Below are 54,972 nucleotides of genomic sequence, written 5' to 3' on the forward strand. Positions count from 1 at the left end.
ATGAGCGCGGCTGGGTTGCCGCCGCTCTCCCGCAAGGCCTTCTTCCAGCGGTAGAGGGTTCTGCGGGAGACGCCGAACGCATCCATCGTGGCGGCCAAGCCGTGTTTGTCGAAGAATTGGAGAATCTCGAGTCGTTCCTGGGCATCTTTCGGTGTCATCCCCCAAAGATGCCCCAATCCGGCTACCCGGTAAAACCCCCTAATCCTGTACCCAATGTGCTGCACTTGCATGGCATTCCTCCGTCATCGAAGGCGTGCCAAAGGTTTCTGAACTTATGCATAACACCGCGTCGCTTCGACCCATTGGGGCTCACGAGAATACGTGACACGCGACGCCATCGGACCGCCACTCCTGCGCGGGCGCTCGTGGCGTATTCGTGGCCGTCTTCCTGGGTTGCCGCTTGCGCGAGGACGTTGCGAACCGGTCACAAACTTACGTAATTCTCGATGGAACGGCACCATGAAAGCCATCAAAACGCTGGCTATCACAATCATCCTGTTGCTGGCGCTCGCCTTGTCGTTGCCAGTCCTGATTCCCCTCGAACGCTATATTCCGCGGCTAGCGAGTGTGGCCGCAGAGAAACTGGGTGAGCCGGTTGCCATCGGTCGTCTGGGCTTGCGGTTGTTACCGCTGCCAGTGGTGACTTTGGAAGACATTCGTATCGGGCCGCAGGAGGACGTGCGCGTCGGCACGGTGCGCGTGTATCCGGACCTATGGAGCCTGGCGGCGCCCGTGAAAGTGTTGCGGCGGGTGGAGGCGGATGGCGTGACGCTGGATGCACCCCTTGCCGAGCGGCTGATGCGCTGGTCGCGGGAAACGGCAGGGCCAAAGACCGTTTTCGTGCGCGAGGTTGAGCTACACAACGTGAGACTGGTCTTCGGCGATTTCCAGTGGGGCCCGTTGCGGGCAGACTTGGGTCTCGATTTGCAAGGGCTGCGGCGGGTGGACGCGGGCACGGAAGATGGGAGCCTGCGTGTGAACCTGGTGCCGGAAGGCGAGCAGTATGCGTTGACGCTCACGGCGTACAACTGGACGCTGCCGGTGAGGCCAGCACTCCGTTTCGACCAGCTGCGAGGGCAGGGTAAACTGGATGCCACGCAACTCGTGCTGCCAGAACTGGAGGGCCGGCTCTATGGGGGTACACTGCGTGCCGCCTCGAGGATCGGCTGGGAGGACGGCATCCGCAGCGAGGGTGAGGCGCGCACGGCAGGCGTGGAGATCGAGCCCATCGCGCGCCTGCTGGGTCAGGTTGCCGCGGTGAGTGGTCAATTGTACGCCGCGGGACGTTACCGTCTGGGGGCAAAGGAGGCGGCGCAGCTTGCCGAGAGTCTACGCGCCACGTTCCACTTCGAGGTAAAAAAGGGCGTGCTTTATAACTTCGATTTGGCCGGGGCGGTGCGTTCCCTGGCGCGTGAAGGCACGCGCGGAGGCCAGACGAGTTTCACCGAACTGTCGGGCACGGTGCATCTGGTGGGTAAGGCCATTGAGCTGCGCGACATCAAGGTGGCCTCGGGGCTGCTCGCGGCCGATGGCAACGTGGACATCGCTGCCAATCGCAATCTGTCCGGGCGGCTCTACGTTAAGATGAAGGGGACGGCCGGTCTGGTGAGCGTGCCGCTGGAGCTGGCTGGCACGCTGCGCGAACCTGTCTTGTTCCCCAACCGGGCTGCCCTGGCCGGCGCGGTGGTGGGCACAGGCCTGATGGGACCGGGTCTTGGCACCACGGTGGGTGCCAAAGCCGGCGCGGCGCTGGACAGATTGTTCCGGTGAGCGCGGCACCACCTGCGTGCCAAGCAAGCGATCGACCGAATGCCTGCCTGGATTTGTCTGAGCCTTCAGGCCAGCGCATGCTGCATGCGCGCCAAGGCCTGTTGCAGATTCTGCATCGAGGTGGCGAAGGAGAGGCGGATATAGCCCTCTAGTCCGAAGGCCGAGCCCGGTACCACCGCCACGCCGGCCTTTTCCAGGAGATAGTTGCTGAGGGCGATGTCGGTCGCTTCGGGGATCGCCCCCTTGCCGTACAGGCCACAAATTGCCTCGCGCACGTCCGGGAAGGCATAGAAGGCACCACCCGCGGGCAGACATTTCACCCCCGGGATACGGTTGAGCTGCTCCACCACGAAGGCATGCCGTTCGCGGAAGGCCGCAACCATGGGCGTGATGCAGGTCTGGTCCCCGTTCAACGCCGCTTCCGCTGCCACCTGGGAGATGGAAGTGGGATTGGACGTGCTCTGTGACTGCACGTTGGTCATCGCGGTGATGATAGCCTCCGGCCCCGCCGCGTAGCCGATGCGCCAGCCGGTCATGGCATAGGCTTTGGACACACCGTTGAGCACCACGGTGCGGTCATAGAGTTCGGGGCAGGCATTGAGGATGTTCACGAAGGGGGCATCGGTGAGGCGGATGTGCTCGTACATATCGTCAGTGGCGATGAGCACCCGCGGATGGGCCTTGAGCACGGCACCCAGGTCCGCCAGTTCTTCAAGGCTGTACACGGCGCCGCTGGGGTTACTGGGGCTATTGATGACCACCAGCTTGGTACGCGGGGTGAGGGCGGCTTCCAGTTGCGCGGGTGTGATCTTGTAGCCCTGTTCGATGCCCGCCGGCACAAACACGGGCTTGCCGTCAGCGAGCAGCACGATGTCCGGATAGGACACCCAGTAGGGTGCGGGAATCACCACTTCATCGCCGGGATCCACCACCGCCTGCACCAGGTTGTAAAAGCTCTGTTTGCCCCCACATGAGACGAGGATCTGGCGTGGCGTGTAGTCCAAGCCATTGTCACGCCGGAACTTGCCGATGATGGCCTGCTTGAGCGAGGGGGTACCGTCCACCGCCGTGTATTTGGTGAACCCCTTGCGGATGGCTTCGATGGCTGCGGCCTTGATGTGGTCTGGCGTGTCGAAGTCGGGTTCGCCCGCGCCGAGGCCGATGATGTCCTTGCCTTGCGCCTTGAGGCTGGCGGCCAGAGCCGTCACGGCAAGGGTGGGTGAGGGCTTGATGGCCTGTACGCGTCTGGAGAGTTCCACTTGGGTTCCACCGGGGTCGAGAGGGAATTCTTGAAGTCGGAGATGGTTGGGCGCTCCCACCCCAAAGCAGGGGCGGAAACGGCCGCATGCTAGAATCCAACGCTTTGCAAAAACCGCGATTTTACCCTTGATCGTCACCTTCCCCAATAGTCCCTACCAGCTCTACCAGCCGTTCCCGCCGGCAGGCGACCAGCCCACCGCCATCGAGCAGCTGGTGGAGGGAATCCGGGACGGACTGGCGTTCCAGACCCTGCTGGGGGTGACTGGCTCCGGTAAGACCTACACCATGGCCAACGTCATCGCCCGGCTGGGGCGGCCGGCCATCGTCATGGCACCCAACAAGACGCTCGCCGCCCAGCTTTACGCCGAGTTTCGGGAGTTCTTTCCCCACAACGCAGTGGAGTATTTCGTTTCCTACTACGACTACTACCAGCCCGAGGCCTACGTGCCCGCGCGCGACCTGTTCATCGAGAAGGATTCCTCCATCAACGAGCACATCGAGCAGATGCGCCTGTCTGCCACCAAGGCGCTGATGGAGCGGCGCGATGCGGTGATCGTGGCGACCGTCTCGGCGATCTACGGCATCGGCGATCCGGTGGACTATCACGCCATGATCCTGCATCTGCGTCAGGGCGAGAAACTCTCGCAACGCGACGCCATCCGGCGCCTTGCCGAAATGCAGTACGAGCGCAACGAAATGGAGTTCCGACGCGGCGTGTACCGGGTGCGTGGCGATGTGATCGACATCTTCCCGGCGGAAAACGCCGAGCTAGCGGTGCGCCTGTCTCTGTTCGACGACGAGATCGAAAGCATCGCCCTGTTCGACCCCTTGACCGGACACATGGTGCAAAAAGTGCCGCGCTTCACCGTCTATCCTTCGAGCCACTACGTCACGCCGCGTGCCACCACGCTGCGCGCGATCGAGGCGATCAAAGCGGAGCTGGCCGCGCGCATCGAATGGTTCCAAAGCCAGGGCAAGCTGGTGGAAGCCCAGCGCATTGCCGAACGCACCCGCTTCGACCTGGAAATGCTCAACGAGCTGGGTTTCTGCAAAGGCATCGAGAATTATTCCCGCCACCTCTCTGGCCGCCAGCCGGGGGAACCGCCACCCACTCTGATCGATTACCTGCCGCGCGATGCCATCATGTTCATCGACGAATCCCACGTGACCATTCCCCAGATCGGTGGTATGTACCGGGGCGACCGCGCGCGCAAGGAAAACCTCGTGGATTACGGCTTCCGCCTGCCTTCCGCCTTGGACAACCGACCCCTGCGCTTCGACGAATTCGAGAAGCTCATGCCCCAGACCATCTTCGTCTCCGCCACGCCGGCGGAATACGAGGCGCGGCACGCAGCCCAGGTGGTGGAGCAGGTGGTCCGTCCCACCGGCCTCGTGGATCCGGAGGTGGAAGTGCGGCCGGCCACCACTCAGGTGGACGATCTGCTCTCGGAAGTGAAGGCGCGCGTGGCCGCTGACGAGCGCGTCCTGGTGACCACGCTCACCAAGCGCATGGCTGAGGATCTCACCGACTATCTCCTGGATCACGGCGTGCGCGTACGCTACTTGCACTCGGACATCGACACGGTGGAACGGGTGGAGATCATCCGCGACCTGCGCCTGGGCGAGTTTGACGTATTGGTGGGCATCAATTTGCTACGCGAGGGGCTGGACATTCCTGAAGTGTCACTGGTGGCCATCCTGGACGCGGACAAGGAGGGCTTCTTACGTTCCGAACGTTCCCTCATCCAGACCATCGGCCGCGCAGCGCGGCACATCCACGGCAAGGCCATCCTCTATGCGGATACGGTGACGGAGTCCATGCGTCGCGCCATCGATGAAACTGAGCGTCGGCGCGCCAAGCAAATCGCCTACAACCAGGCCCACGGCATCACGCCCAAGGGTGTGGTCAAACGCATCAAGGACATCATCGAAGGGGTGTACGACTACGAGCAGGCCCAGGAAAAACTGCTCGCCCAGCAGGAAGCCGCAGGCTATGCCCACATGAGCGAGAAAGAACTCACACGCGAGGTGAAGCGGCTGGAAAAGGCCATGCTGGAAGCGGCCCGCAACCTGGAATTCGAGAAGGCCGCCCAGCTACGGGATCGCATGAATCTGCTCAAGCAGCAGTTGTTCGGAGTCGTGGAGCATGACCAAGGTTAAGGTGCTGTTCGTGTGCATGGGCAACATTTGTCGCTCCCCCACGGCGGAAGCAGTGTTCCGCGCCCACCTGGAACAAGCGGGCCTGCACCGCCACGTGGAAGTCGATTCGGCAGGCACCCACGCCTACCACGTGGGCGAACCGCCGGATGCGCGTGCCCAGCAGGCGGGCCTGAAGCGAGGCTACCGCATGGCCCATTTGCGCGGGCGGCAGGTGAACCGCCGGGATTTCGAGGAATTCGACTACGTGCTAGCCATGGACATGGACAACCTCACCCGCTTGCAACAGCAGTGTCCACAGGAGCACGCCCACAAGCTCTCCCTGTTCATGGAGCACGCACGCAACTTCGTGGAACGCGAAGTGCCGGACCCTTACTACGGCGGGCCCGCAGGCTTCGAACGGGTGCTGGACATGGTGGAAGACGCAAGCCAAGGCCTGATTGCACACATCCGCCGGCGGCACTTCTCCGGCTGAGCGCCGGGGCTGTGGCGAGGCACGGCTTGGACTGTGGCTTGCTGCGCCGCTGCCAGAAAGCGCCTCGCCATGGGCAACGCCCCCAAGAAAAACGCCGTGCCTCGGAAAGGCACGGCGTTTGGTCGGGCCGACAGCCCCTCAGGCGTCGCGTCGGGTTTCCACCTGTTGCAGCGGCTCATCGCTCACCGGAAGCACCTGCTGGGCCCAGGCCGGCTTGGGTCGCGGGCCGCGCGGCTTGGGGGCTTCCTCGCTCCGTTCCGCCTGGATGGCGGCGAGGGCCTCGGGACGGGTCTCGATGAGGACGAGCCCCGCCGCTGCCAGGTCCACCGCCACGGGGGCCGGCTGCTCCACCTTCACCGGTGCGGGCGCGGGCTTTGCCGGCGCAAAGGGCAGTTCGGTCTGAGTGGCCACGGGCACCGGCGCAGGCGCAGGGACTGCCGCGGTCTGCGCCTCGGGGGTTACGGCAGCCTTGGTGTGGGCCTCGCGCGCCGCACGCGTCATCGCCGCATCTTCGATGATGGCCTCGATCACGGGCGCCACGGCCTCCCGCGGTGCCCGTTCAGGCGCCCGCTCTTGCCGACCGTTGCGTTCCACGCGTTGGCCTTCGGCCGTGCGGCGGGGTCGCGCCTCGACCTCGGGACGGGTTTCACGGGCCGACGCGCCTTCGCCCGCCTTCGCCTCACGGGCCTCGGTCGCGCCTGCTTCTTCCCGCCGCTCGCCACGCCCACGGCCACGCCGTCCCCGGCGATTGCCGCGCTCCTGGCCCTCGGCCAAGGCGGCAGCCGGTGGTTGGGCCGCGACCTCAGGCTTCTCGCCGCGTTGGACTTCCGGTCGGGGCGGCTGCGCCTCGCCGCGCGGCGCCTGGGTCTCGGCACGCGTCTCGCGCCGCTCGCCGCGATGGCGACCGCGGCCGCGCCCCCGACCACGCTCGGTGCGCTCGCTGCGTCCCACAGGACGGGTTGGCGCAGAAGGGGCAGTCGGCGCTTTCTTCTCGCTCCCGAACAGACCGGCGAACCATCCCGCCACCTTTGACAGCCAAGCTTCCTTCTTTTCCTCTTTCTCTGGCGTCTTGTCCGGGACCACCGGCGCCGGCTGGGCAGGGGTGATGTCCCGTACCACCGCAACCTGACGCGGTTTGGGCGGCTCGGCCGCGGTTTCTGGCTCGGCGGCCTCCGCCGGCGCTTCCACCAGCTCGTAGCTGGGGCGGTCGATGGCGGCAACGTCGTCGGCCTTCAGGCGGGTCACGGTGAAGTGGGGCGTTTGCAGGTGCACATTGGGGATGAGCACCACGCTCACCTTGAAGCGGGCCTCGATTTTCCAGATGTCGGCGCGCTTCTCGTTGAGCAGGAAGGTGGCCACGTCCACCGGGATCTGGGCATGGACGGCGGCGGTGTGTTCCTTCATCGCCTCTTCCTGGATCAGGCGCAGGATGTGCAGCGCCGTGGATTCCGCGCCACGGATGTGACCGGTGCCGTTGCAGCGTGGGCAGACCACGTGGCTGGTCTCGCCGAGGGACGGCTGTAGCCGCTGACGGGATAGCTCCAACAGGCCGAAGCGGGAGATCTTACCCATTTGCACCCGCGCCCGATCCAGGTGCAAGGCGTCAGCCAGACGTTTTTCCACCTCGCGCTGGTTGCGCTGGCTTTCCATGTCGATGAAGTCGATGACGATCAGGCCGCCCAAGTCGCGCAGGCGCAGTTGGCGGGCGATTTCGTCCGCAGCCTCGAGATTGGTGCGGAAGGCGGTTTCCTCGATGTCCGCGCCCTTGGTGGCGCGGGCCGAATTGACATCGATGGCGGTGAGCGCCTCGGTGTGGTCGATGACGATGGCGCCGCCGGAGGGCAGATTCACCGAGCGCGCATAGGCCGACTCGATCTGGTGCTCGATCTGGAAACGGGAAAACAGGGGCACGTCATCCCGGTAGAGCTTGATTTTGTTGACGTTCTGCGGCATCACGTGGCTCATGAACTGCCGCGCCTGCTCGTAGATGTCTTCGGTGTCGATCAGGATCTCGCCGATGTCCGGCTGGAACAGGTCGCGGATGGCGCGGATCACCAGGCTACCCTCCTGGTAGATCAGGAAGGCGCCCGACTGGCTCGCCGCGGCCGCCTCGATGGCGCGCCACAGCTGCAGCAGGTAGTTGAGATCCCACTGCAGTTCTTCCACCGTGCGGCCGATGCCGGCGGTGCGGGCGATGATGCTCATGCCGGGGGGGACGTCCAGCTTGGCCATGGTTTCCCGCAGCTCGTCGCGATCCTCGCCCTCGATACGACGGGAGACCCCGCCGCCGCGCGGGTTGTTGGGCATGAGGACGAGATAGCGACCGGCCAGGCTGATGAAGGTGGTGAGCGCCGCGCCCTTGTTGCCGCGCTCATCCTTCTCCACCTGGACGATGAGTTCTTGGCCTTCCTTCACCGCATCCTGGATGCTGGCGCGCCCCACCGTGGCTCCTTCGCGGAAATAGCTGCGGGCGATTTCCTTGAAGGGCAGGAAGCCATGCCGCTCTGCCCCGTAGTCCACGAAGCAAGCTTCGAGACTGGGTTCGATGCGGGTGATAACGCCCTTGTAGATGTTGGACTTACGCTGTTCCTTGGCTGAGGATTCGATGTCGAGGTCGATGAGCTTCTGGCCGTCGACAATGGCCACACGCAGTTCCTCGGCCTGCGTGGCATTGAACAACATACGTTTCATTTTCGTGGTCTCCCGCGCTCAGGACACGGGCAGGCCAGACCGCGCACATCACGGGGATGGGCGATTCCTGGTCAAACGACGGAGAAGAGGGAAGGTCCGGGTTCGTTTAGGGCCATGGAAAAGACTGGTCTGGTGAAAATATCGGCGATGGGATGCATCTAGAGGCATCGCCAGCCCGGGGCATGGCCCGAGCTGCTTCACATCGCGAGCGGGGCCCCATGAATGGGGCCCCCAGGCTTCGGGCCGGCGCGCGGCGCGCGTCGGCGCAATCCCAAGTGCTCTGAGCGCGCAATTCAAGTACTATCGCTGCTTTTGCCGCGGCGGTGAGCGAGATAACCGCCTGCTGTGCGACGCCGGTCTGGGAGTGCCGGGCGCTTTCACTCAAAGCACGCCGCCAACGCCGTTACGGGGACCGGATCACCCGCCGGACCCGAGGCCCGGAGCCGCTTTGGCGTCTCCGCAGCCATGGCCGGAAGCGACAGTATATTGAAAATGAAAGAGTTAAGCAAAGAAACCGTCACCTGGCTGACAATCGGCGATCAGGCCGCTGGGCAGCGCATCGATAATTTCCTGTTGCGGGAACTGAAGGGCGTACCGAAAAGCCACATTTACCGGATCCTGCGCAGCGGCGAGGTACGGGTGAACAGCCGGCGGGTGGAGGCCACCCATCGGCTGGCCGCGGGGGATCGGGTGCGTTTGCCACCCCTGCGTCGGCCGCGCCCCGCCGCCGCCCAACGGACCGGCCGCTTCGCCGGTCGCGTGCTCTACGAGGACGAGGCGCTGCTGGTAGTGGACAAACCGGCGGGCATCGCGGTGCACGGTGGCAGTGGGGTCTCCTATGGCCTCATCGAGCAGCTGCGCCAAGCCCGGCCGGAACTTCGCTTCCTGGAACTCGTGCACCGCCTGGACAAAGAAACCTCGGGCGTGTTGCTGCTCGCCAAGAAGCGTTCGGCTCTCACCCGATTGCATGCCATGCTGCGCGAGGGGCGGGTGGAAAAGCACTATCTGGCGCTGGTTAAAGGACACTGGCCGCACGCGCGCCAGCACGTAAAGCTCGCCTTGCACAAATTTCTCACCGAGACCGGGGAACGGCGGGTGCGCGTGAGCGAGGAGGGCCAGCCAGCCCATACCTTCTTCACCTTGCTGCGTCGCTGGCAGGATTTCAGCCTGGTCGATGCGGAACTCAAGACCGGGCGCACCCATCAGATCCGTGTCCACTTGGCGCATCTGGGCCATCCCATCGCCGGCGACGACAAGTACGGGAATTTCGCGCTCAACAAAGAGCTCGCGCGGCGAGGTCTCAGGCGCATGTTCCTCCATGCCAAAAGCCTGGCCTTCGCGCACCCGCTGACCCAGGACGGGATGGTCTTTGAGGCACCCTTGCCGGTGGAACTCCAGCGCTTCCTCGCCATGTTAGAAGGCACGCACCCGCAAAATCGAGGCGCTGATGCGTGATAGGCTGCCTTGGTCCCCGGGCAAGCGGCGCGCCGTGCAAACGGTCGTGAAATATTCTGCTCCCGCCCCCGCGGGCGTGTTGGTCCACGCTTAGCCTGTGACCCACTCTTGCAACCTTGAGTAGCACGTAAAAGATGGCAAGACGCTTCCACCTCATCGTCTTCGACTGGGACGGCACGCTCATGGATTCGGCGGGTGTGATCGTCACCTCCATCCAGCGCGCCGCCCAGGATCTGGGGCTTGAGCCCCCGCCGGAAGCAGCCTGCCGCCACATCATCGGCCTGGGCCTCACCGAGGCGCTGGCCCAGCTGTTCCCCGCGCTGCCAGAGGCCGAACATCCTCGCCTGGTGACGCGCTACCGCTACCATTACCTGGGTCGGGATGCGCAGATTCCCCTGTTCGCGGGGGTGGATGCGCTGGTGCGCGAGTTGCATGCGCAGGACTATCTGCTGGGCGTGGCCACGGGAAAAAGCCGCAAGGGGCTGGATCGGGTTTTGGGCTATACCGGGCTTGGCGCCTATTTCCACGCCACGCGCTGCGCCGACGAGTGTTTTTCCAAACCCCATCCGCAGATGCTGGAGGAATTGATGGGGCAATTGGGCGTCCGTCCGGAACGGACGCTCATGATTGGAGACACCAGCCATGACCTGCAGATGGCGGCTAATGCGGGCGTGCCGGCGCTTGCCGTCAGTTACGGCGCCCACCGGCGCGAGGATCTGCTGGCCCACGGGCCGCTGGCTTGCGTGAACAGTGTAGAGGAGCTTAGGACATGGCTGATGACCTGCGCCTGATCTGTGCCAGCGACGAGCTGGAGGAAGGTGGGCGCGGCGTGCGCTTCGCCATCCTGCACGAGGGCGCGCTCAAGCCAGCCTTCGCGGTGCGCTTCGAGGGTCTTGCTCGCGCCTACCTCAACCAGTGCGCCCACGTGCCGGTGGAGCTCGATTTCCGGGAAGGGGAATTTTTCGACGACTCGGGCCTCTACCTGATTTGCTCCACCCATGGCGCCCTCTACGCGCCCGAGTCCGGTGCCTGCTTGGGCGGGCCTTGCAATGGCAAGGCACTCACGCCCCTGCAAGTGGTGGAAATGGATGGACATGTTTATGTGAGGGAGGAGACTGGCCATGGCGGAAGGTGAGAACTGGGAGCGCAAGACACTGGAGAAAATCGCCCTAGCGGCGGTGACCGAGCAGCGCCGCGCGCGGCGCTGGGGGATTTTTTTCAAGAGCCTGGGCTTTCTCTATCTATTTCTGCTGCTGGCTGCCTTCATGGGCTGGCTTACGCCGGAGGAGTTGCCCGCAGGGCGCAAGCACACCGCGCTGGTTGAGCTGGAAGGCGTCATCGCGCCCGGTGCGCCGGCCAATGCGGACCGCATCATCGAAGGTCTCAACAAGGCCTTCAAGGACAAAAACACCCAGGGCGTCATCCTGCGCATCAACAGTCCAGGGGGTAGCCCGGTGCAGGCTGGCCGCATCAACGACGAGATCCGCCGCCTGCGCGCCCAGTATCCGCACATTCCGCTGTACGCGGTGGTGGACGACCTGTGTGCTTCTGGGGGTTACTACGTGGCTGTGGCGGCAGAGCGCATCTACGTGGACAAGGCATCCATCATCGGCTCCATCGGCGTGATCATCAACGGCTTTGGCTTCACCGGCGCCATGGACAAGCTGGGTGTGGAGCGGCGCCTGCTCATTGCGGGCGAAAACAAGGCCTTCCTCGATCCCTTCTCCCCGGAAAACCCCCAGCAGAAGGCTTATGCTCAGAACATGATCGAGGAAATCCATCAGCAGTTCATCGAGGTGGTGCGCAAGGGCCGCGGTAGTCGCCTCAACGAGACGCCGGACATGTGGAGCGGGCTGGTATGGCACGGCGCGAAGGCCATTGAGCTGGGGCTGGCCGATGCCCTTGGCAGCGTCCAGTCCGTGGCACGCGACGTGATCAAGGCAGAGAACGTCGTGGACTTCACGCCCCAGCAAAGTCTCGCCGACCGGCTGGCGCGGCGTTTCGGTAGCGCGGCGGCTCAGGCGTTGTTCGATAGCAAACTGGAGCTGCGATGAGCGAGCCTTACCGACCCATCGCTTGCGCCGACCACGAGCGGTTGGAATTCGCCGTACTGCGTCGTCTGCCCCTCACGCTGCGCCTCCTGGATGGCCGTAGCCTCAGTGGCAAGGCGCTCGACGTCTTTACCCGCGAAGGCGCCGAATGGCTGCGGCTGCGGGAAGCCAATGGCAGCGAGCATGTGCTGCGTCTGGACGAAATCGCCACGATCCATGATTCCTGACTTCCTGAGGGGCCCCTCGCCGCTACGGTGTTCCGCTCGTGGGGCACGCCACTTCCCCATGATCTCGATAGCGGCATGCGTTTCAGCGGCGGCCTTGCATGGACCGATGGCTGCAACGTAACGGATGGGCACCTAGCGCCGCGGCCTGACCTCTGGCACATCGACCATCGGCATGAGTCTTCAGCCAGCCTGCAAACAGAATACTGCGGGCAGTTTCTCCAACAGAGGTGCCGATGCCTTCCAGGCGGCGATACTGCGCGTGACGATCCGCTGCTGCGGCGTGGTGAGGGCCATCGCCACGCACAGCAGGGTGTCGTCGTGGCAGGCTTCCAGGACCGCCTGCAGAAGCGCTGTGTTGCGGTAGGGTGTCTCGATGAATAGCTGGGTTGCCCGCTGGCGGCGCGAGGTGACTTCCAGTTCCCGCAGGGCTTTCTTGCGCGCGCTGCCCGCGACGGGTAGATAGCCGTGGAAGGTGAAGCGCTGTCCTTCCAGCCCGGAGGCCATCAGGGCAAGCATCAGAGCGGACGGCCCCACCAGCGGCACCACCGGAATGCCTTCCTGGTGGGCGAGTCTGACCAGCGCGGCACCCGGGTCGGCCACCGCGGGACAGCCGGCCTCGGACATCAGGCCCACGTCGTGGCCAGTGCGCAAGGGCGCAAGCAGATGCGGCAGCCGGTCCGGTGGCGTGTGCTCGTCGAGGATCGTGAGGTGCAGGGTAGAAAGGGGTACCGTCGTCCCCACGCGTTTCAGAAAGGCGCGAGCGGTCTTGGGATGCTCCACGATGAAATGACCAAGCCGCGCCGCTACCTCCTGCACCTGCTGTGGGAGGATCCAGTTGAGCCCGCCCTCGCCCAAAGGCGTGGGGATGAGATAGAGCGTGCCGGGGTTCATGGGCGTGCCCCTTTCTGCAAGACGATCAGGGCCACCCCTGCCACCATCACGCCGCCGGCGAACAAATGGCGCGGCAGGCGGCGGTCACCGAACAGGAGCGCGCCGAATAGGATGCCAAATAGGATGCTCACGCGCTTGACTGCGATCATGTAGGCGGTTTGGATGCGCTCCAGTGCGAGGAAATGGGTGACCACCATCAGCCCCATAAGGGCGGCCACGATCAGGGCGCCTGGCCCCGGGCGCATTAGCACCCGCAGGGAAGCGGGCTCGCGTACGCCGAACAGCAAGAGCGTGAGCGTCCCCAGCAACACGAAATACAAGGCGCCGAATTCCATGGCGCTCATGTACTGCATGGCTGCCTTGCCCTGCACCGAAGTCACGCTGTAGATCAGCGCCACCGCCAGCATCAGGCGCGAGCCCCGCTCGCGTAGCATCGCCGCGAAGGGCGCAAGCCAGGATCTGGGTTCGGCCAGACGGGCGTGGTCCAGGTTGAGCACATAGGCACCGCCGGTCACCAGCAACACCCCTACCAAGCCCTGGGTCGAGAGTTTTTCTCCCAGCAGTAGCCAGCCCACCGCGCTTGCGAACACTGGTGTGAAGGCCATGTAGGGAAGGGTGAGCGCGAGGGGTGTGTTGCGAATGGCCCGCACGTAGAGCACCATGGCCAGTATCTCCAAGGGCAGAGCAGTACCCACCCAAAGCCAGAACGTCGGCGCGGGCCGATGGGGCGGGTGCAGCAGCAGCCACGGGACGAGCCATACCGCGGCCAGCGTGAAGCGCACCAGAACCAGCTCTGCCGCCGTATGGCGGGCCAGCCATTTCTGGGTGAGGGCATCGGCAGCGGCGAGGCTTGCCGCGCACAGCAGGGCCAGGACAAACCAGCTCAACGCCGACTCCCGAAGATGACATCCATGACCCGGCGCAGCTTACGGAAAGGGTGCGCAAAGGGCAATCGGGCACGGGTTATGTGCCAGCTTTGCGTCAAGAAAACGCCATGGGCGAAACCAGCGCCGCCCTCGTGGGGCTGCGCGTCTTCGGAGACGACGCAAACCCATCACGCACCCACGTCGTCCTGGGCAAGCAGCGCGCACACCTCGGCTGCGTGGCGCGCACGGCAGGCTGCCTTGGCGAGCTTAGCCGCCTGCGCGACGTTGACCTTGGTGATGCGCGCGGCAAGCCAGGGCAGCAAAGCGGGATCAACCGAAAAGCGGCGAAAGCCCAGACCCAAAAGCAGGACGATCACGCCCGGCCACTGGCTGAGCAGGCCATTCACCTGCAGTCGTTCGGCATTTCCTGCATGCTCCACCACATGGGCCAGGAAGCGGTAGAGCACCGGTGAGTGAAAGTCGAGTTGGTCGGCCACCGCCGCCTCGTCGCGATTGGCCGCGAACAAGCATTGCATTAAATCGTTGCAGCCCAAGGCGGCGAACGCGGCGACTTCCAGCAGACTATCCACGGCGAGGGCGGCGGCCGGTGTCTCCAGCATGGTCCCCACGGGGAGCTTGTCTGCATCCAGCCCCGTTGCCTGCCGCACTTCCTGTACCCAGGTTTCCACCTCCTCACGGCGCGTGACATAGGGCAGGAGAATGCGCAGCGGAAACATCGGCGCGAGGCGAGCGATGGCGGCGAGTTCGGCTCGCACAACGCGCCGGGCCAGTTGGTACCGGTAAAGACGCACGCCCTGCACGCCCAGGGTGGCGCTCACACCCGGCAGGTCCGGTAGCCACGGGGGGTGCTTGTCGCCGGCCACGTCCAGCAGCCGCACCGTCACCGGGCATCCGGCGGCGGCCTCGCACACGGCGCGCAGCCGCGCCTCGAACAGGCTGGCATCCGGTGCTTGCCCGTCTTGCGCCACGACGTATTCCGAACGAAACAGGCCGATACCCCGCGCGCCCTGGGCCATGGCCAGACGCGCTGCCTCGCCGCTACCAACGCTGGCCAACAGCGTGACTGCGCGCCCGTCGGCGGTGCAAAGATCCGCTGGCGCAGGGGGAAGAGCGGGGGGTGAGGGCAGGGGCGTGGTAGCGAGCCGACCTTGTGCCGCATCGAGCCACACCATTTCGCCCCAGGGAAGATTCGTTTCGCGGGCCAGCACAATGGGCAAGCCCCAGCCGCGCAGTCGCAATACCGGATGGGCAAGAGGCGCGGCCTCTACGACGACCAGGCCGCGCAGGTGCGGCGTGGGCGCAAGCCCCGGTGCCTCGAGGGACCGTGAATCCAACACGGCGATATGGGGCTCGCTGATGGGGGCAAGGCCGCGCACCAGGCGGCCATGAGCCTGGCCAGGCACGAAGGGGATCAAGGCGAGTTTCATGCCGGCATCTCCGGCACTGCATCATGGGAGGCTTACGCCTTCCTCACGCAACATGTCCACCAGGGCGATCAGGGGCAGTCCCACCAGGGCGTTGGGATCGTCGCCGTAAAAGCGCTCGATGAGGACGATGCCCAAGCCTTCCGACTTGGCGCTGCCGGCGCAGTCGTAGGGCTGCTCCCGTTCCAGATAACGTTCGATCTGGGCCGCCGTGAGGGAACGGAATTTCACGGTGAAAGGCACCACCCGCGCCTGGATGCGGCCAGTTGCGGCATTGAGCAAGGCAAGGGCGGTATGGAACACCACTTCCCGCCCGCTGGCGGCAAGCAGTTGTTTCTTTGCGTTCTCGAAGCTGCCTGGCTTGCCCAGGGGCGCTTCATCCAACACTGCCACCTGGTCGGAACCGATGATGAGTGCGGCGGGATGGCGCCGCGCCACTGCCTCGGCCTTGAGTTTCGCCAGCCTAAGTGCTGTGTCCCAGGGCTTCTCGCCGGCCAGGGGCGTCTCGTCCACGTCGGGCGACATCACATCGAAAGGCAGCATCAAGCGCGCCAACAACTGGCGCCGATAAGGCGAGGAGGAAGCGAGGACCAGGCGCATGGCGGTGGCCTATTCCGGCTGGATTTCGATCAAGGCCTCGTGGGGCTTCACCGCATCACCCTTGGAGACGAAGATGTTGGTCACCGTGCCCGAGACCGGGGCCTGGATTTCGTTTTCCATCTTCATCGCCTCGATCACCAATACCGGATCACCTGCTTTCACCTTCTTGCCGGTATCCACCAGTACGTCCACGATGGTGCCGGGCATGGCGGTGGTGACGTGGCCCTTGTGCGTGGCCGCAGGACGACCCCCAGAAGGCGCCGCCTTTACCTTGGGCCGGGCCTGCTCCGCACCCAGCGCACCGCCACTGACTTCCACTTCCGCCAGCGTCTCGATCACCACTTCTTCGCTCACACCATCCACCAGCACGTAGTAAGGACGCGGCTCGATGCCGGGCGCGCCGCTGCCGGTGAGCTTGATGTGATAGGTCTCGCCGTGCAGGGTGATGTTGAACTCGTTGGGCGCGAAGCGCTTGCCACCGGGTTGAGCCGCTTCGCGCGGCAGCAAAGGCTCCGGCTTGAGGGTGCCGGCGGCGCGTTCCTGGAAAAAAGTGCGCGCCAGCTCCGGGAACATGGCATAGGTGAGCACGTCTTCTTCATTGCGTGCCAGCCCTTCGATCTCGCCGCGCAGCTTGTCCAGCTCGTCTTGCAACAGATCGGCAGGCCGGCAGGTGATCACCTCGGCGTTGCCGATGGCAAGGCTTTTGACCTGTTCGTTCACCGGGCCCGGTGTCTTGCCGTAGAGCCCCTGCAGGTAATGCTTCACCTCGGTGGTGACACTCTGGTAGCGTTTGCCGGTGAGCACGTTGAGCACTGCTTGAGTGCCGATGATCTGGGAGGTGGGTGTCACCAGCGGCGGGAAGCCGAGGTCAGCACGCACGCGCGGGATTTCCGCCAGCACCTCGTCCATGCGATGGAGCGCGCCTTGCTCCTTGAGCTGGTTGGCCAGGTTGGAGATCATCCCGCCCGGCACTTGATTGACCAGCACGCGCGTGTCCACGCCGGTGAATTCGCTCTCGAACTGCCAGTACTTCTTGCGCACCTCGCGGAAGTAGGCGGCGATTTCCTGGAGCAGGGGTAGATCGAGACCGGTGTCGTATTCGGTGCCGGCCAGTGCGGCGACGATGCTTTCGGTCGTGGAATGACTCGCGCCCTCGGAGAACGCGGACAGGCAGGTGTCCAGCATGAGGGCGCCGTTCTCCACGGCCTTCAGGTGGCACATGCTGGACAGTCCCGAGGTGGCATGGCTGTGCAGATGGATGGGCACGCGCACCGCCGCGGTCAGCTCGCGTACCAGCTCCGCCGCAACGTAGGGCGTGAGCAGACCTGCCATGTCCTTGATGGCGATGGTGTCACAGCCCATGGCTTCCAGTTCGCGCCCGAGCGTCACGAAGTGGGCGATGTCATGCACCGGGCTCGTGGTATAGCAGATGGTGCCCTCGGCGTGCTTGCCTACTTCCTTCACGGCCTCGATGGACACGCGCAGATTGCGCATATCGTTCATGGCATCGAAGATGCGGAACACGTCCACGCCATCGTTCGCTGCACGCTTGACGAAGGTGCGTACCACGTCATCGGAATAATGGCGATAGCCCAGCAGGTTCTGGCCTCGGAGCAGCATCTGGATGCGTGTGTTGGGGAGGGCGCGGCGCAGGGCCTTGAGGCGTTCCCAGGGATCCTCCTTGAGGAAGCGCACGCAGGCGTCGAAGGTGGCGCCCCCCCACGCTTCCAGCGACCAGAAGCCGACACTGTCCAGCTTGCCGCAGATGGGCAGCATGTCTTCGGTGCGCATGCGGGTCGCGATCAGGGACTGATGGCCGTCGCGCAGGACGAGCTCGGTGATCTGGATTTTCGCCATGCTGTGTGACCTGTTTTATAAACCTTCATGCGCCGCGATCGCGGCACCGATGGCGGCGGCGAGCAGCTCCTTGGGCCGTGGCACCTGGTAGTCGATGAGCTCGGGATGCTTTTCCACGAAGCTGGTGTCGAAGCGACCGCTGCGGAAGTCCGGGTTCTGCAGGATCTGCTGGTAATAGGGGATGGTGGTCTTTACGCCATAGACCACCATGTCGCTCAAGGCACGCCGACCCCGTTCGATCACCCCCGGCCAGGTGAGATTCCATACCGTGAGCTTGGCACACATGGAATCGTAGTAAGGCGGAATGACATAGCCCGTGTAAATGGCCGCATCGGTGCGTACCCCTGGCCCGCCCGGCGCATAGTAGCGGGTCACGCGGCCGAAGCTCGGCAGGAAATCATGCTTGGGATCTTCCGCATTGATGCGAAATTCCATGGCGTAGCCGCGGTAGTTGACGTCCGACTGCTTGTACTGCAGCGGCAGGCCGCTGGCGATGCGGATCTGTTCCTGGACGATGTCCACACCGGTGATGCTTTCAGTGACCGTGTGCTCCACCTGCAGCCGGGTGTTCATTTCCATGAAATAAAACTGGTTGTCCGCATCCAACAGGAATTCGATGGTGCCTGCATTGACGTAGCCCACGGCGCGCGCCGCCTGGACCGCGAGTTTGCCGATGTAGTTGCGCTGCAGTTCGGTGAGCTGGGGAGAGGGGGCGATCTCGATCAGCTTCTGGTTGCGGCGCTGGATGGAGCAGTCGCGCTCGAACAGGTGGATCACGTTGCCGAAGTTGTCACCCAGCACCTGCACCTCGATGTGGCGCGGGTTGATCACGGCCTTTTCCAGGAAGACTTCCGGTTTGCCGAAGGCCTTGGTCGCCTCGGAGACGACCCGGTCGTAGTTCTTGCGCAGCTCATCTTCGCTGTTGCAGCGCCGGATGCCGCGCCCACCCCCGCCGTTGGTGGCCTTGAGCATGACCGGATAGCCGATCTTCTTGGCCAGGGCCACCGCTTCCTCGACTGATTCCAGATTGTGGTCGGAGCCCGGCACAACGGGGATGCCGGCCTTGATCATGGCCTGGCGCGCCGCGATCTTGTCGCCCATCTGGCGGATCACCTGGGCCGAGGGCCCGATAAATTTCACGCCACGCCGGGCGCAGATTTCAGCGAGCTGCGGATTTTCGGAGAGAAAACCATAGCCCGGATGCAGGGCATCGCAGCCCGAGGCCACCGCCAGGTTGACGATGTTGTGGGCGTTGAGGTAGCCCAGAACGGGATCGGAACCGATGTTGTAGGCTTCGTCCGCCTTCTTCACGTGGAGCGCGTGGCGGTCGGCATCGCTGTAGATGGCCACCGACTTGATACCCATCTCGGAGCAGGCGCGCACGATGCGCACCGCGATCTCGCCCCGGTTGGCAACGAGTATTTTCCTGATCACGCGCGTGAATCCGCTTTGACAGTCAAAGCTTGCGATTGTATCATGCGCCCCTTATGTCTGAACAGGTTACGGTCGATAGCCTGGAATTTGCGCGCAGTGGGAAAACCCTATCTGGCAATTTCCAGTTGGCCAGCTTGGCACGTCTGCACGACCAGCTCGCCTCTCTGGATGCAACCCTGGCCTATGAGCTGAACGGGTGCTTGGACGAGAAAGGGCAACCCGGCTTGCACTGCCGGGTGCGAGGCACGCTCAAGCTCACCTGCCAACGCTGCCTCGAGCCCATGGACTGGGAAGTGGTGCTGGATTCCCAACTGCTTCTAGTTACCACCGAAGCCCAGTTGGGTGAGGACGAGGATGAGCTTGACGGCCCCGACCGCCTGCTGGCGCAGAAAGAGATGGACGTGCGCGCGCTGGTGGAAGAAGAAGTGCTGCTGGGCCTGCCGCTGGCGCCCCGACATGGGGAAGGGCGGTGCCGTATGGCGGTAACCCAGGCGGGGACGGCCAGCCACCCCCTCGCCGTGCTGGCGCAGCTTGCGCGCCCAGACACCGACAAACGAGATCGAGAGTAAAGGAGTCATCAACATGGCCGTTCAGCAGAACAAGAAGTCGCCGTCGAAGCGTGGTATGCATCGCGCCCACGACTTTCTGACCACTCCTCCGCTCGCGGTGGAGCCGGCGACGGGTGAGGTGCATCTGCGGCATCACATCAGCCCTAGCGGCTATTACCGCGGCAAGAAAGTCCTGCGCAGCAAGGGCGAGTGAGACACCGGGCGCGATCGGCGCCCGAATGTTTTTTTCCAGCAATGGACATCACGGTCGCAATCGATGCCATGGGGGGTGATCATGGCCCCCATGTCACGGTCCCCGCGGCGCTTGCGGTCCTCGACCGCGATCCCCAGGTCAACATTGTTCTAGTGGGTCTGCGTGACGTGCTGGAAGCCGAGTTGCGTCAGCGCCGGCGCCACACGGATAGCCGCTTGCGCATTCACCACGCATCCGAGGTGGTGGCCATGGACGAACCACCCGCCCAAGCCATGCGCAACAAAAAAGATTCTTCCATGCGGATAGCGGTGGAGCTGGTGAAGACCGGGGAGGCCCACGCCGCTGTCAGCGCCGGCAATACCGGGGCGCTGATGGCCATTTCCCGTTTCGTGCTGAAGATGCTGCCGGGCATCGAACGGCCGGCGATCTGTACCGTCCTGCCCTCGCTGCGCGGCTCGGTGTACATGCTCGACCTGGGCGCCAACGTGGATTGCACGCCAGAACATTTGCGCCAGTTTGCCGTCATGGGCGCCATGCTCGCCTCGGCGGTGGAGGAGAAAACCAATCCCAGTGTGGGCCTGCTCAACATTGGTACCGAGGTGATCAAGGGCAACGATGTGGTGAAGGAAGCGGCCGAGCTGCTGCGCCACAGTCACCTCAATTTCCACGGCTACGTGGAAGGGGACGACATCTACAAGGGCACCACCGACGTGGTGGTGTGCGATGGCTTCGTCGGCAACGTAGCGCTGAAGACCACCGAGGGTCTGGCGCGCATGCTGGGCGCCTTCCTGCGCGAGGAATTCAAGCGCAGCCTCCTCACGCGGCTGATGGCGTTGGCCGCCTGGCCGGTGATCCAGCGCTTCAAAAAGCGAGTCGATCCCCGCTGCTACAACGGCGCTACGCTGGTTGGCTTGCGCGGCATCGTGGTCAAGAGCCATGGGGGGGCCGATAGCTTCGCCTTCCGTTTCGCCATCGAGCGGGCGGTGTCGGAGGCGCGCCACGGTGTGCTGCGTCGCATCAGCGACCAGATGGCGCTCATCCATCCCGAGTCCACGCAGCAACGCGCGGTGGCGCAATGATCCACGCCCGCATCGTTGGCACCGGCGGTTACTTGCCGGAGAAGATTCTCACCAACGCCGACCTGGAAAAGCTGGTCGAGACGTCGGACCAGTGGATCGTCGAGCGCACCGGGATCCGCGAGCGCCATATCGCCGCCGAGGGCGAGTACACCAGCGATCTCGCGGTGGCGGCCGCGCGGCGCGCCTTGGAAATGGCGGAAGTGCCACCGGCCAGCGTGGATCTCCTGATCGTTGCCACCACCACTCCCGACCGGGTGTTCCCCAGTACCGCCTGTATCGTCCAGTCCAAACTTGGTATTGCCAATGCTTCGCCCGCGTTCGACGTGCAGGCCGTCTGCAGTGGCTTCATCTACGCCTTGGCCACCGCCAACAATTTCATTCGGGCAGGACAGGCGCGCACCGCGCTGGTGGTCGGGGCGGAGACGCTATCTCGTATCACCGATTACACCGATCGCACCAACTGCATCCTATGGGGCGATGGCGCCGGTGCCGTGGTGCTGGCGGCTGCAGACAGTCCCGGCATCATCTCCACCCATCTGCATGCCGATGGCCGCCACCAGAATCTACTCTACGTGGACGGCGGACCGTCGATGGGCAACTGTGGTGGCGCCGGACCGCACATGCGCATGCAGGGCAACGCCGTGTTCAAGATGGCAGTGAATACGCTGGATGCCATCGTGGACGAAACGCTCGCGGCGAATGGTCTGCTCAAGAGCGACATCCACTGGCTCGTGCCCCATCAGGCCAACATTCGCATCATCCAGGCCACTGCCAAGAAACTGGGCATGAGCATGGAAAACGTGGTGCTGACGGTGGACAAGCACGGCAATACGTCCGCTGCTTCCATTCCCCTCGCGCTGGACACCGCCGTGCGCGATGGCCGCATCAAGCGCGGGGAAACCCTGCTCATGGAGGCCTTCGGTGGCGGGTTCACCTGGGGTTCGGCCCTGGTGCGCTATTGAGGCCACGACACTGTGCTCCCTGCCAACTATGCAACCCCTCTCCAGGACAGCCACACCATGAAATGCGCCTTTCTCTTTCCCGGCCAGGGATCCCAGTCGGTGGGAATGATGGCCGGTTTTGCCGACCGTCCCGTGGTCCGAGAAACCTTCGTCGAAGCCTCGGACATTCTTGGCCAGGACTTGTGGGCCCTAGTGAACGAGGGCCCCGCCGAGGCCTTGAACCAAACGGTGCACACCCAGCCGGCCATGTTGGCGGCGGGCATCGCCGTGTACCGTGCCTGGCGCGAGGCCGGAGGATCGGAGCCCGCTCTAATGGCTGGCCACAGTCTGGGGGAATACACCGCGCTCACCGCTGCCGGTGTGCTGAGCTTCGCCGAGGCCCTGCCCCTGGTGCGCCTGCGCGCCCAGGCCATGCAGCAAGCCGTGGCGGAAGGCGAGGGGGCGATGGCCGCCATCCTGGGCTTGGATGATGAAGTGGTGCGTGAGCTCTGCGCGGAGGCAGCCCAGGGCCAGGTCCTGGAGGCCGTCAATTTTAATTCCCCCGGGCAGGTGGTGATCGCCGGTCACCGTAGCGCGGTGGAGCGGGGGGTGGAGCGCGCCAAGGCGCGAGGCGCCAAGCGTGCCGTGTCATTGCCGGTGTCCGTGCCTTCCCATTGCGCCCTGATGCGCCCGGCCGCCGAGGTGCTGGCTAAGCATCTGGAACGGCTGAGCCTGCAGGCACCGCGCGTGCCCGTGGTGCAAAATGCGGATGTGACGGCCTTCACCGACCCCGCGGCGATCAAGGCCGCTTTGGTCCGCCAGCTCTACAGCCCCGTGCGCTGGGTGGAGACCATCCGCCACATGGCGGCGGCGGGGATCGACATGGCCCTCGAATGCGGGCCCGGCAAGGTGCTGGCGGGCCTCGTTAAGCGCACCGTGCCTGAGATGAAATGCCTTGCGCTCACCGACTCGACGGCGCTTTCTGCTGCGATAGACGAATGTAAAAACAGTAACTTGTAGATGTAACTTCATGTAATTTATAACTAAGGAGCGAGCATGCTGGACGGACACATTGCCTTGGTCACGGGCGCAAGCCGCGGTATCGGCCAGGCCTGTGCCCTGGAGCTGGGGCGTATGGGGGCCACCGTGGTGGGCACTGCCACCACCGAGTCCGGCGCAGAAGCCATCAGCCGCTACATCGGCGAGGCCGGGTTCAAGGGGTGCGGCTATGCGCTCGACGTCCGGGATGGCGCCGCCATCGAACGGGTGCTAGGCGCCATCCGATCGACGTTCGGTGAGGTGAGTATCTTGGTCAACAATGCCGGGATCACCCGCGACACCCTGCTTATGCGCATGAAAGAGCAGGAATGGGACGAGATCATGGATACCAATCTCAAGTCCGTGTTCCGGCTTTCCCAAGCCGTATTACGTCCCATGACCAAGGCTCGCTATGGCCGCATCATCAGCATCGCCTCGGTGGTGGGGGCCATGGGCAATGCCGGCCAGACCAATTACGCGGCCGCCAAGGCCGGTATCATGGGGTTTACCAAGTCTTTGGCCCGGGAAGTGGGTTCGCGCAACATCACCGTCAACTGTGTGGCGCCAGGCTTCATCGACACCGACATGACGCGCGCCCTGCCGGAGGCCCAGCGCGAGGCGCTGCTCGCCCACATCCCCCTGGGCCGGCTCGGCACGCCCGAGGACGTGGCTGGGGCCGTGGCTTTCCTGGCCTCGCCCAAGGCAGCCTACATCACCGGGGTCACGCTCCATGTCAATGGCGGTATGTACATGATTTGAATCAAGAAATGAGACCTGCCCCGGGTTTGGTCGGGGCAAGGGATTCTGATACAATGCGCAGGTTTTTTGCGATCTCACCCACAGAAAGGTAAGGAGCCCCAGATGGAAAACATCGAACAACGCGTCAAGAAGATCGTCGCCGAGCAGTTGGGCGTGAACGAGGCCGAGGTGAAGAACGAATCCTCCTTCGTGGACGATCTGGGCGCGGATTCCTTGGATACCGTGGAACTGGTGATGGCCCTGGAAGAGGAATTCGATTGCGAGATCCCGGACGAGGAAGCGGAAAAGATCACCACTGTGCAGCAGGCCATCGACTACATCAACGCCCACCTCAAGAAATAAGCATCCTGCTTTTCCCATTGTATCCGGAGTCATTTTGTCCAGACGCAGAGTAGTCGTAACCGGCCTGGGCATCGTCAGCCCGGTAGGCAACACCGTGGACGAGGCCTGGGCCAATATTCTGGCCGGCAAGTCCGGCATCACCCGTATCACCAAGTTCGATGCCTCGGCCTTCGCTTCCCAGATCGCGGGTGAGGTGAAGGGCTTCGACGTCACGCAGTACCTATCCGCCAAGGAGGCCCGGCGTATGGATACCTTCATCCATTACGGCATGGCGGCCAGCATCCAGGCGCTGCGCGACGCGGGCATCGACCCCAAACCCACCGATGCGGAGCGTTTCGGGGTCATCGTCGGTTCCGGGATCGGTGGCCTGCCCATGATCGAGGCCACGCACGGCGAATATCTGGCCAACGGCCCGCGGCGCATTTCGCCGTTTTTTATTCCCGCCACCATCATCAACATGATTTCGGGCAACCTGTCCATCCTGTACGGTTTCCAGGGTCCCAACCTCGCCATCGTCACCGCTTGCACCACGGCCACCCACTGCATCGGCGAGGCGGCGCGCCTCATCCGCTACGGCGATGCCGACGTGATGGTCGCGGGTGGCGCGGAAGCCACGGTGAGCCCCCTGGCCATCGGCGGCTTCGCCTCGGCCAAGGCCTTGTCCACCCGTAACGACGACCCGGCCACCGCCAGCCGACCGTGGGATGTGGGGCGCGATGGCTTCGTGCTGGGCGAGGGGGCCGGTGTGCTGGTGCTGGAGGAGTACCAGCGGGCGCTTGCGCGGGGCGCCAGGATCTACTGCGAGATCGCCGGCTTTGGCATGGGCGCGGATGCCCACCACATGACCGCGCCCTGCGAGGATGGTGCCGGTGCGGCCCGTTGCATGCGCAACGCCCTGCGGGATGCGGGTATTACCCCGGAAGAGGTGGACTACATCAACGCCCACGGCACTTCCACCCCTCTGGGCGACAAGGCCGAGACCCTCGGCGTGAAAGTGGCCTTGGGCGATCATGCGAAGCGCATCGTGATGAGCTCCACCAAGTCCATGACCGGCCACCTGCTGGGTGCCGCGGGCGGCGTGGAGGCGGTGTTCACCGCCCTGGCCGTGCGCGATCAAGTCGCCCCGCCCACCATCAATCTGTTCCAGCAGGACCCGGACTGCGATCTCGATTACGCGCCCAACGCCGCGCGCAAGATGAAGATCGATGTGGCCCTGTCCAATTCCTTCGGTTTTGGCGGCACCAACGGCACCCTGGTCTTCCGCCGGCTCTGAGCCGCCGGGACAGGCGGCTTCGTTTGCGTCGCCGGCTCGCCCCTCGTGATCGCCGTCCCCTTGCCGGCCATACCGGATCTGGTGGCGCTGCATGCCACCCGGCCGGCGCACTATCCCTATCTGTTACACACCGGGGGCGGTTACGCTGGCTGGGATATCTTGTTCGCCCATCCCCGCGTCACTCATGTCTTCGCCGCCCACGAAAGCGGGGTACTCGATGCCCTGCGTGCCACCTGGTACGCCGAGGGGGGCGTGGCGAACCCACCCAACCATTTGCCATTTACGGGCGGCTGGTTCGTCTATTTGGGTTATGAGGTGCTAGAGGAGATCGAGCCGCGTGTGTCGCCCCGGTCCGGCTGCTCAGCCTTTCCCAAAGCGGTGCTAAGCCGAGTGCCTGCCGCCTTGCTGGTGGACCAAGCCAACGTCCAGGCCTGGCTCGTGGCGGAAACGCAAGAAGCCCGCGAGGCGATCGAAGCCGATCTCGCCGCTCCCGTTGCCTGGCAGCCGAGGGCGTTGGCGGCGCAATGGGTGGCGGAAGAAGAGCCGGAGATTTTTTTAAAGGGGGTGGGGCGCATCCTCCGTTACATCCGCGAAGGCGACGTATTCCAGGTCAACCTGGCGCGCCGCTGGTGGGCCGCGCTAAATGGCAACACGGGGCCGGCGGATCTGTTCGCGGCGCTGGCCCGGCACAATCCCGCGCCCTTTGCGGGCAGTGCGGTGTTCGGCAGCCAAGCCATCGTCAGCTCCTCGCCCGAACGGCTGGTGCGAGTGCGCGACGGTCTAGTCGAGACGCGCCCCATCGCGGGCACGCGCCCGCGTGCCGCCGACCCGCAGGCCGATCTGGCCCTGCGACGGGAACTTTTGGCCACCGTCAAGGAACGCGCGGAACACATCATGCTGGTGGATTTGGAGCGCAACGATCTAGGGCGCGTGTGCGTGCCGGGCAGCGTGGAAGTACCTGCGCTGCTGGAGCTCACCAGCTACGCCCACGTCCACCATCTGGAATCCACGGTGCGCGGGCGGCTGCGCCCGGGGGTGGATCCGGTCGCGGTGGTCCGGGCGCTGTTTCCCGGCGGGACCATCACCGGCTGCCCCAAGGTGCGGTGCATGCAAATCATCCGCGAACTGGAAAACGCGCCGCGTCAGGCCTACACCGGGAGCATGGGTTACCTGAACCGGGACGGCAGCCTCGACCTCAACATCCTCATCCGCAGTTTCATGGTGCGGGGTGCAGAGCTGGAATTCTGGGCAGGCGCGGGCATCGTCGCCGATTCCATCCCGGAGCGAGAGCTCGCCGAGACCCGCGCCAAGGCTCGGGGCCTGCTGCGCGCCCTTTCCCCCCCAAAGGCGCCATGACCATAAGCCAACCTCTGGCCACAATGCTGGTCAACGGTGTCGCCGCCGACACGGTGGCGGTGCTCAACCGCGGGCTGATGTACGGCGATGGCGTCTTCCGCACCCTGCGCGTTGTGGGCGGCCGCCCCCGTTACTGGGCGCGCCATTACCGGCGGCTCGTCGCCGACTGCTCACGGCTTGCCATCACGCCACCTGAGGAGGCATTGCTTAAGGAGGAACTCGACCGGCTCATCCGGAGCGCGCCGGATTGCGTGGTCAAGATCGTGGTGACCCGGGGCGAAGGGGGCAGGGGCTATGCCCCACCGCGCGAGGCCCACCCCACCCGCATCCTGCTAAAGACCGCCTTGCCCACCTACCCGCCGCATTATTGGGAAACCGGGGTGCGTTTGCACCTGTGCCGCCTGCGGCTTGCGCACCAGCCGCGGTTGGCGGGAATAAAGCACCTCAACCGCTTGGAAAACGTGCTGGCACGAGCGGAATGGTCGGACCCCGACGTCCCGGAAGGCTTGTTGCTGGATGTCGAGGGCAACGTAATCGAGGGCACCATGACCAATCTCTTCATGCGGCAGGGTGCGCGGCTCATCACATCCGACCTGAGCCGCTGCGGCGTGGCGGGGGTGACGCGGGAGTGTATCCTGGAAGTCGCGCCGCATCTGGGGTTGACCAGCGAGGAGCGCAGTTTTGGGCTTGCCGAGCTGTTCGCCGCCGACGAGGTACTGGTGTGCAACAGCCTGATCGGCCTGTGGCCGGTGCGGGCCTTGGAAGGACGCCAGTGGCAGCCTGGGAGCTTGGTCGCGAGACTCTCCCAGAGCCTGGAGTCGCTCGATGCTTAGACGTCTGCTGATGCTTCCTCTGGTGGTGGTCTTACTGGCAGCGGGCTGGCTGGCCTGGTTTGCGCTCGCGCCGCTTGCCCTGCCGCAGGTGCCCTTCGCTTTCGAGGTCCTACCAGGCAGCAGCGTGAAGACCGTAGCGCGCAACCTCAGTGCCGCTGGCCTGTTACGCGAGCCCTGGAGCCTGGTGATGCTAGTACGTCTCACGGGCAAGGCAGGGGAGGTGAAGGCGGGCAATTATTTGCTCGAACAACCCCCTACCGGGCTGGAACTCTACCGCATGCTCACCCGCGGCGAAGTACGGCCCAGCGAGATCCGTTTCATCGAAGGCTGGACTTTTCGCCAGTTGCGGCAGGCGCTGGATGCCCATCCCGCCCTGCGCCACGAGACCACGGGTTTGAGTGACGCAGAAGTGCTGAGTAGGCTGGCGATTGACGCACCCCATCCGGAAGGCCTGTTTTTCCCCGATACCTACTATTTCGGCGCGGGCGTGAGCGACCTCTCCATTTTGCGGCGGGCGCACGCAGTGCTGGAAATGCACCTTTCCCGGGAGTGGGAGCGGCGCGATCCCGGGCTGCCATATAGAACGCCCTACGAGGCCTTGATCATGGCCTCCATCATCGAGAAAGAAACCGGGGCCGCTGCCGAGCGTCCACTGGTTGCCGGCGTATTCGTCAACCGGCTGCGGCTAGGCATGCGTCTGCAGACCGATCCAACCGTGATCTACGGGCTTGGCGAACGTTTCGACGGCAACTTGCGGCGTGGCCATCTGCAAGACGATGGCCCGTACAATACCTACATGCGCGCGGGATTGCCGCCGACCCCCATCTGTTCACCGGGCCTGGAGGCCATTCGGGCCGCCCTGCATCCCGCCCCTACCCGAGCGCTCTATTTCGTCAGCCGGGGTGATGGTACCCATGCCTTTTCCGCCACCCTGGAAGACCACAACCGGGCCGTTGCCCGTTACCAACTGAGGTGAGGATGCCGGGAAAATTCATCACGCTGGAAGGACTAGACGGCGCGGGCAAGAGCACCCACCTGGCCTGGATTGCCGACTGGCTGCGGGTGCGCGGCCACCAGGTGGTGGTCACCCGCGAGCCGGGTGGCACACCCCTAGGGGAAATGCTGCGCGACTTGCTCCTCTCCCAACCCATGCACCGGGAAACCGAGACGCTGCTCATGTTCGCAGCACGCCGGGAACACATCGACAAGGTGATCCTGCCCGCCATGGAAAAAGGACACTGGGTGGTCTGCGACCGCTTCACCGATGCCACCTTCGCCTACCAAGGTGGCGGCCGCGGCATTCCCTTGGCCAAACTCGAGGTCCTGGAGCAATGGGTGCAGGACGGACTGGAGCCCGATCTCACCTTGTTGTTCGACGTCTCGCCGGAAGTCAGCGAGGCGAGGCTGGCGCTCAACCCCACCCGTGACCGCTTCGAACAGGAGAAGCGCGATTTTTTTGCCCGGGTGCGCGAGGCCTACCTGGTGCGCGCACAGGCCCATCCGCAGCGCATCCGGGTCGTGGACAGCAGCCGCGCCATCGCCGCTATTCGGGCCGAGCTGGAGACGATTCTTAAGGAACTGGCCTGATGCCCGTGTATCCCTGGCAGACCGAGGTATGGCAGCGCCTCACTGGGGCAAGGCAGCGGCTTCCCCATGCGCTGTTACTCCAGGGCCGGCGCGGCATCGGCAAGCGCGACTTTGCCTTGGCCCTGGCCAATTGGCTCCTGTGCCAGGCGCCGACTCCCCATGGCCCCTGCAGGCACTGCCGCGCCTGTCATCTCCTCGCGGTGGGCAATCATGCGGACTTGCGTCTCATCGAACCCCTGGAGGGGGAGGAGGAGGGCAGAGCGGTGCGCCAGATCGCTATTGCGCAGGTGCGCGAGCTGGAGGATTTCGTAGGGCTTTCCACCCACCAAGAGGGCGCGCGGGTAATCGTGATTCATCCCGCGGAAGCCATGAACCCCGCGGCGGCCAACGCGCTCCTCAAGACTTTGGAGGAACCGGCCGAAAATACGGTATTCCTGCTGGTAAGCCATAAGCCTCGGCAGCTCCTTCCCACCGTGGTGAGCCGCTGCCGCACGGTGGCCATGCCGCTACCAGATGAGGAGATGGCGCGCGCGTGGTTGGAAAGCCAGGGCGTGATCGATGCCCGACTGTGTCTGGCCCTTGCCGGCGGGGCACCGCTGGAGGCGCTGCGCTACGCCGATGGCGAGTATCTGGCGGCACGTGGGGTGTTCCTGGCCGCGCTAGGCGAGCCGGCGAAGCTCGATTGGCTGAAACTCGCGGAGCAGGGCGCGCGCCAGGACCTCGCCAGCCAAATCGACTGGCTGCAAAAATGGCTGTACGATCTGGTCGCGGTGCGCTTGGCTCGGCGCGTGCGCTACAACCCCGATTTCGCGCCGCGCTTGCGGGAACTGGGAGCAGGCGTTAAGGTTGAGGCCCTGCTGCGTTTCGTGCGTGAGCTGGAGGGGGTGCGCCGGCATCTTGACCATCCCCTCAACCCGCAGCTTTTGTTGGAAACGGTCTTCTTGGCGTACCAACGGGCGGTGATGACACAAAATGGCTGATGTCCCGAACAAACCCGCTGGCGGGGCGCGTCCTGGCGTGCTCTCCTTGAGCATCAAGGAAAAATCCGCGCTCTACGCGGCCTACATGCCTTTTCTTAAGCACGGTGGCATTTTCATCCCCACCACCAAGCCCTACCGGCTCGGCGATGAAGTGTTCATGCTGCTCGCCCTGATGAACGATCCCAGCAAGATTCCCGTGGCCGGTCGCGTGGTGTGGATCACTCCCGCCGGCGCCCAGGGAGGCAAGGCCCAAGGCATCGGCGTGGAATTCGCCGCCAACGAAAGCGGTACCGCCGCCCGTAACAAGATCGAGGGGCTCCTGGGCGGCTCCCTCAAGTCGAGCCGCCCGACCCATACCATGTGACTGTGCCAGCCGCGCCCCCGCCCTGGGGACGTTGCCGGTTTTTTTACCCTATGTTCGTCGATTCCCATTGCCATCTGGATTTTCCCGAGCTCGCAGCGCAAACCGAGCAGGTGCTAGCCCGCATGGCGGCCAATGACGTCACCCATGCTCTGTGCGTCGGCGTGGACCTACCCAACTTTCCCAGGGTGCGTGCGCTGGCCGAAGCCCACCCCAATCTCTTCGCGTCCGTAGGCGTGCACCCGGACTATACGGACACCCCTGAACCCAGTGTGGCCGAGCTGGTGGCTTTGGCGGATCACCCGCGGGTGGTGGCGATCGGCGAGACGGGGCTCGATTATTTCCGGCTTGAAGGCAATTTGGAATGGCAACGGGCGCGGTTCCGCACCCACATCCGCGCCGCGCGCGAGGCCAGCAAGCCGCTCATCATCCATAGCCGCGAAGCTTCGGCGGACACCCTGCGCGTGCTGCGCGAGGAGAGGGCGGACGAGGTGGGCGGCGTGATGCACTGCTTCACCGAAACCTGGGAGGTGGCCGAGGCAGCGATGGAGCTGGGTTTTTACATTTCCTTCTCCGGCATCGTCACCTTCAAAAACGCCAGCGCCCTCAAGGAAGTGGCCCGGCGGGTGCCTCTGGATCGCATGCTGATCGAGACGGATTCTCCCTACCTCGCGCCCGTACCCCTTCGGGGCAAGACCAACGAACCGGCCTATGTGCGCCACGTAGCCGAGGAAATCGCCCGCCTGAAGGCCATCGACGTGGCCGAGGTGGGGCGCGCCACTTCTCAAAACTTTTTTAAGTTATTTCTCCAATCACTTGTCACTCAATAGAAATCTAGTCCTGTTCCTAAGCCTAGTGAGCTTCCTTCCGCCGGCCTGGGGAGGCGACATCGTTGATGACATCCGTCAGGCCATCCAGATCGACGATGCTGCCGAGGTGGAAACGCAGCTTGGCCGCGGTGCCGACGTGAACCTTGCCGACGAACAAGGCAACACCCTGCTTCTGCTGGCCGTGCGGGAGGAGAGCCCAGCGTCCGTCTCGCTGCTGCTTGCCGCTGGGGCGCGCGTCAACCAGGCCAATGCGGTGGGCGATACGCCTTTGCACCTGGCCGCCTGGAATGGGAACGTGCCCATTCTGCGCATGCTGCTGGACCGGGGTGCCTCGGTGGCGGCCAATGCTCGCGGCTGGACGCCGCTCATGTATGCAGCCTACGCCGGTCACGAGGCCGCGGTGGACTTGCTTCTGGAGGCGGCATCACCTGTGGATGCTGCTACGCGCGCCGGTCTCACCGCGCTCATGTTGGCCGCCATGAAGGGCCACGAGGGTATCGTGCGGCGGCTGCTCGCCGCTGGCGCCGATCCGGCCCAGCGATCGCGCGACGGCAAGACCGCGCGCGACTTGGCGCGGGAAAATGGCAACACGGACGTGGCAGAGATCCTCGCGGCCGCGGCAGCTCGGGGCGCTAACGATCGTGCCGATGGCTCGCATGAGCCGCCAGCCCCCAACATCGTTCCGTGAGCCGCGCCGTCTCCAGGAGAGAGCAAGTCGCGGTCCCGTTTCTGGCGCGATAACAGAACCTCGGCCGTGAGGTTTCACTGTGGCGAAGCGCCATGCCGCCCATTGCCTAGCCGCTAAAGGCGTCATACACTGCGACTGCGCATAATGTATATTATGTCAAGTCAGCGACACCCGCCCAGCCGCGCACTACGCTTCCCTGTGGTAACGGTCAGCCTGTTTCCTTGTCAGGTGGAGATTACGGCTGTGCACCCGTCGTTTGCCCGGGGCGCGCAACTTGAATCGCGACCGTCGCCTCAGGCGAGAGGCGTGTGCGACGCCGGGGCGAGCAGCGCGATGAAATAGCGTTCCAGTAAGGCATCCACGTTCTGCGCCTCCCGGGCAAGACTATGGGCTGAAACGCCCGCTCGAGCGCCCTCCAGCACTGCATTCAGAGCCAGCAGCCGTGCCATGAAGAGACGCTCTTCGGCGCTCGGCCCCCCTAGATTGGGGGCATACGCGGGAAAAAAGGGAAAACTCATGGTTCTGGCCAATGGACCGTGACGCAACCTATATCGGCACGTCATGCCAGAACTTGAGCCACATCAGCCCCGGTAGGGGCAAGTGGCCTTTCGTGCGGTCCTGCTGGGCCCGGAATTGCCATGGCACCCGGGGAGAACATTAGTCGAGAAGGATGAGGCGCACAGGCCAACCGGATGGTGCCCGGAACCGGACTCGAACCGGTACGCCTTGCGGCGAGGGATTTTAAGTCCCTTGTGTCTACCTGTTCCACCATCCGGGCGGATGTGGAGGCGGGGGTCGGAATCGAACCGGCGTCCACGGCTTTGCAGGCCGCTGCATAACCACTCTGCCACCCCGCCCTGCCGAACCCAGGGATCACGCAAACTGCGAGACAGGCGCGCAGTGCGCGCCCGATTGAAACTAAAAAGGGAAAACGAAGGGAGTGCCTTCGCTTTCCCTGAATCTGGAGCGGGAAACGAGTCTCGAACTCGCGACCTCAACCTTGGCAAGGTTGCGCTCTACCAACTGAGCTATTCCCGCGTAACAGAGAGGCGCCATTTTACTGAACTTCGTCCCCGTGTCAACACAACGTGCCCTAACGCCCGACGTTTGCCGGGCGCAGTGCCTGCACGAGGTAGTACACCATGGAGGCGATGGTGAGTACTGCCGCCAGGTAGATGAGCCAGGTACCGATTTCTCGCACCGGCAGGCCCATTACGGGCTCGTGATAAAGCAGTAGCAGGATGGCCACCATTTGCGATGCGGTTTTGATTTTGCCAATCAGGGCCACTGCCACGTTCTTGCCCTGCCCTGCTCCGGCCATCCATTCGCGCAGGGCGGAAATGGCGATTTCCCTTCCGATGATGATGAGGGCGATGAAGCCCTGCACTCGTCCCAGCTCCAGCAGCACGATGAGGGCGGCAGCGACCATCAGCTTGTCCGCTACCGGATCCAGGAAGGCACCGAAGGGCGAGGTCTGGTTGAGGGCGCGCGCCAAATAGCCGTCCAGCCAGTCGGTAACCGCGGCGGCCGCGAAAAAGGCCGCCGCGCCAAGGTTGAGTAGATGGCTGTCAAGCCACCCCGCCGGTAGATAAAACAACAGAACAAATACGGGGATGAGTACGATGCGCAGCCAGGTGAGGAAATTGGGCAGGGTAAGTGGCATGAGTCAGTGGAGTTCGGCGTAGATTTTTTCCGCCAGGGCGCGGCTGATGCCTTCCACCTTGGCCAGTTCATCGATGCTGGCGTTACGCACCCCCTTCACGCCGCCGAAGCGGGTGAGCAGCATCTGCCTGCGTTTCGGTCCCACGCCCGGAATCCCGTCGAGCAGCGACTGGATGCGTGCCTTGCCACGCCGCGCCCGGTGTCCGGTGATGGCGAAACGGTGGGCTTCGTCTCGGATTTGCTGTATCAGATGGAGGCCGGGATGATCCGCACGCAATTGTAGCGGCTTTCGCTGGTCGGCAAAAACCAGTATTTCCAGGCCCGGCTTGCGTTGCGGGCCCTTGGCCACGCCGACGACTTCCACGTCGTTCACGCCAAGATCTGCCAGCACCTCGCGCGCCACACCGACCTGCCCCTTGCCGCCGTCGATGAGCAGGAGGTCCGGTAGCTTGCCCTCCCCTGCCGTAAGCCGGCGGTAGCGCCGGGTGAGTGCCTCACGCATAGCAGCGTAGTCGTCGCCGGCCGCCGCTTGCCCGATGTTGAAACGACGGTATTCCGAGGGCTTAAGGGCAAGCGCGTCATAGACGACACAGGCGGCGACGGTGGCTTCCCCCAGGGTATGGGAAATGTCGAAACATTCAATGCGATGGACGCTGTCGGGCAACTCCAGCACTTCCCGTAGGGCGGCTAGCCGTTCCTGCTGGGCAGTCTGCTGCGACAGGCGCTGATGGATCGCCAACTGGGCATTCTTAGCCGCCATCTCCAGCCACACCCGCCGCTCGCCGGCGGGCCGGGATACGATCTGCACCCGTCGGCCCGCTTGGCTGGTAAGAAGCTCCGCGAGGACGTCGCTCTCGAAGGCCTCGTTTACCAGGATCAGGGGCGGTGCGGCCTGCTCCGCATAATGCTGGGCGAGGAAAGCCTCGATTATCTGGCTCGGCGCGTGGCCCGCCGCGTTCTGGGGGAAGAAGCTCTTGTCGCCCAGATGACGCCCTGCGCGGATCATGGTCAGATTCACGCACACCACACCGCCCTCGGCGGCCACGGCCACCACGTCCGCGTCCAGCCGGCGACCGCTCTCCACGAACTGGCGTTCCTGGACGGTTCTGAGTTTCTGAATCAGATCGCGGTAGAACGCGGCCTCCTCGTAGGCCTGGGTCTCGGAGGCGGCGAGCATCAACCGTTCCAGCTCGCTCAACAGCTGCTGCTCGCGCCCCAGGAGGAACTCGCTGGCACGTTCCACGTCGCGGGCATAATCGGCCTTTGATATCGCGCCGACGCACGGTCCACTGCAACGTTTGATCTGGTAGAGCAGACAGGGCCGGGAACGATGGCTAAAGACCCCGTCCTCGCAGGTGCGCAGGCGGAACACTTTCTGCAAAAGCTGCAAGCTCTCGCGTACCGCGTGCGCGCTGGGATAGGGACCAAAGTAGCGATCGCCTTTTCTCTGCGGACCGCGATGCAAGGCGAGGCGGGGAAAAGCATGACCGGTTAGGACGACGCTAGGATAAGATTTGTCGTCCCGGAACAGGATGTTGTACTTGGGCGCAAGACCCTTGATCAGGTTGTTTTCCAGTAGCAGCGCCTCGGCCTCGGATCGGGTGACCGTGACCTCGATGCTGGCCACCTGAGTCAGCATGAGCTGGATGCGGGGCGAGAGCTGGGTTTTCTGGAAATAAGACGAGACGCGTTTCTTGAGGTCGCGCGCCTTGCCCACGTAGAGCACTTCCCCACCGACGCCCAGCATGCGGTAAACGCCAGGCAGATGGGGTAGTCCAGCCAAGCATTCCGTGGGATCGAACATTTAACGTGAAACGCGAACTACAGTTCGTAACTTACTGAAATTACTCATCGTCGTCGAGGAGCTTGCCACCGATGGCCCATTGTTCGTGCGGCAGCTCGTCAAAGGCGATGTAGGTATAAGACTTGGGTTTGTGGGCAATGCGTTCAAGGGTGTCCGTGATTTCCTCGGCGATTTTGCGCTTTTGCTCCCGCGTCAGGGTGCCGCCGAGGCGGATGTTTACGTAGGGCATGTCAGCTCCTTTCCAGATGATGACGAATGGCCTTAAACACGGCGTCGAACATGGCCGGTGTCAGGCGCCGCGTCTGGGTATTGTAGCGGCTGCAATGGTAGCTATCGAACAAGGTGAGCCCGGATAAGCGGTGGATGGCGCCGTGGGCGAACGGGAACGCCCGCCTTCGCAAATCCAAGGCGCGCAGCACCGCATCGTGAGCGATGGCGCCCAGGGCAAGCACCGCCGCATCCTGATCCAATGCTTGAAGTTCAGTACGTAAATAATTGTTACAACGTAATATTTCATCAGGAAGCGGTTTGTTCTGCGGGGGCAGACACTTCACGGCATTGGTAATGCGGCAGCCCGTGAGGACCAACCCATCGTCCACACGCTCGGATACCGGGCGACTGGCGAAGCCGTGGCGGTAGAGGGTTTCGTAGAGCAGGATGCCCGCGTAGTCGCCCGTGAAGGGCCGACCGGTGCGGTTGGCGCCATGTAAACCCGGCGCCAGTCCTACCACCAGGAGCCGCGGGCGTGGGTCACCAAAGGCAGGCACCGGGCGTGCATGGTAGTCGGAGTGGTCGCGGCGGATGCGGGCAAGAAACGCCGCCAACCTGGGGCACGCGGTGCAGTCGGGTGCAAATGCGCTCATGGCGTGGGTGGTCCCGAGCGCGGGCTTGGCACCGGCGTCACCGCCCGGGCCGGCGGGCGCAGTTCCGGCTGCAGGGTCACGTGCTCGATGCCGAAGCGGTCATGGAGGAGTTGCTGCATGGCGGCCAGGATGCGCGGCCAGCGGGCGAGATCCGGCAGCACCACGTGGGCCGACAGGGCGTTGCGGCCGCTGGCGAGGGTCCAGATGTGGAGGTCGTGCACGGATTCCACGCCTGGCACCTGCGCCAGGGCCTGACCCACCTGATCCAGGTCGAGGGAGGCCGGCACGCCTTCCATGAGCACGTGCAAGACCTCCCGTAGCAGGCGTAGGGTCGCCACCAGGATCAGTCCCGCCACCACCAGGGACAGAATGGGGTCAGCCGGCGTGAATCCGGTGAAATAGACGACAGCCCCAGCGGCCAGGGCGGCCACGGAGCCGAGCAGATCCCCCAGCACGTGCAACAGGGCCGCGTGCACGTTGAGCCCCGCTCCACCCCGGCTCAGCACCCAGGCCACCAGCCCATTGATGCCCAGGCCGATCAAGGCAATCAGCATGACCCAACCCCCGGCGACGGCTTGCGGATGGCGCAGCCGATCCACGGCTTCGATGAGGATGAAGGTGATCACGCCCAGCATCAGGAGGCCATTGACCAGACCGCCAACGACTTCAGCGCGGGCAAGGCCGTAGCTGTGACGGGCCGAGGGCGGCTGGCGGGCGATTCTGGCCGCCAGGGCCGCGAGCCCTAGGGAGAAGGCATCGGTGAGCATGTGCCCGGCATCGGAGATGAGAGCAAGGGAGCCAGCCCACCATCCCCCCACGGCTTCCACCACGGCGAAACCCAGGGTGAGCATGAGGGCCCAGGCCAGTGCGCGGCCGTTTTCCGGCAGCGGGTGATGATGGTGCGGGTCATGCCCGAAGTGGGTGGATTCAACGTTGGGCACAGGGATCGTTGCTGGCGTTCAAGGGTAGCTCGGGCGTCTTCCCGCCGATGCTGCCCACAGCATGCATGGCCGCAGCATACCGGGGATCTTCGTGCAGGCGGGTGAGATCGCGCGCCCCGGGACGGCCATGCAGCCGCGCCAGACGCGCCAGACTCACGGCGGGCTGGGTCCAGTCGAGCCGGTTGAGCACGGCCTGCGCCGCCTGCGGGTCGTTGCAAACCAACACCATGTCGCAACCCGCGGTGAGGGCTGCGCGTGCCCGTGCCACCACGTCGCCGGCCACGCTGGCCCCTTCCATGCTCAAGTCGTCGCTGAAGATGGCACCGGTAAAGCCGAGCTCGGCGCGCAGAATTTGCTGCAACCACACCGGCGAGAAGCCCGCCGGGCGGGCATCCACGCGGGGATAGATGACATGGGCAGGCATGATGGCGGGCAGCCCATAGTCGATCATTTGGCGGAAGGGGATGAGGTCTGCCAGGTCTAAATCGGCGCGCTCCCGCTCGTCCACTGGCACGGCGAGGTGGGAATCGGCGGCCACATGGCCGTGCCCTGGGAAATGCTTGCCTACCGCCGCCATCCCGGCTGCCTTCATGCCTAGCATGAGGGCGTGGGCGAGTTCGGAGACCGCCTGGGGATGCCGGTGAAAGGCGCGGTCGCCAATGACGCCGCTTGTGCCCCAGTCCAGGTCCAGCACCGGCGTGAAGCTGAAATCCACGCCACAGGCACGCAGCTCGGCGGCCAACACATAGCCCACCTGATGCGCCAGCCGGCGCGCCGCCTGGGGATGGGCATCCCAGACCTCACCCAGACGGCGCATGGGTGGAATGGGCGTGAAGCCTTCTCGGAAGCGTTGCACCCGCCCGCCTTCGTGATCCACGCCGATCAAAAGGCGCGGCTCGCGCAGCGCGTGGATAGCGCGCGTAAGTTCGGCCAGCTGCGCGGGCGAGGCATAATTGCGTGCGAACAGGATCACGCCACCAACCAGGGGATGGCGCAGCCGCTCGCGTTCCTCGGGGCCGAGTTCGGTGCCGGAAAGATCCAGCATCACGGGACCGAGGGGCGTCACGGCGCACGCTCCAGTATGACGAAGGCGGCGACCAGTTCCTTTTCGTCGCTCACCGACAGATGACAGGCAAGGATGCCGCGGGCGGCAAGCCATTCTCCCAGGGTGGCATCCCAGGCGAACCCGGGCTTGCCCAAGGCATCATGGGTGATACACAAGCGGCTCAGCGACACGGGATGACGAAACCCCGTGCCGGCGGCCTTGGCGAAGGCTTCCTTGGCGGCGAAGCGTTTGGCGAGAAATCGTTCGGGAAAGGGCGCTAAAGCGAATTCCGGTAATTCGCTGGGGCTGAGCAGGCGACGCGCGACGCGTGCCCCATGACGCGCGAGGATGGCGGCCATGCGCCGCACGTCCACGATGTCGGTGCCGATGCCGTAGATGGCCATGGATGCTTCACAGACCGCGTGCCGCCAGCATCAGCCGCTTCATTTCCCGCACTGCCGCCTCCCAGCCGGAAAACAGGGCTTTGGCAACGATGGCATGGCCGATGTTGAGCTCTCGGATTTGCGGAATGGCGGCGATGCGCTGCACGTTGTGATAATGCAGGCCGTGGCCGGCATTGATCTGTAGTCCCAGGGCGGCGCCGAAAGCCGCAGCGCTGCGGATGCGCTCGAACTCCGCGTCGCATGCCGGGCCCGGTTCCAGATTGGCGTAGTGACCGGTGTGGATCTCGATCACGGGCGCGCCCGCTTCTTTTGCTGCGCGGACCTGTTCTTCGTCGGGCGCGATAAACAGCGAGACGCGAATGCCGGCGTTGAGCAAAACGCTGCAGGCATGCCGCACGCGATCGAACTGACCTACCACATCCAGCCCACCCTCGGTGGTGAGTTCCTCGCGCCGCTCCGGCACGAGACAGACATCCTGCGGACATACCCGCTGGGCGATGGCCAGCATCTCCTCGGTCACTGCCATCTCCAGATTCATGCGCGTTTGCAGGATCTGGCGCAGGATCTCCACGTCCGCGTCTTGAATGTGGCGCCGGTCCTCGCGCAGATGCAGCGTGATGGCATCGGCACCCGCGGATTCGGCGACCAGCGCGGCTTGCACCGGGCTGGGATAGCGTGTGCCACGCGCCTGGCGCACGGTGGCGATGTGATCGATGTTGACGCCGAGGTAGATCATAGTTCCTGCAGATCCATGAGCAATTGGCGGGTTTGCAGGGCATCGCTGCCCAGTTGGTGGGCAATGAGCATGCGCATGAGCTGCTTGGCCTGGGCGAGCGTGACGGGATCTGAGTAGTCGTCGCGGGCCAGATCCAGCAGCGTGCGCCCACGCAATTGTACACCGCCCTCCCCCGCCGTTCGGCGCACCGGACCACGTTCTGGCTCATAGACGTAAAAGGCATTCGGGTCGATGGGAACATCGCCCTGGGCTTCGTGTTCCAGCATCAGCGCATAGCCCAGTTCCTGTAGCAGCGCCTTCTCGAAGCGGCGCAACACAGGCGCTTGCGGCTGTTGATGGCCCAAGGCCATGAGTGCCGTCTGGTAATGGCCGAACAGCGCTGGATGCGGGTCGTCGCGGGGCAACAGACGCAGCAACAGCTCGTTTAGATAGAAGCCGCACATGAGCGCCGAACCCGTAAGGGGAAGCTGGCCGCCCTGCCACTCTGCCTGCTTGAGCGTCCGCAGTTCCCCCTTGCCGAACCAGGACAAGCTGAGCGGCTGAAAAGGCAGAAGCAAGCCACGCACCGCCGAGCGGGGCCGGCGCGCGCCGCGCGCCACCAGGGCAATCCGGCCCGCATCGCGCGCGAAGGCCTCCACGAGCAGGCTGGTCTCCCGATACGGACGGGCGTGGAGCACGTAGACGGGCTGGAGCGCCTGCGACCGATGGGCTGCCGTCATGGCTCAATCGGTGTAGCCGAGGCTCTTCACCGCCCGTTCGTCGTCCGCCCAGCCGCTGCGCACCTTCACCCACAGCTCCAGATAAACCTTGCCGCCGAACAGACGCTCCATGTCTTGGCGTGCCTCGCTGCCGATGGCCTTAAGCTTCTCACCGCCCTTGCCGATCACGATGGCTTTCTGGCTTTCCTTGTCGATGATGATCGCGGCATAGATGCGACGCAGGTTGCCGTCCTGCTCGAATCGTTCGATCACCACCGTGGTGGAATAAGGCACTTCATCGCCCAGCAGACGGAACACCTTCTCGCGCACCGTCTCGGCAGCCAAGAAGCGCTCGCTGCGGTCGGTGATGTCCTCCTTGTCGTAGAGAGCGGGCCCCTCCGGAAGATAGGAACGGATGGCACCCAAAAGCTCGTCGGTCTGGCTACCGGTGCGGGCGCTGACGGGCACGATTTCCGCGAAAGGAAAAGTGGCGGCTAGGCGTTCCAGGAAAGGCAGCAGTTGCCCTTTGTCCTTGACCGTGTCGATCTTGTTCACCGCCAGGATCACCGGCCGATCGCGGGGCAACAGCTTCACCACTTCGGCATCACGCTCGTCGTAGCGTAGGGCTTCCACCACGAACAACACCACGTCAACGCCCGCCAACGCATCGGTGACCGTCTTGTTCATGGTACGGTTGAGGGCATTGCGGTACTGGAGCTGGAAACCAGGTGTATCCACGAACACCCATTGCGCCGTGTCATCGGTATGAATGCCGACGATGCGGTGGCGTGTGGTTTGCGGCTTGCTAGAAACGATGCTGATCTTCTGCCCGACGAGGGCGTTGAGCAGGGTGGATTTGCCCACATTGGGACGTCCGACGATGGCAATGAAGCCCGCGCGAAACCCGCTCGCGTCAGTCATCCGCGCACTCGCCCGCCCTGGACGGTCTCATAGGCCAGACGCGCGGCCTCCTGCTCCGCCTTGCGCCGGCTGGAACCTTCGCCCAGGACGCGGATGTCCAGTTCCGGAATGTAACACTCCACCCTGAAACGCTGCTCGTGAGCTTCGCCCTCGGTGGCGACGATGGTGTATTTGGGCAGGCGAAGCTTCCGCCCCTGGAGGAATTCTTGCAGCCGCGTCTTGGGATCTTTCGACAGCGTGTGGGGATCCAAGCGCGCGATCACCGGGGCATAGAGGGCGTGGAGCACACGTTGCGCCTCGGAGAAACCGCCATCGAGATAGATGGCGCCGACAATGGCCTCTAGCGCATCGGCGAGGATCGATGGACGGCGAAAGCCGCCGCTCTTGAGCTCGCCTTCACCCAGGAACAGATAATCACCCAACGACAGGCTTTGAGCAATTTCGGCAAGCGTGGACTCCTTGACCAGATGTGCGCGCACGCGCGAGAGTTCCCCTTCGGTCAAGCGCGGGAAATCGTGAAAAAGGCGCGTCGAGATGGCCAGCGACAGCACGCTGTCGCCGAGGAATTCCAAGCGTTCGTTGTGGGGCGTGCCGTAGCTGCGATGGGTGAGTGCCTGCTGCAACAGCCTTGGCTCCTCGAAGGCATAGCCCAGCTGGCGCGCAAGACGTTTGAGATCGCCCGTCATTCCACCATTTTGGCCGGCTTGCTGCCGGCGGTACTGGCCGAAAAATCCAGCAGCACGCTGACGTTGTAGAAGAGGGGAATCTTCTGGGAATATTCCACGCTCACCACGTTTTCTCCGCCTTCCTTGCGGATGTCGAGATCCTGGGGCGTGACGGCACTAACGTAGTCGATGGCGAGCCGACGCTCGAAGGATTTGCGGATCTCGGCGGGCGTCATGGTGGCAAAGCCTGGCTCTTTGGCGATCGTGGCGAGGATCTTCTTCACGGAAAAGAATTCGATGTAGGCCGGCACCACCTTGATGCCGATGTAAACGTAAGAAAGGACAAGGGCCAGCACCACGACCCAGCCGATGAACGTCATCCCCCGTTGATGTTTCATCCCAGTTTCCCTCATTCGATGGATTTGCCGATGCGGCCGAAGTCGTCGAAGTTCATCCAGATCAGAAAGGCGCGACCGACGATGTTCTCGTCCGGCACGAAGCCCCAGTAACGGCTGTCGGTGCTGTCGTCCCGGTTGTCGCCCATGGCGAAGTAATGACCCGGCGGCACCACGCAGGTAAAGCCACGTTCATTGTAATCACAATGATCGCGGTATCGGAAGACACGCACCCCTTCCAGCCGCACCGGTGGCTCATCCGGCTGGATCAGCACCTGGTGTGGATGATGGCCGAGATGTTCCAGAAAGAGCTGCGCTACCACGTTATTCAGGCCGGGTTTCACATAGTCATACGGACGCAGGAAATCCATCTTCACCGGTTGTCCATTGATGCTAAGCTGCTTGTCGATGTAGCTCACGCGGTCACCTGGCAGACCGACGATGCGCTTGATGTAATCCAACGAGGGATCCACCGGATAGCGGAACACGACCACGTCACCCCGTTCGGGTTGGCTGATGTCGATGATCTTACGGTTGATCACCGGCAGGCGGATGCCCCAGGTGTATTTGTTGACCAGGATGAAATCGCCGGCCTGCAAGGTGGGGACCATGGAGCCGGACGGGATGCGGAACGGTTCCACGAGAAAGGAACGCAGCAGGAACACTATCAGGATCACCGGAAAGAAGCTACGCGAATATTCCACCAGCAGCGGTTCCTTCTGCCCCTGGGCACGCCCCGGTTTGAAAAAAAGATGATCGGCCAGCCAGATGAGTCCGGTCACCACCAGGGCAATGAACAAAATGAGCGCGAAGTTCATGGTCCAGAAAGCCTCGTACGAGAAAGGTCGGAAGCAGGGATCAAGGCAGATTGCGGCACCCGACCGGTTACAGAAGTCGAACCAAGCGGCGGTCCCAAATCATTTTCCTTCCACCTGCAGCACCGCGAGGAAGGCTTCCTGGGGAATTTCCACGTTGCCCACCTGCTTCATGCGCTTCTTGCCGGCCTTTTGTTTTTCCAGCAGCTTCTTCTTGCGCGTGATGTCGCCACCATAGCACTTGGCCAGTACGTTCTTGCGCAGCGCCTTCACCGTCTCGCGGGCGATGATGTGACTGCCGATGGCGGCTTGGATGGCGATGTCAAACATCTGGCGCGGAATGAGCTCACGCATCTTGGCCGCCAGCTCCCGACCCCGGGCCTGGGCGTTGGAGCGGTGCACGATGGTGGACAGGGCATCCACTCGCTCACCGTTGACCAGGATGTCCAGCTTCACCAAGTCTGCCGCACGGAATTCCTTGAAGTCATAGTCGAGAGAGGCATAACCACGGGAAGTTGATTTGAGCTTGTCGAAGAAATCCACCACCACCTCGTTCATGGGCATCTCGTAGGTGAGCATCACCTGCCGCCCCATGTACTGCATGTTCTTCTGCACGCCCCGTTTCTGCGTGCACAGGGTAATCACGTTGCCTACGTAATCCTGCGGGACCAGAATGGTGGCGGTGATGATGGGCTCGCGAATCTCCTGGATCCTGGACGGATCCGGCAGGCGAGAAGGATTTTCGATCTCCTGCACCGTGCCGTCGCGCAATACGACCTCATATACCACCGTCGGGGCGGTGATGATGAGATTCATGTCGTATTCCCGCTCCAGGCGTTCCTGCACGATGTCCATGTGCAGCATACCCAGGAAGCCGCAGCGGAAGCCGAAACCCAGCGCCTGCGAAGTCTCCGGCTCATATTGCAAAGAGGCATCGTTTAAGCGCAGCTTTTCCAGTGCGTCGCGCAAGGCGTCGTATTCGTGGGAATCCACGGGATACAGCCCGGCGAACACCTGCGGCTTGATCTTCTTGAAGCCGGGCAGAGGTTCGGCTGCGGGACGGGTAGCGAGGGTCACCGTGTCCCCCACCTGGGCATGGCGCAGCTCCTTGATACCGGCGATGACAAACCCGACCTGGCCCGCCGACAGCTCTTCCCGCTCAATGGACTTGGGCGTGAACACGCCCACCTGTTCGCAAAGATAGGTGGCACCAGTAGCCATGAGCAGAATCTTATCCTTGGGCCGCAGACGTCCATCCACCACGCGCACCAGCATCACCACGCCCACGTAGTTGTCGAACCAGGAGTCGATGACGAGCGCCTTGAGCGGTGCATCCGGATCGCCCCGGGGGGCTGGAATCTTGTTCACCACCGCTTCGAGGATGTCCTCGATGCCGATGCCGGTCTTGGCGCTGGCACGCACCGCGTCATGAGCGTCGATGCCGATGATGTCTTCGATTTCCTGGATCACTCGCTCGGGGTCCGCCGCGGGCAGGTCGATCTTGTTGAGCACAGGCACCACTTCCACGCCCTGCTCAATGGCGGTGTAGCAGTTGGCCACGGTCTGGGCCTCCACGCCCTGGGAAGCATCGACCACCAAAAGTGCCCCCTCGCAGGCGGCCAAGGAGCGGGAGACCTCGTAGGAAAAATCCACGTGGCCGGGCGTATCGATGAGGTTCAGATGGTAGGTCTGACCATCGCGAGCGTGATAAGTGAGGGCCGCCGTCTGGGCCTTGATGGTGATACCCCGCTCCCGCTCCAGCTCCATGGAATCGAGCACCTGCTCGGCCATTTCGCGCTCGGAGAGCCCGCCGCAGGCCTGGATGAAGCGGTCTGCCAACGTGGATTTGCCGTGGTCGATGTGGGCGATGATGGAAAAGTTGCGGATGTTTTTCATCTTGGGTCAATTAAAAAAGGGCACCCGGGTGCCCTTTTGTGCCAGTGCCCGATTCTAGCGGAAAAACGCCAGGAAATCATTCACTTCTCGCGAGCCTGGCGCGTAAGGCGGCGGGCTCTAGGAAATAATGGCATAGCACCTCTTCTTCCAAGGCCAGCACCGGCACCAGCCTGCCATAACGGGCGACCAGGGTTGGGTCGGTGTCCACGTCCACCGTACGGTAGTCGAAACCCAGCTCGTCGCGCAGGGCATCGAGCGCTGCCGCCATGTCCTCGCAGAGGTGGCAGCCCACACGCGCGTAGAGAGTAAGGCAAGGCCTTGGGTTCACAGGCGACGCAGGATGCGCGGTCGCGGCGACCTCCGCCGGTTGAGGCGGCGCGCGAGCCACCAGCCGATCGCAAGCCCGAGGAGAGCACCCAACGCCGCCGTGGTGTCACCGCCCAGGACATGGCGCGCCGCCACCGCGCCTGCTAGCAGCAACATGAGGGGCAGCAGATAGACGAGCAGGCTCGCGCTCAATACGCTGCCCTGTTCCACGCCCACCACGACCCGTTCCCCGGACCGGGTACCCAGGGCATCGATCACTTCCAGCGGTCCACGGGGCGTGCGCGTGAAAAGCTGCGCCAGCAACGCCGCGCCGCATCCGCCCGTAGCGCAGACCCCGCTGCCGCAACCACCGCCATAGTCGGCCTCCACCAGGGCTACGCCGTCGTGGCTATGGATCACGCGCGCGGGCGTTTCGAGCAGGGAGACGTCCGCCATGATTCACGGCTCGTAACTGATGGAATCGCCGATGAGACGCACCGTGGCGGCAGGCACCTCACCCAGCACTTTAACGTCGTGATCGGCGACTAGGCGAGTATAGACATGCAGGGCACCGCGCTGGGACAAGCCCCGTTCCGTCCCCGGCTGGGCAGGTTGGATGAAAATGGACACCGCCGCCAGACCATCGGAATAGACGATGTGGTTGACCAAAGCCTCCTGCCCCGGCAGCGTGCGCTTCATGGCGGAAATGCGCTTGAAGCCAGGGGGCACGCTACCCACTTTCCAACCCGAATCGATCGCACCATCGGGCGACTGGGCAGGATCGTGCTGGATGATGCGCCGGCCTGCGAGCTGCGGACGCACCTCGGACCGGGCAATGGGACCCCCGATGTTTACCTGGGTGAAGGAGAAGCGGTCCACCATCTCCCCTTCTTTCTGCCATACCCCTGCCCGTAACGGCAGGCCGGTTTCGGTGTCGGCCCAGAACTTGTGGCCGTAGCGGTAGGCATCGCGCGGGGCGAGCACCACCACTTGGGTCTCACGTCCCGCCACCCGCCCTCGGCCGGCCAGACGCGCCGCATAGGAGGCCTTGAGTTCGCTGCTGTGTTCGGGCAGCAGGGCCGGAAACAGCGTGCGGGCGCGGCTTTTATCCAGCAGCGCGGTCTTTCCATCCGGCAGGAAGCACAATACGTCGCCGTCGATGCGGTAGGTCTCCCGCGGCTGGCCATCGAGATAGACCAGCTTGGCGTGCTCTCCCGACTCATCCACGCGGTGCACGATGCGCACGGTCTCGACCCGATCTTCCCGCTGATAAACGAACACGCCGCTGTAATTCAGGCGGTGGGTGGCCTGCGCCATTTTCTGCAACCAGGCAAAGGCTGCCTGGGCATCGTCGCTGGCGGGCACCGCCCAGCCCGCTTGAGCCACCGCCGCCAGCAGGGCAGCCGCCAACAACCGTCTCATTGACCCGCTTCCGGTTGCGCCACGACGCGCACGTAGGCGGGCATGCCTGCCATGGCATAGCTGGGCGAAAATTCCTGATGGGCAAGCAGGTAGGCCTCTCCCGTACCCACTGGGAAGCGCACCCGTGGCGGTTCCTGCCCATCGGCCTTGGCTGTCTGTCCAGGGCGTGTGGCCGGTTGCAGAACGGGCAATGGAGCACGGGTTTCGACCGCGGCGACCTGGACGGTAGACGCCTTGGCTCCATAGAGACGGCTCTGCTGCCAGGCGAGTAAGCCCACCAGTCCCAAAGCGGCCACCGACGCAGCCAGCGCCAGGGCGGGCCGACGCGGGGCAGGTTGAGTGCGGTGGGGGCGCGGCGCGAGCACGGTGGGTTCTTGCGCCAGCCGGCGTGCCACTTTCCCGGTGATGTCCAGCGCGAGCGGTCCACTCCCGCGCAGGGCATCGCCGATCAACTGATATGTTTCCCAGGTTGCTCGCAGCCTCTCATCCTGGCGTAGGTTGGCCAGGACGCGCGCGGTCGCGTCCGGATCGAGTTCACCATCCATCAGGGCGGAAATGTCTGAAGTCATGGCTACCACCTCTTGTCTTTGCTGGTGCCCAGAAGCGGGCGAAGTTTCTCGGCGATGGCCTCGCGCGCGCGAAAGATGCGCGAACGTACGGTGCCGATGGGACAATTCATTGCTTCTGCGATTTCCTCGTAGCTCAAGCCGTCGATCTCGCGCAGCGTGATGGCGGTGCGCAGCTCTTCCGGCAGGGCTTCCATGGCGGCGGTGACCGTCTCGCCGATTTCCTTGGTGAGCAGGGCTGCCTCCGGGGTATCCACGTCGCGCAACAGGTCCGCTTCCTCGAAGCCTTCGGCCTCCTCGGCCGCGAATTCGGTGCTGGTGGGGGCACGCCGGCCCTGGGAGACCAGGTAGTTTTTTGCCGTGTTGATCGCGATGCGGTAAAGCCAGGTGTAGAAGGCGCTGTCGCCGCGGAAGGAAGGCAGGGCGCGATAGGCCTTGATGAAGGTCTCCTGGGCGACGTCTTCCACTTCCGCAGGATCACGAATGAAGCGCGACAGCAGACGGGCGAGCTTGCGCTGGTATTTGCCGACCAGAAGCTCGAAGGCGTGCTTGTCGCCGGCCTGGGCCCGCTCGACCAGGGCCTGGTCGATCTCCCGATCACCCATTTTGGGGACGTCCCTGAACGATTTTTGTTGGAGGATTATTTCCCGAGCGGGAAAGTCGATTATCTGGCCCAAAGTATACCTGCCCCCTGCTCGACTGAGGAATGGGATCACGCAACCTGCATGCACAGACCGGCAACGCGTCAGTTAGTTCAGACTGCCTCGTCGCGGGCAAGCACACCGGCTTTGCTTAGCTCCGGCCGCTTGGCCTGTGGCGGGGCGGCAACAGGGCCCGTGCTATGATGCCCCTTTCTTGGAGGACCTTGCGGGGTGGAGCACTACGACGTGATCATTGTGGGCAGCGGGCTGGCGGGACTGACCCTAGCCTTGCATTTGGCCGATGCGCGTCGGGTTGCGGTGATCACGAAGCGCGCCCTGTCGGACAGCGCCAGCGACTGGGCTCAGGGCGGCATCGCCGCCGTGCTCTCGAGCGAGGACTCCATTGAGGAGCACGTGCGGGATACGCTGCTGGCCGGCGCCGGGCTTTGTGACGAGGCAGTGACGCGTGAAATCCTGCGCCAGGGGCCGGAGATGATCCGCTGGCTAATGGATCAGGGCGTAGCCTTCACGCGGGAGCCGGTCAGCCAGAGCCTGCATCTGACCCGCGAAGGCGGCCACAGTCACCGCCGCATCGTGCATGCCGCCGATGCCACCGGCCATGCAGTGCAGAGCACGCTGATCGGCCGTGCCCGTTCCCATCCCAACCTGACCCTGCTGGAGCAGCACATCGCCATCGATCTCATCACGGGGGTCAAACTCGGCCGGCAGGAAAACCGCTGTTACGGCCTCTATGTGCTGGACAGGAAGGAGGGGCGGGTAAAGACTCTGGCGGCGGATTTCACGGCCCTGGCGACCGGCGGTTTAGGCAAGGTCTATCTCTACACCACCAACCCGGACGTGGCCACTGGCGACGGCGTGGCCATGGGCTGGCGTGCCGGCTGCCGCGTGGCCAACATGGAGTTCATCCAGTTCCATCCCACCTGTCTTTACCATCCCCATGCCAAATCCTTCCTGATCACCGAGGCGGTGCGGGGGGAAGGCGGTGTGCTCAAGCGTCCCGATGGCTCCCGCTTCATGCCCGAACACGATCCGCGCGCGGAACTCGCCCCGCGTGACGTCGTGGCGCGTGCCATCGATTTCGAGATGAAGAAACACGGCTTCGACTGCGTTTATCTCGACATCAGCCACAAGCCGGCGGACTTCCTGAAGAGCCACTTTCCCACCATCTATCAGCGCTGCCTGGAACTGGGCATCGACATCACGCGCGAGCCCATCCCGGTAGTGCCGGCGGCCCATTACAGCTGCGGTGGCATCCTCACCGACGTGCACGGCCGCACCGACGTGGAAGGGCTCTACGCCGTGGGCGAGGTAGCCTGTACTGGGCTGCACGGCGCGAACCGGCTTGCCAGTAACTCTCTATTGGAATGCCTGGTGGTAGGCCGCGCCGCCGCGTACGACATCCTGGCCCAGGCAAGCCCCGCCCGCCCGTCCTTGCCCGCCTGGGATGAAAGCCGGGTGACGGACGCTGACGAGGAAGTCGTCATCTCCCACAACTGGGACGAGTTGCGCCGCTTCATGTGGGACTACGTGGGCATCGTGCGTACCGACAAACGCCTCAAGCGGGCCTTAAACCGCATCAACCTGCTCACCGAGGAAATCGCGGAGTACTACCGCAATTTCCGCGTGAGCAACGACCTGATCGAACTGCGTAACCTGGTCCTGACCGCCGAGCTGATCGTGCGTTGCGCCCTCGCCCGCCACGAAAGCCGTGGCTTGCATTTCAGCCGGGACTACCCGTTCACTCTGCCGCGCGCCGAAAACACCGTGCTCTCGCCGCGCTTGCTAGCAGGCTGAGGCCACACGGTCAGGGCTCGCGGCGGGACGTCGTGACCTCAAGATCCTGGTCCACGGTGTTGCTCGGTTCGGCACGCCAACCCCAGCGCAGCCACACCCGCAAGCGGCGGTAGGCTTCCGCGTCCACTCGCTCCGGCATGATCAGCAGCGTGCGCCGTCCGCGTTCAGTGGCAAAATCGAGTACTGTAAGCCAGGGGGTGACGAAGCTAGCGGCCGAAACGCGCGCACGCTGGGGCTGGCCCGTGCCATCGATGACGTATAGCTGGCCTTGCGCATCGAGCTCAAGCCTCTGGATGGCGCGCCGGTGGCGGCCCAGGCCATGTAGCCATATGCTGTGCGCGGCGGCGAGAAGGAGCATGGTCAGCAGCATAAGCTGCAGCGGACGGGGCAAAGGTACGACGACGACACACAGGCCCGCGCTTGCGTAGAGCAGAGCAAGCAAGAGCATGAGGCGCGGCGCCGGCCGGATGACGAGGCTCAACATCGCTTGAGAAGCGCGAGGATGTTCTGCCAGGCTGCGGCCGCCTGCCCGCCGGCGAGTAGGTCGAGGAGCACCGCGTCCTCCAGTTCCAGCAGGGCGCGAAAGGCAGCCTGCCCGGCGGCGTCGAGCCGAGGATACGCTGTTTCCAGGAACCGCAGCAGCACGAGATCCAACTCCAGCATGCCGCGTCGGCAACGCCAGCGCAGCCGCGCCAGCTCCCGCTCACTAGTAGTGGGCGATGCGCTCATATCGTGCGCCTGGTGAGCATACCCTTGATGCGGCCGATGGCCAGCGTGGGATTGAGGCCCTTGGGGCAGGCATCGATGCAGTTCATGATGCTATGGCAGCGGAACAGTCGATAGGGATCTTCGAGCTGATCCAGGCGCGCATCGGCGGCCTGATCGCGGCTGTCGGCGAGAAAGCGGTAGGCCGTAAGCAGCGCGGCCGGACCGAGAAACTTGTCCGGATTCCACCAGAAGGAAGGACAGGCGGTGGAACAGCAGGCGCACAAGATGCACTCGTGCAAACCTTCCAGCGCGGCGCGTTCCTCGGGGGTTTGCAAGCGTTCGATCTCCGGCTCGGGGTCGCGGTTGATGAGCCAAGGCCGTACTGCCCGGTATTGGCGGTAGAAAGGCTCGAGATCCACCACCAGGTCGCGTATCACCGGCAGTCCCGGCAATGGCCGCAACTCGATGGGCTGCTTGAGCCCTGCCAGCGGCGTGATGCAGGCGAGCCCGTTGCGGCCGTTGATGTTCATGGCATCGGAACCGCACACGCCCTCGCGGCAGGAGCGCCGCAGCGCGAGGGTGGGATCCTGATCCTTGATGGCCAAGATGGCGTCCAGCAGCATCTTGCCCTGCGGGACCATGTCCAGCACATAGTCCTGCATGCGCGGCTCGGTCCCAGATTCCGGATCGTAGCGGTAGATGGACAGGTAAACGGGCATCAGTAACTCCGCGCCACGGGTGGAAAGGCTTCCACCGTCAGCGGTTTCAGGCGCACCGGCTTGTAATCCAGACGGCTGCCTTCGAGAAAATACAGCGTGTGCTTGAGCCAGCGATCATCATCGCGGTTAGGAAAGTCCACACGCGAATGCGCACCGCGGCTCTCTTCGCGCGCGGCGGCGGAGACAATGGTGGCCAATGCGACTTCCATCATGTTTTCCAGTTCCAGCGCCTCAATGCGCGCGGTGTTGAAGATACGGCTGCGGTCGGTGAGCCTGGCATGACGGAGACGTTCGCGCAAAGCGCGAATCTCGGCGATGCCTGCCTGCAACTCGGCTGCGGTGCGGAACACCCCGCAGCGCTGTTCCATGACCCGCTGCATTTCGTCGCGGATGGCAGGAATGCGTTCGTCGCCCAGGCCGCGTTCCCAGCGTGCGAGGCGCTCCAGCGCGGGTTCCGTCGCCGCAGGTGGGATGGGCCGTGGATAAGGATTCTCGCGCAGGTATTCCAGCATGTGCGCCCCCGCGGCGCGGCCGAACACGACGATGTCCAGCAGGGAATTGCCACCGAGCCGGTTGGCGCCATGCACGGAGACACAGGCACACTCGCCCACTGCGTACAGCCCAGGCACGGCCTCTTCCGGGCCGGTGGCGGTTGGCACTACCACTTGGCCGAAACGGTTGGTGGGAATGCCACCCATCATATAGTGCGCAGTGGGGAACACGGGAATGGGTCGTTCCACCGGATCCACATGGGCGAAGCGGCGCGCCAGCTCGCGTGCGCCCGGCAGGCGTTGCTGGATGCGTTCCGCGCCGAGATGGTCGAGCTTGAGCAGCACGTACTCGCCCTGTGGTCCGCAGCCGCGTCCTTCACGAATCTCGCTGACGATGGCGCGGCTGACCACATCGCGGCTGGCGAGATCCTTTGCCTGGGGCGCATAGCGCTCCATGAAGCGCTCGCCGCGGTTGTTGACCAGATACCCTCCCTCCCCGCGCGCCGCCTCGGAAATCAGGCAGCCCACGCCGGCGATGCCGGTGGGATGAAACTGGAAGAATTCCATGTCCTGCAGGGGAATGCCCGCGCGCAGCGCCATGCCTAAGCCATCGCCGGTATTGATGAGGGCGTTGGTGGAAGTGCGGAAGATGCGCGCCGCGCCACCGGTGGCAAGTAGCGTGGCACGCGCCTCGATCAGCAACGGCTCGCCGCTTTCGATTTCCAGCGCGAGCACGCCCAGTACGTAGCCAGCGTCGTCCTTGATGAGGTCGAGGGCGAAATACTCATCGAAGAAATGGGTGCGCGCGCGGATATTCTGCTGATACAGCGTGTGCAGCAGGGCATGGCCGGTGCGATCCGCCGCCGCGCAGGTGCGTGTGGCTTGAGCGCGCCCCAGCTCGGTGGACTGGCCGCCGAAGGGACGTTGATAGATGCGTCCGTCCGCTAGGCGCGAGAAAGGCAACCCATAGTGTTCCAGCTCGTAAACCGTCTGCGCCGCGGCGCGGCACATGAACTCGATGGCGTCCTGGTCTCCCAGATAATCGGAGCCCTTCACCGTATCGTACATGTGCCAGTACCAGTTGTCCGGCGTGACATTGCCCAGAGCGGCGTTGATGCCCCCCTGGGCCGCCACGGTGTGGGAACGGGTGGGAAATACCTTGGACACCACTGCCACCTTGAGATCGGCATCAGCCAGCGCCAACGCTGCGCGTAGGCCACCGCCCCCAGCCCCCACCACCAGGGCGTCGAAGGTGCGCTTAGCGAGCTTCATGGCCGCCCCCAAAGGATGCCGGCAGCCCACAGAAGGTACGCCAGCAGCAACAGGATGGTCAGAGCATGGGCGGCCAGCCGTAGGCCCGTGGACCGCAGGTAATCCATGTAGATGTCGCGCATGCCGACCCAGGCATGCCAGCAGAGCGCCACCATGAACAGCAGCGTGGCATGACGCATCCACACGGGCGCAAACAGGGCGCGCCAGGCGGCGAAATCCAGCTCGGGAGAAAGCCATAGACGCACGCCAAGGAATGCGCTGTAAGCTAACATCACGACCGCCGTGAGCCGCTGGGCGAGCCAGTCCACGATGCCATAGCGGGCACCAGTTACGCCGCGCTTCACCATAGCGCGCTCACCACCGCCATGCCCACCAGCACGGCACCCAGGAGCACCAGCCGGGCGCTTACCTGGGCATAGCGGTACAGTCCGGGGCGATGCAGATCGAAAATCAGGAAACGCACACCTGCGAGCAGATGGTAGCCATAGAACAGGGCCACGCCGCCAAGGGCAAAGCGCAGCAGTGGTTGCTGGGCCATGCGGGCGAAACTCGCTTCGTCGGCGAGGGAAAGCTCGAAGACGTAGAGCACGCAAGGCAGCAGCACAAACAGCAACGCGCCGCTTATCCGATGCAAAAAGGACACCACCGCCGAAAGCGGCTGACGGATGCCTGTGAGGTCGAGATAGACCGGCCGGGGCTTATGCATCAGGCTTGCAAAACGAGTGCCGCACCATTATGTTTCGCCAACGCCGGGGCGCATGGCAACGTGGTTTTCCCCTTCGTTCGGCGTGAGTTTTCTTCGACATTTCCACGGGCATAAGACATGAACAGCGACTGGCAGCAGTTTCTCCAATCCCGCGGCGCGTTCATCGAGAATGGGCAAGTGGTGCATTTCGGCGAGCCGGCGGAGGACATCCGCCGCTCGGGAAGCGAGCCCATTTTAGCCGATCTCTCGCATTTCGCGCTGATCCGCTTTACAGGTGAGGATGCCCAGACATTTCTGCAGGGGCAGCTTTCCAACGATGTGCGCCTGCTCAACGGGCGCAACAGTCAGTGGGCCGCCTACTGCACGCCCAAAGGACGCATGTTGGCGACGTTCCTGCTATGGAAGGACGATGCCGATGGCTACCTCATGCAGTTGCCGACAAGCCTGCGCGAGCCCGTCCAGAAGCGTCTGTCCATGTTCGTCCTGCGCGCCAGGGTGAAAATCAGTGATGCGAGTGATGAGTGGGTGCGGCTGGGCGTGGCAGGCCCGGGTGCGGCGCAGATTGTCGAAGCGCAGTTTGAAAGCGTGCCCGGTGCGGCGCACGAGCTGCTCGCCACGACGGCTGGCAGCGTGCTGCGTCTAGCGGGCGAATGCTTCGAGCTGTTGTGCGCGCCTGAGCAGGCGCCAAAGTTGTGGACGGCGCTCGCGGCGCACTGCCGTCCCGTGGGGAGTAGCCGCTGGGATTGGCATCTGATCCGCGCCGGCATCCCGGTGGTGTTGCCGCAGACCCAGGAAGAATTCGTACCCCAGATGGCCAACTTCGAACTGGTGGGCGGCGTGAATTTCAAGAAGGGCTGCTACCCGGGACAGGAGATCGTGGCGCGCACCCAGTATCTGGGTAAACTCAAGCGACGCATGTATCTCGCCCATCTCGACAGCGAGCAGGCGCCCATGCCGGGCGACCCACTCTACAGCGCCGACATGCAGGAGCAGGCCAGCGGCATGGTGGTCAATGCGGCGCCCGCCCCGGAGGGCGGTTACGATTTGCTGGCCGTGATCCAAACCTCGAGCGCCGCCAGCGAGCCCATCCACTGGAAGAGCTTGGACGGACCGGTGCTGCACCTGCTCAAGTTACCCTACCCCATTTCGGCCTGAGGGCGCGGGTGTCCATGTTCCACTACTACGTGTACTACCGCGTCGATCTTCGCCGCGAGGCAGAAGCCATCGCCGCCGTGGACCAGCTCCTGTTCGAGATCGCGGCCAAGACGGGGGTGCAGGGTCGGCTGCTGAAGAAACGCGACGAGCCGGCGTTGTGGCTGGAAGTCTATGCGGACGTGCCGGGTGACTGGCTGGAAGCGTCGCTGGCGGCAATCGCACAGCGGCTGGAATTTGCGCGCTTCCTGCAACCCGGTTCGACGCGGCGCGTCGAGTGTTTCCAGGAATCGATCTAGCCGCTTAGCGCGACGAAGCCGC

Annotated in this window: 61 protein-coding genes, 3 tRNA genes and 1 pseudogene; 27 read left to right on the forward strand and 38 right to left on the reverse strand. The window is 64.0% G+C overall.

The window, feature by feature from the left end; all coding sequences use genetic code 11:
- Positions 1-230: helix-turn-helix domain-containing protein (locus V6E02_RS12940; RefSeq protein WP_430626746.1), on the reverse strand; the 230-nt coding region annotated here is incomplete at its 3' end.
- Positions 231-459: 229 nt separating this feature from the next.
- Here V6E02_RS12940 and V6E02_RS00005 point away from each other — a divergent pair.
- Positions 460-1,770 carry an AsmA family protein gene (locus V6E02_RS00005; RefSeq protein WP_347305914.1) on the forward strand — a complete coding sequence of 437 codons (1,311 nt, stop codon included), beginning with the start codon at positions 460-462 and terminating at the stop codon, positions 1,768-1,770.
- Positions 1,771-1,835: 65 nt separating this feature from the next.
- Here the strand turns inward: V6E02_RS00005 and V6E02_RS00010 are convergent, their stop codons facing one another.
- A complete protein-coding gene (locus V6E02_RS00010) occupies positions 1,836-3,029 on the reverse strand; it encodes a pyridoxal phosphate-dependent aminotransferase (RefSeq protein ID WP_347305916.1) in 1,194 nt (397 codons plus the stop codon).
- A gap of 127 nt (positions 3,030-3,156) precedes the next feature.
- Between V6E02_RS00010 and uvrB the strand changes: the two genes are divergently transcribed.
- Both uvrB and V6E02_RS00020 read left to right on the forward strand, forming a co-directional pair.
- Positions 3,157-5,190, forward strand: a complete 2,034-nt coding sequence (uvrB, locus tag V6E02_RS00015; protein ID WP_347305918.1) for an excinuclease ABC subunit UvrB — start codon at positions 3,157-3,159, stop codon at positions 5,188-5,190.
- The gene (locus tag V6E02_RS00020; RefSeq protein WP_347305920.1) at positions 5,177-5,662 is read left to right on the forward strand and encodes a low molecular weight protein-tyrosine-phosphatase; all 486 of its coding nucleotides are present in this window, start codon (positions 5,177-5,179) and stop codon (positions 5,660-5,662) included. Before uvrB ends, V6E02_RS00020 begins: the two co-directional genes overlap by 14 nt.
- A 138-nt stretch (positions 5,663-5,800) precedes the next feature.
- Here V6E02_RS00020 and V6E02_RS00025 read toward each other — a convergent pair whose 3' ends face one another.
- Positions 5,801-8,353: an Rne/Rng family ribonuclease gene (locus V6E02_RS00025; RefSeq protein ID WP_347305921.1), complete on the reverse strand. Its 2,553-nt coding sequence runs from the start codon at positions 8,351-8,353 to the stop codon at positions 5,801-5,803.
- Positions 8,354-8,845: 492 nt separating this feature from the next.
- On the opposite strand from V6E02_RS00025, the gene V6E02_RS00030 reads away from it, so the two are divergent.
- From V6E02_RS00030 to V6E02_RS00050, 5 genes are all read left to right on the forward strand, one after another.
- Entirely contained in the window at positions 8,846-9,808 is a 963-nt protein-coding gene (locus V6E02_RS00030; protein WP_347305923.1) for an RluA family pseudouridine synthase, read from the forward strand.
- Between the two features lie 134 nt (positions 9,809-9,942).
- A complete protein-coding gene (locus V6E02_RS00035) occupies positions 9,943-10,599 on the forward strand; it encodes an HAD-IA family hydrolase (RefSeq protein WP_347305925.1) in 657 nt (218 codons plus the stop codon).
- Positions 10,578-10,943: a Rieske (2Fe-2S) protein gene (locus V6E02_RS00040; RefSeq protein ID WP_347305927.1), complete on the forward strand. Its 366-nt coding sequence runs from the start codon at positions 10,578-10,580 to the stop codon at positions 10,941-10,943. Before V6E02_RS00035 ends, V6E02_RS00040 begins: the two co-directional genes overlap by 22 nt.
- The gene (locus tag V6E02_RS00045; RefSeq protein WP_347305929.1) at positions 10,930-11,862 is read left to right on the forward strand and encodes a S49 family peptidase; all 933 of its coding nucleotides are present in this window, start codon (positions 10,930-10,932) and stop codon (positions 11,860-11,862) included. Before V6E02_RS00040 ends, V6E02_RS00045 begins: the two co-directional genes overlap by 14 nt.
- The gene (locus tag V6E02_RS00050) at positions 11,859-12,086 is read left to right on the forward strand and encodes a Rho-binding antiterminator (protein WP_347305930.1); all 228 of its coding nucleotides are present in this window, start codon (positions 11,859-11,861) and stop codon (positions 12,084-12,086) included. The genes V6E02_RS00045 and V6E02_RS00050 overlap by 4 nt, the downstream gene beginning before the upstream one ends.
- A 180-nt stretch (positions 12,087-12,266) precedes the next feature.
- On the opposite strand, the gene V6E02_RS00055 is transcribed toward V6E02_RS00050, so the two are convergent.
- From V6E02_RS00055 to V6E02_RS00080, 6 genes are all read right to left on the reverse strand, one after another.
- The gene (locus V6E02_RS00055; protein WP_347305932.1) at positions 12,267-12,977 is read right to left on the reverse strand and encodes an SAM-dependent methyltransferase; all 711 of its coding nucleotides are present in this window, start codon (positions 12,975-12,977) and stop codon (positions 12,267-12,269) included.
- A complete protein-coding gene (locus V6E02_RS00060) occupies positions 12,974-13,864 on the reverse strand; it encodes a DMT family transporter (protein WP_347305934.1) in 891 nt (296 codons plus the stop codon). Before V6E02_RS00060 ends, V6E02_RS00055 begins: the two co-directional genes overlap by 4 nt.
- Positions 13,865-14,031: 167 nt before the next feature.
- Positions 14,032-15,291, reverse strand: coding sequence for a putative PEP-binding protein (locus V6E02_RS00065; protein WP_347305936.1), 1,260 nt, complete (start codon positions 15,289-15,291; stop codon positions 14,032-14,034).
- 21 nt (positions 15,292-15,312) lie between these two features.
- Positions 15,313-15,888: a Maf family protein gene (locus V6E02_RS00070; RefSeq protein ID WP_347305938.1), complete on the reverse strand. Its 576-nt coding sequence runs from the start codon at positions 15,886-15,888 to the stop codon at positions 15,313-15,315.
- 9 nt (positions 15,889-15,897) lie between these two features.
- On the reverse strand, positions 15,898-17,745 hold the full coding sequence (gene oadA / locus V6E02_RS00075) for a sodium-extruding oxaloacetate decarboxylase subunit alpha (protein ID WP_347305940.1): 1,848 nt from the start codon (positions 17,743-17,745) through the stop codon (positions 15,898-15,900).
- A gap of 15 nt (positions 17,746-17,760) precedes the next feature.
- Positions 17,761-19,179, reverse strand: a complete 1,419-nt coding sequence (locus V6E02_RS00080) for an acetyl-CoA carboxylase biotin carboxylase subunit (protein WP_347305941.1) — start codon at positions 19,177-19,179, stop codon at positions 17,761-17,763.
- Between the two features lie 53 nt (positions 19,180-19,232).
- Between V6E02_RS00080 and V6E02_RS00085 the strand changes: the two genes are divergently transcribed.
- The 16 genes and pseudogenes from V6E02_RS00085 to V6E02_RS00160 all read left to right on the forward strand — a co-directional run bounded on the left by V6E02_RS00085 (position 19,233) and on the right by V6E02_RS00160 (position 32,008).
- On the forward strand, positions 19,233-19,748 hold the full coding sequence (locus V6E02_RS00085; protein ID WP_347305943.1) for a YceD family protein: 516 nt from the start codon (positions 19,233-19,235) through the stop codon (positions 19,746-19,748).
- A 13-nt stretch (positions 19,749-19,761) separates the two neighbouring features.
- Positions 19,762-19,941, forward strand: a complete 180-nt coding sequence (rpmF, locus tag V6E02_RS00090) for a 50S ribosomal protein L32 (RefSeq protein WP_347305945.1) — start codon at positions 19,762-19,764, stop codon at positions 19,939-19,941.
- 41 nt (positions 19,942-19,982) lie between these two features.
- Positions 19,983-20,984, forward strand: a pseudogene (gene plsX / locus V6E02_RS00095) (phosphate acyltransferase PlsX); the annotation flags it as partial.
- A 32-nt stretch (positions 20,985-21,016) separates the two neighbouring features.
- On the forward strand, positions 21,017-21,982 hold the full coding sequence (locus V6E02_RS00100; protein ID WP_347305948.1) for a beta-ketoacyl-ACP synthase III: 966 nt from the start codon (positions 21,017-21,019) through the stop codon (positions 21,980-21,982).
- A 57-nt stretch (positions 21,983-22,039) separates the two neighbouring features.
- Positions 22,040-22,981: an ACP S-malonyltransferase gene (gene fabD, locus V6E02_RS00105; protein ID WP_347305950.1), complete on the forward strand. Its 942-nt coding sequence runs from the start codon at positions 22,040-22,042 to the stop codon at positions 22,979-22,981.
- Positions 22,982-23,017: 36 nt separating this feature from the next.
- A complete protein-coding gene (gene fabG / locus V6E02_RS00110) occupies positions 23,018-23,758 on the forward strand; it encodes a 3-oxoacyl-ACP reductase FabG (protein ID WP_347305952.1) in 741 nt (246 codons plus the stop codon).
- Between the two features lie 102 nt (positions 23,759-23,860).
- A complete protein-coding gene (acpP, locus tag V6E02_RS00115) occupies positions 23,861-24,100 on the forward strand; it encodes an acyl carrier protein (protein ID WP_347305954.1) in 240 nt (79 codons plus the stop codon).
- 34 nt (positions 24,101-24,134) lie between these two features.
- Entirely contained in the window at positions 24,135-25,373 is a 1,239-nt protein-coding gene (gene fabF / locus V6E02_RS00120; RefSeq protein WP_347305955.1) for a beta-ketoacyl-ACP synthase II, read from the forward strand.
- Between the two features lie 45 nt (positions 25,374-25,418).
- Positions 25,419-26,729, forward strand: coding sequence for an aminodeoxychorismate synthase component I (locus V6E02_RS00125; RefSeq protein WP_347305956.1), 1,311 nt, complete (start codon positions 25,419-25,421; stop codon positions 26,727-26,729).
- On the forward strand, positions 26,726-27,562 hold the full coding sequence (gene pabC, locus V6E02_RS00130) for an aminodeoxychorismate lyase (RefSeq protein ID WP_347305957.1): 837 nt from the start codon (positions 26,726-26,728) through the stop codon (positions 27,560-27,562). Before V6E02_RS00125 ends, pabC begins: the two co-directional genes overlap by 4 nt.
- A complete protein-coding gene (gene mltG, locus V6E02_RS00135) occupies positions 27,555-28,538 on the forward strand; it encodes an endolytic transglycosylase MltG (RefSeq protein WP_347305959.1) in 984 nt (327 codons plus the stop codon). Before pabC ends, mltG begins: the two co-directional genes overlap by 8 nt.
- Before the next feature lie 2 nt (positions 28,539-28,540).
- The gene (gene tmk, locus V6E02_RS00140) at positions 28,541-29,149 is read left to right on the forward strand and encodes a dTMP kinase (protein ID WP_347305961.1); all 609 of its coding nucleotides are present in this window, start codon (positions 28,541-28,543) and stop codon (positions 29,147-29,149) included.
- Entirely contained in the window at positions 29,149-30,129 is a 981-nt protein-coding gene (gene holB / locus V6E02_RS00145) for a DNA polymerase III subunit delta' (RefSeq protein ID WP_347305963.1), read from the forward strand. Before tmk ends, holB begins: the two co-directional genes overlap by 1 nt.
- Positions 30,122-30,493 carry a PilZ domain-containing protein gene (locus V6E02_RS00150; protein ID WP_347305965.1) on the forward strand — a complete coding sequence of 124 codons (372 nt, stop codon included), beginning with the start codon at positions 30,122-30,124 and terminating at the stop codon, positions 30,491-30,493. The genes holB and V6E02_RS00150 overlap by 8 nt, the downstream gene beginning before the upstream one ends.
- A 50-nt stretch (positions 30,494-30,543) precedes the next feature.
- Positions 30,544-31,320, forward strand: coding sequence for a TatD family hydrolase (locus V6E02_RS00155; RefSeq protein WP_347305967.1), 777 nt, complete (start codon positions 30,544-30,546; stop codon positions 31,318-31,320).
- 25 nt (positions 31,321-31,345) lie between these two features.
- Positions 31,346-32,008 carry an ankyrin repeat domain-containing protein gene (locus tag V6E02_RS00160; RefSeq protein ID WP_347305969.1) on the forward strand — a complete coding sequence of 221 codons (663 nt, stop codon included), beginning with the start codon at positions 31,346-31,348 and terminating at the stop codon, positions 32,006-32,008.
- 293 nt (positions 32,009-32,301) lie between these two features.
- On the opposite strand, the gene V6E02_RS00165 is transcribed toward V6E02_RS00160, so the two are convergent.
- The 23 genes from V6E02_RS00165 to rpoE all read right to left on the reverse strand — a co-directional run bounded on the left by V6E02_RS00165 (position 32,302) and on the right by rpoE (position 47,752).
- Positions 32,302-32,457, reverse strand: a complete 156-nt coding sequence (locus tag V6E02_RS00165) for a hypothetical protein (RefSeq protein WP_347305971.1) — start codon at positions 32,455-32,457, stop codon at positions 32,302-32,304.
- Positions 32,458-32,701: 244 nt separating this feature from the next.
- Positions 32,702-32,786, reverse strand: a tRNA-Leu gene (locus V6E02_RS00170).
- A 5-nt stretch (positions 32,787-32,791) separates the two neighbouring features.
- A tRNA-Cys gene (locus V6E02_RS00175) sits at positions 32,792-32,865 on the reverse strand.
- A 105-nt stretch (positions 32,866-32,970) separates the two neighbouring features.
- Positions 32,971-33,046, reverse strand: a tRNA-Gly gene (locus V6E02_RS00180).
- A 55-nt stretch (positions 33,047-33,101) separates the two neighbouring features.
- Positions 33,102-33,671, reverse strand: coding sequence for a CDP-diacylglycerol--glycerol-3-phosphate 3-phosphatidyltransferase (pgsA, locus tag V6E02_RS00185; RefSeq protein ID WP_347305973.1), 570 nt, complete (start codon positions 33,669-33,671; stop codon positions 33,102-33,104).
- A gap of 3 nt (positions 33,672-33,674) precedes the next feature.
- Positions 33,675-35,474: an excinuclease ABC subunit UvrC gene (gene uvrC, locus V6E02_RS00190; protein ID WP_347305975.1), complete on the reverse strand. Its 1,800-nt coding sequence runs from the start codon at positions 35,472-35,474 to the stop codon at positions 33,675-33,677.
- Between the two features lie 40 nt (positions 35,475-35,514).
- Entirely contained in the window at positions 35,515-35,703 is a 189-nt protein-coding gene (locus tag V6E02_RS00195; RefSeq protein ID WP_347305977.1) for a tautomerase family protein, read from the reverse strand.
- Between the two features lies 1 nt (position 35,704).
- On the reverse strand, positions 35,705-36,337 hold the full coding sequence (locus V6E02_RS00200) for a uracil-DNA glycosylase (RefSeq protein WP_347305979.1): 633 nt from the start codon (positions 36,335-36,337) through the stop codon (positions 35,705-35,707).
- Positions 36,334-37,278, reverse strand: a complete 945-nt coding sequence (locus V6E02_RS00205) for a cation diffusion facilitator family transporter (RefSeq protein ID WP_347305981.1) — start codon at positions 37,276-37,278, stop codon at positions 36,334-36,336. Before V6E02_RS00205 ends, V6E02_RS00200 begins: the two co-directional genes overlap by 4 nt.
- The gene (gene nagZ / locus V6E02_RS00210; protein WP_347307072.1) at positions 37,265-38,323 is read right to left on the reverse strand and encodes a beta-N-acetylhexosaminidase; all 1,059 of its coding nucleotides are present in this window, start codon (positions 38,321-38,323) and stop codon (positions 37,265-37,267) included. Before nagZ ends, V6E02_RS00205 begins: the two co-directional genes overlap by 14 nt.
- A gap of 17 nt (positions 38,324-38,340) precedes the next feature.
- Entirely contained in the window at positions 38,341-38,727 is a 387-nt protein-coding gene (gene acpS / locus V6E02_RS00215) for a holo-ACP synthase (RefSeq protein WP_347305983.1), read from the reverse strand.
- 7 nt (positions 38,728-38,734) lie between these two features.
- On the reverse strand, positions 38,735-39,463 hold the full coding sequence (gene pdxJ, locus V6E02_RS00220; RefSeq protein ID WP_347305985.1) for a pyridoxine 5'-phosphate synthase: 729 nt from the start codon (positions 39,461-39,463) through the stop codon (positions 38,735-38,737).
- Positions 39,460-40,182, reverse strand: coding sequence for a DNA repair protein RecO (gene recO, locus V6E02_RS00225; protein WP_347305987.1), 723 nt, complete (start codon positions 40,180-40,182; stop codon positions 39,460-39,462). The genes pdxJ and recO overlap by 4 nt, the downstream gene beginning before the upstream one ends.
- Positions 40,183-40,185: 3 nt before the next feature.
- Positions 40,186-41,082 (reverse strand): GTPase Era, encoded by an 897-nt coding sequence (gene era, locus V6E02_RS00230; RefSeq protein ID WP_347305989.1) that lies wholly within the window; start codon positions 41,080-41,082, stop codon positions 40,186-40,188.
- Entirely contained in the window at positions 41,079-41,768 is a 690-nt protein-coding gene (gene rnc, locus V6E02_RS00235; RefSeq protein ID WP_430626747.1) for a ribonuclease III, read from the reverse strand. The genes era and rnc overlap by 4 nt, the downstream gene beginning before the upstream one ends.
- Positions 41,765-42,145, reverse strand: coding sequence for a DUF4845 domain-containing protein (locus V6E02_RS00240; RefSeq protein ID WP_347305991.1), 381 nt, complete (start codon positions 42,143-42,145; stop codon positions 41,765-41,767). The genes rnc and V6E02_RS00240 overlap by 4 nt, the downstream gene beginning before the upstream one ends.
- A gap of 11 nt (positions 42,146-42,156) precedes the next feature.
- On the reverse strand, positions 42,157-42,960 hold the full coding sequence (lepB, locus tag V6E02_RS00245; protein WP_347305993.1) for a signal peptidase I: 804 nt from the start codon (positions 42,958-42,960) through the stop codon (positions 42,157-42,159).
- 99 nt (positions 42,961-43,059) lie between these two features.
- Positions 43,060-44,853, reverse strand: a complete 1,794-nt coding sequence (gene lepA, locus V6E02_RS00250) for a translation elongation factor 4 (protein ID WP_347305995.1) — start codon at positions 44,851-44,853, stop codon at positions 43,060-43,062.
- 76 nt (positions 44,854-44,929) lie between these two features.
- On the reverse strand, positions 44,930-45,241 hold the full coding sequence (locus tag V6E02_RS00255; protein WP_347305997.1) for a glutaredoxin family protein: 312 nt from the start codon (positions 45,239-45,241) through the stop codon (positions 44,930-44,932).
- Positions 45,178-45,615: a SoxR reducing system RseC family protein gene (locus tag V6E02_RS00260; RefSeq protein WP_347305999.1), complete on the reverse strand. Its 438-nt coding sequence runs from the start codon at positions 45,613-45,615 to the stop codon at positions 45,178-45,180. Before V6E02_RS00260 ends, V6E02_RS00255 begins: the two co-directional genes overlap by 64 nt.
- A 3-nt stretch (positions 45,616-45,618) precedes the next feature.
- Entirely contained in the window at positions 45,619-46,581 is a 963-nt protein-coding gene (locus tag V6E02_RS00265; protein ID WP_347306001.1) for a MucB/RseB C-terminal domain-containing protein, read from the reverse strand.
- The gene (locus tag V6E02_RS00270) at positions 46,578-47,150 is read right to left on the reverse strand and encodes a sigma-E factor negative regulatory protein (protein ID WP_347306003.1); all 573 of its coding nucleotides are present in this window, start codon (positions 47,148-47,150) and stop codon (positions 46,578-46,580) included. Before V6E02_RS00270 ends, V6E02_RS00265 begins: the two co-directional genes overlap by 4 nt.
- Positions 47,151-47,152: 2 nt before the next feature.
- Positions 47,153-47,752 (reverse strand): RNA polymerase sigma factor RpoE, encoded by a 600-nt coding sequence (gene rpoE, locus V6E02_RS00275; RefSeq protein WP_347306005.1) that lies wholly within the window; start codon positions 47,750-47,752, stop codon positions 47,153-47,155.
- A gap of 267 nt (positions 47,753-48,019) precedes the next feature.
- Between rpoE and nadB the strand changes: the two genes are divergently transcribed.
- Complete coding sequence (gene nadB / locus V6E02_RS00280) at positions 48,020-49,603, forward strand: L-aspartate oxidase (protein WP_347306007.1); 1,584 nt, start codon at positions 48,020-48,022, stop codon at positions 49,601-49,603.
- 10 nt (positions 49,604-49,613) lie between these two features.
- Here the strand turns inward: nadB and V6E02_RS00285 are convergent, their stop codons facing one another.
- From V6E02_RS00285 to sdhC, 6 genes are read right to left on the reverse strand one after another with little or no spacing between them, the layout of a single operon-like run.
- Positions 49,614-50,087 (reverse strand): protein YgfX, encoded by a 474-nt coding sequence (locus V6E02_RS00285; RefSeq protein ID WP_347306009.1) that lies wholly within the window; start codon positions 50,085-50,087, stop codon positions 49,614-49,616.
- A complete protein-coding gene (locus V6E02_RS00290) occupies positions 50,081-50,332 on the reverse strand; it encodes an FAD assembly factor SdhE (protein WP_347306011.1) in 252 nt (83 codons plus the stop codon). The genes V6E02_RS00285 and V6E02_RS00290 overlap by 7 nt, the downstream gene beginning before the upstream one ends.
- The gene (locus V6E02_RS00295) at positions 50,329-51,030 is read right to left on the reverse strand and encodes a succinate dehydrogenase iron-sulfur subunit (protein ID WP_347306013.1); all 702 of its coding nucleotides are present in this window, start codon (positions 51,028-51,030) and stop codon (positions 50,329-50,331) included. Before V6E02_RS00295 ends, V6E02_RS00290 begins: the two co-directional genes overlap by 4 nt.
- Complete coding sequence (gene sdhA / locus V6E02_RS00300) at positions 51,030-52,793, reverse strand: succinate dehydrogenase flavoprotein subunit (RefSeq protein WP_347306015.1); 1,764 nt, start codon at positions 52,791-52,793, stop codon at positions 51,030-51,032. Before sdhA ends, V6E02_RS00295 begins: the two co-directional genes overlap by 1 nt.
- Positions 52,790-53,140, reverse strand: a complete 351-nt coding sequence (gene sdhD, locus V6E02_RS00305) for a succinate dehydrogenase, hydrophobic membrane anchor protein (protein ID WP_347306017.1) — start codon at positions 53,138-53,140, stop codon at positions 52,790-52,792. The genes sdhA and sdhD overlap by 4 nt, the downstream gene beginning before the upstream one ends.
- The gene (sdhC, locus tag V6E02_RS00310) at positions 53,134-53,499 is read right to left on the reverse strand and encodes a succinate dehydrogenase, cytochrome b556 subunit (protein WP_347306019.1); all 366 of its coding nucleotides are present in this window, start codon (positions 53,497-53,499) and stop codon (positions 53,134-53,136) included. The genes sdhD and sdhC overlap by 7 nt, the downstream gene beginning before the upstream one ends.
- A gap of 117 nt (positions 53,500-53,616) precedes the next feature.
- Between sdhC and ygfZ the strand changes: the two genes are divergently transcribed.
- Positions 53,617-54,654 carry a CAF17-like 4Fe-4S cluster assembly/insertion protein YgfZ gene (ygfZ, locus tag V6E02_RS00315; RefSeq protein ID WP_347306021.1) on the forward strand — a complete coding sequence of 346 codons (1,038 nt, stop codon included), beginning with the start codon at positions 53,617-53,619 and terminating at the stop codon, positions 54,652-54,654.
- A 14-nt stretch (positions 54,655-54,668) separates the two neighbouring features.
- Positions 54,669-54,950, forward strand: coding sequence for a DUF4936 family protein (locus tag V6E02_RS00320; protein WP_347306023.1), 282 nt, complete (start codon positions 54,669-54,671; stop codon positions 54,948-54,950).
- The last annotated feature ends 22 nt before the right edge of the window (positions 54,951-54,972 follow it).

It is taken from the genome of Thiobacter sp. AK1 (assembly GCF_039822265.1).
In the GTDB taxonomy this organism is placed as follows: Bacteria; Pseudomonadota; Gammaproteobacteria; order Burkholderiales; family Thiobacteraceae; genus Thiobacter; species Thiobacter aerophilum.

Coding starts and splice junctions, on each gene's coding strand:
- V6E02_RS00005 (WP_347305914.1), top strand. CDS start 460: ATGAAAGCCATCAAAACGCTGGCTATCACAATCATCCTGTTGCTGGCG.
- V6E02_RS00020 (WP_347305920.1), top strand. CDS start 5,177: ATGACCAAGGTTAAGGTGCTGTTCGTGTGCATGGGCAACATTTGTCGC.
- V6E02_RS00025 (WP_347305921.1), bottom strand. CDS start 8,353: ATGAAACGTATGTTGTTCAATGCCACGCAGGCCGAGGAACTGCGTGTG.
- V6E02_RS00030 (WP_347305923.1), top strand. CDS start 8,846: ATGAAAGAGTTAAGCAAAGAAACCGTCACCTGGCTGACAATCGGCGAT.
- V6E02_RS00035 (WP_347305925.1), top strand. CDS start 9,943: ATGGCAAGACGCTTCCACCTCATCGTCTTCGACTGGGACGGCACGCTC.
- V6E02_RS00040 (WP_347305927.1), top strand. CDS start 10,578: ATGGCTGATGACCTGCGCCTGATCTGTGCCAGCGACGAGCTGGAGGAA.
- V6E02_RS00045 (WP_347305929.1), top strand. CDS start 10,930: ATGGCGGAAGGTGAGAACTGGGAGCGCAAGACACTGGAGAAAATCGCC.
- V6E02_RS00050 (WP_347305930.1), top strand. CDS start 11,859: ATGAGCGAGCCTTACCGACCCATCGCTTGCGCCGACCACGAGCGGTTG.
- V6E02_RS00055 (WP_347305932.1), bottom strand. CDS start 12,977: ATGAACCCCGGCACGCTCTATCTCATCCCCACGCCTTTGGGCGAGGGC.
- V6E02_RS00065 (WP_347305936.1), bottom strand. CDS start 15,291: ATGAAACTCGCCTTGATCCCCTTCGTGCCTGGCCAGGCTCATGGCCGC.
- V6E02_RS00070 (WP_347305938.1), bottom strand. CDS start 15,888: ATGCGCCTGGTCCTCGCTTCCTCCTCGCCTTATCGGCGCCAGTTGTTG.
- oadA (WP_347305940.1), bottom strand. CDS start 17,745: ATGGCGAAAATCCAGATCACCGAGCTCGTCCTGCGCGACGGCCATCAG.
- V6E02_RS00085 (WP_347305943.1), top strand. CDS start 19,233: ATGTCTGAACAGGTTACGGTCGATAGCCTGGAATTTGCGCGCAGTGGG.
- rpmF (WP_347305945.1), top strand. CDS start 19,762: ATGGCCGTTCAGCAGAACAAGAAGTCGCCGTCGAAGCGTGGTATGCAT.
- V6E02_RS00100 (WP_347305948.1), top strand. CDS start 21,017: ATGATCCACGCCCGCATCGTTGGCACCGGCGGTTACTTGCCGGAGAAG.
- fabD (WP_347305950.1), top strand. CDS start 22,040: ATGAAATGCGCCTTTCTCTTTCCCGGCCAGGGATCCCAGTCGGTGGGA.
- fabG (WP_347305952.1), top strand. CDS start 23,018: ATGCTGGACGGACACATTGCCTTGGTCACGGGCGCAAGCCGCGGTATC.
- acpP (WP_347305954.1), top strand. CDS start 23,861: ATGGAAAACATCGAACAACGCGTCAAGAAGATCGTCGCCGAGCAGTTG.
- pabC (WP_347305957.1), top strand. CDS start 26,726: ATGACCATAAGCCAACCTCTGGCCACAATGCTGGTCAACGGTGTCGCC.
- mltG (WP_347305959.1), top strand. CDS start 27,555: ATGCTTAGACGTCTGCTGATGCTTCCTCTGGTGGTGGTCTTACTGGCA.
- tmk (WP_347305961.1), top strand. CDS start 28,541: ATGCCGGGAAAATTCATCACGCTGGAAGGACTAGACGGCGCGGGCAAG.
- holB (WP_347305963.1), top strand. CDS start 29,149: ATGCCCGTGTATCCCTGGCAGACCGAGGTATGGCAGCGCCTCACTGGG.
- V6E02_RS00150 (WP_347305965.1), top strand. CDS start 30,122: ATGGCTGATGTCCCGAACAAACCCGCTGGCGGGGCGCGTCCTGGCGTG.
- V6E02_RS00155 (WP_347305967.1), top strand. CDS start 30,544: ATGTTCGTCGATTCCCATTGCCATCTGGATTTTCCCGAGCTCGCAGCG.
- V6E02_RS00165 (WP_347305971.1), bottom strand. CDS start 32,457: ATGGCACGGCTGCTGGCTCTGAATGCAGTGCTGGAGGGCGCTCGAGCG.
- pgsA (WP_347305973.1), bottom strand. CDS start 33,671: ATGCCACTTACCCTGCCCAATTTCCTCACCTGGCTGCGCATCGTACTC.
- uvrC (WP_347305975.1), bottom strand. CDS start 35,474: ATGTTCGATCCCACGGAATGCTTGGCTGGACTACCCCATCTGCCTGGC.
- V6E02_RS00195 (WP_347305977.1), bottom strand. CDS start 35,703: ATGCCCTACGTAAACATCCGCCTCGGCGGCACCCTGACGCGGGAGCAA.
- V6E02_RS00200 (WP_347305979.1), bottom strand. CDS start 36,337: ATGAGCGCATTTGCACCCGACTGCACCGCGTGCCCCAGGTTGGCGGCG.
- nagZ (WP_347307072.1), bottom strand. CDS start 38,323: ATGCTGGATCTTTCCGGCACCGAACTCGGCCCCGAGGAACGCGAGCGG.
- acpS (WP_347305983.1), bottom strand. CDS start 38,727: ATGGCCATCTACGGCATCGGCACCGACATCGTGGACGTGCGGCGCATG.
- pdxJ (WP_347305985.1), bottom strand. CDS start 39,463: ATGATCTACCTCGGCGTCAACATCGATCACATCGCCACCGTGCGCCAG.
- recO (WP_347305987.1), bottom strand. CDS start 40,182: ATGACGGCAGCCCATCGGTCGCAGGCGCTCCAGCCCGTCTACGTGCTC.
- era (WP_347305989.1), bottom strand. CDS start 41,082: ATGACTGACGCGAGCGGGTTTCGCGCGGGCTTCATTGCCATCGTCGGA.
- rnc (WP_430626747.1), bottom strand. CDS start 41,768: ATGACGGGCGATCTCAAACGTCTTGCGCGCCAGCTGGGCTATGCCTTC.
- V6E02_RS00240 (WP_347305991.1), bottom strand. CDS start 42,145: ATGAAACATCAACGGGGGATGACGTTCATCGGCTGGGTCGTGGTGCTG.
- lepB (WP_347305993.1), bottom strand. CDS start 42,960: ATGAACTTCGCGCTCATTTTGTTCATTGCCCTGGTGGTGACCGGACTC.
- lepA (WP_347305995.1), bottom strand. CDS start 44,853: ATGAAAAACATCCGCAACTTTTCCATCATCGCCCACATCGACCACGGC.
- V6E02_RS00260 (WP_347305999.1), bottom strand. CDS start 45,615: ATGGCGGACGTCTCCCTGCTCGAAACGCCCGCGCGCGTGATCCATAGC.
- V6E02_RS00265 (WP_347306001.1), bottom strand. CDS start 46,581: ATGAGACGGTTGTTGGCGGCTGCCCTGCTGGCGGCGGTGGCTCAAGCG.
- V6E02_RS00270 (WP_347306003.1), bottom strand. CDS start 47,150: ATGACTTCAGACATTTCCGCCCTGATGGATGGTGAACTCGATCCGGAC.
- rpoE (WP_347306005.1), bottom strand. CDS start 47,752: ATGGGTGATCGGGAGATCGACCAGGCCCTGGTCGAGCGGGCCCAGGCC.
- V6E02_RS00285 (WP_347306009.1), bottom strand. CDS start 50,087: ATGTTGAGCCTCGTCATCCGGCCGGCGCCGCGCCTCATGCTCTTGCTT.
- V6E02_RS00290 (WP_347306011.1), bottom strand. CDS start 50,332: ATGAGCGCATCGCCCACTACTAGTGAGCGGGAGCTGGCGCGGCTGCGC.
- V6E02_RS00295 (WP_347306013.1), bottom strand. CDS start 51,030: ATGCCCGTTTACCTGTCCATCTACCGCTACGATCCGGAATCTGGGACC.
- sdhA (WP_347306015.1), bottom strand. CDS start 52,793: ATGAAGCTCGCTAAGCGCACCTTCGACGCCCTGGTGGTGGGGGCTGGG.
- sdhD (WP_347306017.1), bottom strand. CDS start 53,140: ATGGTGAAGCGCGGCGTAACTGGTGCCCGCTATGGCATCGTGGACTGG.
- sdhC (WP_347306019.1), bottom strand. CDS start 53,499: ATGCATAAGCCCCGGCCGGTCTATCTCGACCTCACAGGCATCCGTCAG.
- ygfZ (WP_347306021.1), top strand. CDS start 53,617: ATGAACAGCGACTGGCAGCAGTTTCTCCAATCCCGCGGCGCGTTCATC.
- V6E02_RS00320 (WP_347306023.1), top strand. CDS start 54,669: ATGTTCCACTACTACGTGTACTACCGCGTCGATCTTCGCCGCGAGGCA.